This window comes from Rhodoferax ferrireducens T118 (genome assembly GCF_000013605.1).
GTDB lineage: Bacteria > Pseudomonadota > Gammaproteobacteria > Burkholderiales > Burkholderiaceae_C > Rhodoferax > Rhodoferax ferrireducens.
The window spans coordinates 57,672-114,493 of the sequence record NC_007901.1 but is presented as its reverse complement, the minus strand read 5'-3'; the positions used below and the strand labels follow the sequence as shown (position 1 = coordinate 114,493).

Genomic DNA, 56,822 nt, shown 5'->3' with positions numbered 1-56,822 from the left:
AAAACCTCTGTTATTTCACACGCGCCCGGTGGCAATTTCTTGATTCCGAATATTCCCTACATTTCCATGAATTCCGTGCGCGGATTGATCCGCCGCGCCGCAGGCGGCGTCTTGATGCAGGAATTGAGTCGTTCGAAACATCTGATCTCCCGTAACTTGTATCTATCAATCATGCGGGGGTCGTTCTCTCGCACCGGCATCAATGCGGGCGGCGCAAGTTACCAACAACTGATTGCGGCACAAGACAACCTCTTTGCAGGTTTGTGGGGCGGCGGTAGTTTCATGTACGAGTCCAAAGTGCGCGGCGAGCGCGATCTTTTCCCGATGCTTGAATGCACAAAAGACCTTTTCCCACAGCGCTACCAAGCGTCGTGTCTGAATGCCACGCCCAATCAGATCATTGAGAAAACGCTGATTGCTTCAAAAGATGATTTTGAGCGACTGCCCCAGTGGGATGTCATCGAGAACGTTGAGCAGGCTTACGAAGAGCACATGGCCAGCAAATTCGGCGCCAATCAAGCCAAACGAGATCAAAAGGCAACAGCAAAAGCCGACGGGGTTTTCCTCAAAGACTCTGAAAAGCTGAAAACCAACGACCTCAACACCTTCACCCAGGTCGAGGCGATCATTCCAGGCGTGCAACTGTATTTCGGCATGACGGTGCGCGATGCCACCGACGCTCAGATTGGCCTGCTGTTGGCAGCCGTCGCGTCTTGGGCCAACCGCAACGCACTTGGCGGCGGCGCGGTGCGCGGTCGTGGCTCCTTCACTGCAAGTCTGCAACTCTTTCAGGGTGGGGACGTGCAGGTTGACCAGGTGCTCGTCGGCGAAGCCCCCGGCTACACCTCGTCAACAGGCGTTGAGCCCTACATTGCGGCTATGCGGGCAGAGCTAGAGGCGGCGGCGGAGCCGGCTGCGTTGAGTGCTGTTTACCCGACAGACGTTGCAGTCAAAAAGGCACCAAAAATGAAAGCCAAAGAAGTGGCTACCAGCGAGGCGTGATATGGAGCCGCTACGCATCGAATTCAAACTGGTCGGGCCTTGGTCGCCGCCCGCGTATGGTGTGCATTTTGATGGACTCATCGCGCACGCGGTTGTACGCGATGCCCTGCGAACTGCCAGCGTGTCAGCACTGGGAGAAGAGCGCCAATACGACCACCTGATTTGTGATTTGCCATTTGAAAAATACGAATCAAAAGCCGGGTGGTGCTGGAAAGCGTCCAAGCTGCAAGTCATTGGCTTTCATGGCCAGCAGCGTCGCTACCTGACGGCCAAGACGCCGGTCAACGACATGGCCCGCGCCATCGGTGACGGCATCGTTGAAGCCAAGGGGGGATCGATCATCGATACCGTGCGCGGCATTGGCAAGAATGCGGCGCTGTACTACACGCTCGAGCACGCCGAGGAACTTCACGCGTGGTGCATCGGGGACAAAGAGGCACTTGAATCGCTGTTGCTGGAAATCGATGGCATCGGGGTTAAAACCCGACTTGGCCATGGTGCGCTGGCGCCGTTTGAAGACGGTCGGTTGTTTCGCGTGGTCGCCGACGAATCAGCCACGACGCGCTGGAAAAACCGCAATGCGCCGGACAAGCTGGAGGACACCATGTATCCGGGTATCGGCTCGACACATTCGCCCTACTGGACCAATAAAAGCTACTGCTGGATGCCATGCCAGGCTTAGGTGAGCACCTGCCGCGTGAGCTGTTGATTGCACTGCCGGACATTGAAACCGACTTGTATCGGATTCACCAACTCGTCTGGCAGCACGTGGCACGGGCCGTTGAGTCTCAGGGCAGATTCGCACGCCCTGAATTCATTTACCGCATTGATGGCGGAATGATTCGGGTTCGGGGCAACCTGCCGAAAAACAAGACATCGGTTTCGGCCTTTCGTGCGAACGCGCCAGTGCATCTTGATCTCGCGGCGGTATGGGGCTCTGAGCATGAAAACGCCGTACCAGAAGCTCACCTCGCGGACTGGTGCGCGGAAAAGATTGAATCTGCCGGCTTTAAGGTGGCAAGTCTTGCTGTGACCAATTTTCAATATAGATGTGGTGTCAAACACGCCACAGACAACCGCCAGAACATCAGAATCCCCGTAGCCAGTGTCACCACGACTGTGACTGCCGGTGACACGCTAGCGTGTGCGCTGACCTGGCGGCAAGGCATCGGGCGAGGTAAGCGTTTTGGTTTGGGTATGCTGGCCCATTGATTCTTTTAGTGCATGCTTGTGATCGGATAATCATGCATAAGTTCTTTACCACTGCAAGTCAAAGTGTAGGGTCATCGATATGAGTTTCGATATGCCCTTTCGTGTTCCTGCACCAGTTCGCATGGCGCACAAGAACAGAATTCCATATCTATTTTTGGAGAAGGGAATTCTGCGCGTCGATGGGCATTGCTTATTGTTATGCCAAGCAGAGTCTGCCATCGAAATACCTGGCTCGATGGTGTCATGTCTGATGATCGAGCCGGGCGTGAGCGTTACGCATGAAGCGATGAAGCTTTGCGGAGAAAATGGCACACTGCTGATGTGGGTAGGAGAAGGTGGAACCCGGTTTTACGCGGCTGCGCACGCACACCAAGATGCGTCAAGAGTTTTACGCCAGGCAGCAATCCACACTAACCAACGGGAGCGAATTGCTGCAGCGTCCCGGCTTTATGGGCTCATGTTTGATGACCACATGCCTCCAAGTTTTACCATCGAGAAGTTGAGGGGGCTAGAAGGATCGCGGGTGAAAGAGATTTACGTGAATCTGGCCGATAAACTTGGAATGGTCTGGCAAGGCAGAGAGGAAAAATCAGCCCTGAATACAAGCATCGGATTTGCCACCAGTTGCTTGTATGCGCTCTGCGAAGTAGCCATTCTTGCAGCGGGATACCATCCTGGCATCGGCGTAGTGCATAGCGGGAACCCGAGATCATTGGTGTTTGATTTAGCCGATACGGTGAAGTTTAAGACGGTAGTACCGCTGGCGTTTGAGATAGCAGCTACCAGTCCGTCCAACCTGAACATGGCTGTTCGGCATGGTTGTCGGGATTTGTTCTCTAGGGAAAGCATGTTTGAAACACTGCTTGGACATCTTGAAAATATCTTTGGGACGGATCATGATTGTCACGATTAGTCTGGTTGGACCCAGTACATCTGTGCGCGGCATGTTGCGGAACCTTTTCCTAGAACCTCAGGCACATCTGTTTGTAGGGTCCGTCAACACAAAGCAACTGCTCGAAGTTGTCTCCATACTAGAGAGATCAAAATGCGTCGGAATGATTGTTGCTCAGTCCAAGAAACATCCAATGGGTGTGCGACTCAAGCAACTCGGACTCAACGATAGGCGCATTATTGAGTACGACGGATTGCAGCTAATTGAAAAACCAAATTAAATCAACAACATAGATGTCAGAGTGCGCCCCGCGTTGCGCGGGGATTGAAGGAAGACACCAAAGAGTCCTGTGGCCGGGTTGAGGTGCGCCCCGCGTTGCGCGGGGATTGAAGGTAAAACCAGTCGACACACCATATAGAAACGCCGTGCGCCCCGCGTTGCGCGGGGATTGAAGGAAATCGAGCCATCCATTCTTCACAACTACTTCGTGCGCCCCGCGTTGCGCGGGGATTGAAGGCAATCTTTCCGCCTATTTGTCACGCGCCAAAGGTGCGCCCCGCGTTGCGCGGGGATTGAAGTTAATGGCAGCCAGTGGTTACCCGGTTGCAGGCGTGCGCCCCGCGTTGCGCGGGGATTGAAGGCTAGACTGGTGGCGCAACGGTTCTTGGCCACGGTGCGCCCCGCGTTGCGCGGGGTTTGAAGGAGGGCAGCACCGTCCACATGCTTCGCCATGGCGTTCGCTCCGCGTTGCGCGGGGATTGAAGGGATGCGCCACCGGTCCTGCTGAAACCACAGCGGTGCGCCCCGCGTTCCGCGGGGATTGAAGGATATGCCTCGTGATAATTCAACAGAACGCCGTGTGCGCCCCGCGTTGCGCGGGGATTGAAGGAACGTGTGGTCGATTTCGTAGACACCTGCATAGTGTGCCCCGCGTTGCGCGGGGATTGAAGGGAGTCCGATGGGCGTAAGAACACGCGAAAGCCGTGCGCCCCGCGTTGCGCGGGGATTGAAGGACATTGTGTTCGCCGATCCCAACTTTTCTTCTGTGCGCCCCGCGTTGCGCGGGGATTGAAGGTAGCTGTGCAGGAAGTCAGAGAACTGGCGAGGGTGCGCCCCGCGTTGCGCGGGGATTGAAGTGAATGATGATGTGACTGTTGAAAGTTTTGTGGGTGCGCCCCGCGTTGCGCGGGGATTGAAGGGGTGTTGGAAGAGGGACGGCGATGACCACAAAGTGCGCCCCGCGTTGCGCGGGGATTGAAGGTCGACAATATCCAATTGGCAGTCACGCTGTTTGTGCGCCCCGCGTTGCGCGGGGATTGAAGGTAGGCAAGATCATCCCTTTGGTGGACACTGCGGTGCGCCCCGCGTTGCGCGGGGATTGAAGGATATGGCAACTCTATTGAGGCATGCAGCTGAGGTGCGCCCCGCGTTGCGCGGGGATTGAAGGGTAAGGTACAGAGGCACAGGTCAAGTGTCCAAGTGCGCCCCGCGTTGCGCGGGGATTGAAGGTTGGGCTTGGTCCCAAGCCAGTACAGGTTGTCGTGCGCCCCGCGTTGCGCGGGGATTGAAGGTAATAGGCGCCAGTCACTGTGATGCGGTTGTGGTGCGCCCCGCGTTGCGCGGGGATTGAAGTGAAAACCTGTCTTGATGAGGTTCTGAAATCGCGTGCGCCCCGCGTTGCGCGGGGATTGAAGGAAGTATCAAGCCGCCCTGGCGACCCAGCGTTTGTGCGCCCCGCGTTGCGCGGGGATTGAAGGTTACTGATCAGATCAGTACGAGTCGCGCCACAGTGCGCCCCGCGTTGCGCGGGGATTGAAAGAGTGTTCATGGAACGGCACGAAAATCCAGCACGATTTATTTTTTAGTCAATTGTGTCTTCTTCATTGCCCTGTGCAAAGGACCAATTCGGCGCTGGCGGCCCGCAGGCTCGCTTGGCAATTGCGCCGTTTGAACTCTCTTCAACAGGGCGCTTATTCTCTGTTCACCATTTTCAACTCGTTTGGTCAAATCATTTGCTTTACTTTGAATCGACTCAAGCTGGAGGTTTAGAGACTGGTTTTGCTGTTTCGTGGCCTCAAGCGCCAGCCCCATCTGGCGGTTTTCATCCAACGTGAGAAGGCGCTTCTTACGCTCATCACTCTCGGCAGCAGTCAGGCGTGCATTGGTCACCTCAAGCGCGCGCAACTTTTCCTCCATCAAACTGCCCCTGGTGACTGCAACCGCCTCCTTTGAAGCCGACTGCTGCAATCGAGACTGGACAGAATCTAGAGATTGCGCGAGTTCGCCGATCCGATCATTCTTCTGTTCCAACGCAAGCGTCAAATGTGCAACATTGTCATTGGCTGCGCCAAGCCTTGACGACAACGCAGCTTGATCGGCCTCCAACAACTCAACCTCCTTCCTGGCAAGAGACTGAATCCGCTCAAGCTCCTGTTGGTGGGCAGCCTGAACTATCGCCATTTCCTTGATGGCGCTCTGAGACAGTGCCGCGCGCAGTTCTCCCACGATCTCGTCAAACATGGCGGCCACCCGCTGGGCCAGGTCAGGCGACACCGTGCTTAGCGGAAGCCGGGTGCGGTAACCCTTGGCCACCTTATTCCGAAAGGTGGCTACTGCCTCTGCAGCCGTGCCAGCGGTCCCCAGCGGCAACCTGGCGCATGTGGACTCTCGCTTACGGTTGAACGCCCCAACAAACTCCATCAGTTGGGCGCCATTGGGCGTTTCTTCATAGCGCACCAACAATTCTTCCAGAATTTCTGCGTACGCGAGTCTTGCGGTGGTGCCGGAGTCCGCCAGCCGGGCAAGCACGCCCGACAACTCAGCCAGCGCATCGTTGAGGTACGAATTGGCATTCTCGCCACCAGTTCCAGACGAAAGAATTTTACGAATCACGCCGATCTCCAAGTGCTTATTTAAAGTAACGCTCATGGTAACAGTTATCACGTCTTACGTCATAAACATCACTTCAAGACCGTTGATGTTGTTGATAATTGGATATATCAACAACATCGCAATTGATGGCAGGGGATTGGCGTCGGGAGAGAGATAGTCAGGTGACACAATAATGTCCCCTGGATTGGCCGAAATCGCGACGCAAACTTACCCCCCGGGGCAAAACTGCGACACAAACAAGTACCATAGTCTCCGCGGGCCAACCGGCGAAGCAAAAGTGCCTCACCAATAAATGGTGCAACCATTGGAGCGAGCCCAATGTTGTGACACTTTTAGTTCCAAAAATCAGGAACTAAATTTGTCACTTGGCGAATCTGGCAAGTAAAAGTGTCACTTTGCACATTTTTTCGCTCCACGAAATTCGATGAAATCGTCACGTCTGCGCAAAAAGCGAGTCTGCATGCAGGTTGCACATGGGTATGTGACACTTTTACTTCGCCGGATGGTGGTGGGTCGGTCGAAACGGCGATCTGCATCCGCCCTGATTCCTCATCACCCGGCAACCGCCCGCAAGTCCCCCGCCCCAATCGGCATCATGAACTTCATGCTGTGCGCGGCAGGGGCAGTCAACCACCCCTGGTACCGGTCTGGCGGCAAGATGACGATTATTCGCTTTTCGTCTGTCGGCTTGTGAAAGTGACTCATCAACGGATGCTTGTCTGCATTGATCGTCAACATCGTGTAGCTGTAAACGAGCTCGCCCTTGGGTGACTTCCAGAATGCCCAGAGCCCGGCAATCCCCATGGGTTCACCATTGTCGAGTTCAATGCGAGTCGGTATCGCTTTCCCGCTGCGCCAATCGGGCTCATAAAAGGCCTCGGCCGGGATGATGCAATGCTGAGCTCGCTTCCATGCTTCCCGAAAACTGGGCTTGGCTGCCACGGTCTCGGTGCGGGCGTTGTAGGTGTGCCGGGCAATCGTCGTGTCCCCTGCCCAGTGTGGCACCAGGCCGAACAATCCGGTCAAGGCTTCGCGCTGCGGCACGGCTTCGTCGCCGACGTCGGCATGGGGATGAAGCCGGATGAAAGGCCCCACGTAGCCAGGCCAGAGATCATGTTTTCCGGGCTCGGCCGGCGGCTCAACACCGAAATGGCGCCGGAATTTATCCGCTTCCTTGAGGGCTTGGTAATGACTGCACATGAATTTATGTCGATCCAAAGACCCGATCTGACCAATCAAGCTCAACGGTCCAATTTTGATCCGGGCCCAGAGCATCGTATTTTCGACCGCAGGCTTCCATTGCGATTTCACCTGCGTTGCGCCAGAGAGTGGCCCATTGATATTCTTCCTCTGTAAGCGGGAATACGCCATCACCGTCATTGCTGTCCGTCTCGGCGAAATTTTCCTGCTCCAAAGCGGCCTGGGCGGCAGCGTAGGGGTGAACGTCGATGGCATTGAAAGCGTCCCAGACGGCCGCAATGCCCCGTTTAATGTCGGCTTGGCTAGCACCTGGCGCGGTCAGCACCAAGAAGGTGTCCGGCTTTTGATTGTGTCGATCGATCGTGTTCATGGTCTCACTCCAAGTCTCAGTATTTATCGTACCTTGATGACTCGGCAATTGCCAGTCATTGCTGTCTGCCAACCGCGACATATACTGTATGGATGATCAGTACACTCTCGCCGCAAAAACCGGTGCTCATTTCCGACGCTCCGCTGGTGGCGTTGCTGCTTAAAAACCGGGTCTGCGCCGGCTTCCCGTCACCAGCAGAAGACCTTGGCGCGCAGCGTATTGACCTCACTCAGTTGCTTGTGACGCATCCTCAGGCGACATACTTTCTTCGTGCAAGCGGGCAATCCATGATCGAAGCCGGGATTTTTGACGGTGACATCCTGGTGGTCGACCGTGCCATCAAGCCGCGACACGGACACATCGTTATCGCGATTCTGGACGGTGATTTCACGGTCAAGCAGCTCCATCAGCGCCAGGGCCGCATCAAGCTCAAGGCCGCCAATCCGACGTTCGCGGAGATCGTGCCGAAGGACGGCCAGACCATTGAAATCTGGGGTGTTGTTACCGCCACCATCAAGCAATTATTGAGCTGATTTTTCGTGTACGCCCTCGTTGATTGCAATAATTTTTATGCCAGCTGTGAACGCGTGTTTCGCCCCAGTTTGCGGGGCATACCTGTGGTCGTGCTCAGCAACAACGATGGCGCGTGCGTAGCGCGCAGCGATGAGGCTAAAAACCTTGGAATCAAGATGGGCGAGCCTTGGTTCAAGGTCCGTCACCTGGCGGAGTCCCATGGATTGGTCGCGTTGTCCGCCAACTTTGCACTCTACGGCGACATCAGCGATCGCGTGATGAGTCTGGCGGCCGGGCTCGGAGTCAAAACTGAAATCTATTCCATCGACGAATGCTTCGTCACCGTGGATGGGATTCCCGGCGACCTGGTCGCGCGAGCCCACAAAATTCGCGCACGGATACTCCAGTGGGTCGGAATTCCCTGTGGGATAGGCATCGGACCGACCAAAACGCTTGCGAAGCTGGCCAATCATGTCGCCAAGAGTGCCGAAAGGAAGCCAGGCAGCTACCCCGTGCACCTGGCCCAGGTGTGCGACCTTTCTGGACTGACGCCGCCAGAGTTGGAATCCGTGATGGCGGCCACCGAGATCAACGAAGTATGGGGCATTGGCCGGCAACTTACCAAGCAGCTAAACGAGTCCGGTATCACCACCGTTCTTGAATTGGTCCGCCTGGATCCGGCCATGGTCAGAGCCCGGTGGTCGGTCATCCTGGAGCGCACGGTGAGGGAGCTCCAGGGCACCTCATGTATCGCATTCGATGACGCACCGTCGCCCAAGCAGGAGATCGCCTGTACGCGCTCGTTTGGGCATCCGGTTACGGAGTTGCGTGAGCTCAATGAGGCCGTTACCGAGTTCGCCAGTCGTGGCGCCGTCAAGCTGCGAAAACAAGGCAGTCAGGCCGGCCAAGTCATGGTGTTTATCCGCACCAGCCCATTTCGCAAGGATACGCAGTACAGCCGGTGCATCACGGTGCCGTTGCGGCGGCCCAGCGCAGATACCGCGGCGATTGTTGGCGCCGCTCTGTCTGGTCTGCGAGCGATCTACAAGCCCGGGTTCAAATATGCCAAGGCCGGTGTCATGCTGCTCGACCTGCAGTCGGACACAGTGCAACAAACCGAGCTCGATTTCGAGGAGGACGCCGGCCCAGATCGTGGCCGTCTCATGGCTTCCTTGGATGAGCTCAACCACCGGTACGGCCGGGGCACGGTGTTGATGGCCAGTGCCGGGCTGGCCGGAGATAGGCGGGTTTGGTCCATGAAACAGGAGCGCAGAACGCCGGGGTACACGACTTGCTGGGCAGAGATCCCCGTTGCACGAGCTTGACATCCTCTGCGCCCTGAAGGCATGTGACACACTATTTCTTGCAAAACAGTGTCACTTTTACTTCGCCGGATGGTGCCAGACCAAATGTCGGGTCGCCGTCTTAGCAGGCGTGGTATCCAATGTAGAAAAATCCGTCCAAGGCCCCAAACGACAAAACCCCCGGATGCCAACTGAGGCAACCGGGGGTCGATGGTTTTGAAAAAGCAGAATGCGGTACGGCCTCCCAAGCTTGCGCCCTAGCCCTGAAAACTTCCGGCCCAGCGGGACGGTGCATCTCGGACAGGGGATTTAGACCACCCAGCCCTGCGGCTGGATGGCAAGTGATGTGGTTTCGATCAATCCACTGGAAATGGTTTGTCCACTGCTTCGATTTGTTGCTCAAGGCTCAGGGCCGCCCACTGTTCGACAGGCATATCGAGCAGGCTCCAAGTCACGCGAACCGCATCGGCCCATGCGCCATCAAGGGCGGCTTGGGCGGTCTCGAATGAACTGTCGCACCCATCAGTTGAAGAGGTCCAGATCCATTTGCCAGGTTGATCGTCGTCGGTGTCAACGTCATAGCCCAAGCGTTCGAGCACGACAAGCCGTGGATCGCCAGCAATTGGCCGAGCATCACTCGCGGCCCTTCTGGCTACCGCACAGTCCTCGTTTTCCTGACAGGCCGCGCGGGTGAAATAGGTTTCAAATTTCTCGAAAAGACTCATTTCACGAATGAAGCCTTCGAGGTGAACAATTTTGGATTGGTCATTCCACCCTTGGTTCTGACAAGTTTTGGCCCAAGCAGCCTCGGCGCTCAGAATGGTGATTCCGCTCATGTTGTATTTCTCCTGTTTTTGCCTGAAGGTGATGCGTCCCAACGGGACATTGACACCTATGCAAGCAATTGGTTGATGATCCACCAGCCGAACGGCTGGTGGATCTGTTTTGGGTTTCAGTGCGGGTTGCCCAGCACGTTTTTGATGACCACGTCCTGCTGGTCCGGCGTCATCCCTGGGCACAAGGATTTGACGAAGGAAACAGCGCGGTCACGCGTGACTTGAGTGAAGTCGATGCCTTTGCACCGAAGGGTCACCGCCACCATTTGGTCGAGAATTGACATTTGTATCTCCTGATCTTTGACCAGGACCAACCCAGCTCTGCCGGGAAAGGTCCCGGTGGGGTTGAAATGTTTGAAATGCTGACTCTAGGCCAACGAATTGCGCGCGAAGGCACAAAGTCCCGTCAGTATAGCCATAAACACCACGCCGTGACCCAATCCGTGCCAAACAACGATCAACGATCAACGATACGTTATCATTTGACCACTGCTGACCCGGCAGCCCGGATGGGAAATGGGAAGACGTAATTAACCCTGACGATTTGCAATTGCAAGTCAACACTGGAGAAACCATGGACATCTCGTTCCTGAAGGCCCTATCTGCGGCCGTTCGAAATCAAATCACCAATCTGAAATCCCAGACAAAGCGCTTGCACAAGGGATCTGGCGCCGTCTTTGGCACCACGTATCCATTGGAAACCATCAGGGAAGCGGTCGCCGTTGCCAATGGTTTCCGGAACTGGACGGAGGTGCAAAACCTCTCAAATAATGTCGGACAGGATCGCTCTTTGCCGGCATGGCATATCCACTCGCGAAACGCACGCCATGAGGCATATCTACATGCACTGTGGCAAACCGACGCAGAGATGTCTCAGATACGGCCGGTCGTTGTGCTGGGCGAGGTCGAGTACGCGGCATATCCAGCCGTGTGTCTATGGATTGAACAGATTTCCGCTCGTAAGGTCCCTGGCATCATCGCCATTGACACCACTGCGGACACGTTGCAAAAAACGCCGATCTGGACCGCCGCCAAGGATCTCGGTGTGGCAGACATTTTTCAAAGATTCCGAGTCATCGATACCCGTGAGATCAGCGTCCCCCTTGCACTTACGGCGACCGCACGCGATTGGCGCGATGCGGTTGCGGCCGGACTGTCGGCTGTGGACAGAAAAGTTCTGGAAGACTGCAAACTGCTGGAGAACTTCGAAGAACTGCTTCAAGGATACGGGCACATTCGCAACAAGGAACGCATCGATGATTGCGACGGCTACGTGCTGTGCCAGGCCGCCGGTGCAATTCAGAATCCAAAGTTGGTAAATGTTGCGCAGTTTGAGGGGGCAGAGGCGCAAACGCAACACTACATTCATAAGTATTTCGAAAAGGACTCGCAAGGTTTTCCTAAAGACGAGGTGGACCGGTTTGCTGAACTAATCAAAGGAGTGGAAAAGGTCATTTCTAGCGTTGGGATTTTGCTTCGCCACGAAAGCCTCCACCGTCCCACCGTTGTACTTTTTGATGAAAACAAACCAGTTTCGGTTGTAATTGCCTCACTCATCCGCTCCATGTACTACAGTGCCTTTATTAACGATCGCGCGATTCGGCCGTTCCTGTATTGCAGTACCGAAAATCGGAATTGCCTCCCCGGCATGCTTCACTTTGGAACCGAGTCCGTGGTGGTCACGGGTGAACTCAGTTCAGAAGCTCCGGTTTGGAATACTCATCACACGCGCAGTCCCCTGTTCATTACAGCTGCCGCGGATGGACTGCGAGTTTCCGGCAAATGGGCGCCCACCATCGAACAAAATTGCGTCTGATCCGAACTAAAGGCAAGAAAATGAACATCGCAGACATCAACCCAGAAGTATTGCGGCACCTGGCTGATCGCAAAGAAAACAATGATTGGCACGCGCGACACCAGCGCATTGACGCCGCCATGACGCCAGAGTGGAAGGCCAAGATGGACCAGGGCCTTCGTGGGGTGATGGTTGAAGCCTCATCGAAGCGCAGCAAGCTGGCAAAACTGTACTCGCTGCTGGACATGACCAACGAACTCAAGGCCCCTGAGGCGGCATGTAAGGAAGGTTGCGATTACTGCTGCCACATGCAAGTCGAGATTGCCGGGATTGAAGCCAAACGGATAGCCGAGTTCACCGGAAGAAAGGCCGTCGAGCTTCGCCAGGGGAGGCACACGACGCCGGCCCACCAACTAGGCAAACAGGAAACACCATGCCCATTTTTGACCAATAAACGGTGCACCATTTATGAAATTCGCCCTTTTGTCTGTCGCGATTTGCTCGTGCTAGACAAAGACGCAATGGCATGCAGCTTCGAAAATATGTCACTTAGTCTTGGAGATGACCCCCAGTCGCTACCCGTCCCGCAAATCAGCGCGCGGCCCGTCGGGCATGCGTTTGCCGCATTGACCTATGGAACCGATGCCTTTGCGGATATACGGCAATTCTTCCCATGAGCTAATTGCGGGCGATCACTTGTTTTCACATTCGCACACCGACGAAGGCGAACGCGGACGTCAAGAACACCAGTTTTTGCTGCCCCAAACGTGGTGCCACGCGTTTGAAAGACCGGGCTCTACATCGCGCAAGCTGACATACCGCGTTGATGGCAAACCCGACAACCCCATCGGTTTTCGGCCAACCATTCTTGATGAAGGAATGCCACCTGCGTTACATCTGCTGATCGCGACAGGCACACACTGACAACTTAACGCAAGTCGGTACAGCGCGCCGGGTGTCCAAGGGCGAACATGCGTTGGATCGTCCCAAAAGCTTAAAAAACTGTGATCTTCAGAGTCGCTGGACGCATTTATCAATGCGGACAACTCGCTTGGCGCTTCAATCCAAATGACGCCGCCAGGCTTCGTAATACGCATCAATTCAAGCATAAAAACGGTCGGCTCCTGAACATGCTCAAGAATATGGCTGGCAACAACCACGTCGGCAACATCGTCGTCAAGATCAATGGCCAACCCATGAATGCAGGCGAACGCGGTCCCGACAGGCCTTCCTGGCGGTTCGAGTTGGTCCACCCCAATGAGACGGGCCTCGGCACGGGTGCAGTGCGCCGCCAATCTCCACCCATAGCAACCGCAATCAACTACCGTTGCACCTCGAACAATACAGTCTTCCACCTCTGGAGCTTGTTCGCCACACGACGTTCTGACCAGTCCGGCAGTACCGGCAGAAACGTCAACCATTTTGAACTTCTTTCTTAAGGTCTTTGTCCACCACCGCCGACAGCCACCGGCCAGGGGCATAAACGGCATAGGTTGGGCAATCAGAAAATTGTGGGGACCCCCGCAAAAACAAATGACCATCTTCAACGATGGCGGTCCCTTGATGGTCGACTGCCCCATCTGGAAGCGTGACATGGATAGGCATCTCAACGCCAGAAACAATAACGCGATCTGCATTGCTCATGCCGGACTCTCGCTTTCTAAATAATTAACAGAGACGAACAAACTACCTCACCGATCAAACCCGCGGGACTTGTTGCTGCCATATTCAGGCGAAGGTCAGTTTGACGGGGTCTTCACTTTGGTGCGCTTTGGCTTTTTGATCGGTGCCTTTTTCTTGCGTTCAGTGGGTCCGTTCGTTTCGACCCATAGGCGGCCTGTGCACTCTTGGAGGCTGCGAATGGAGACCGTCTCCCATTCCGGCTCTTCTTCGAAAGCCAACCGGGCGCGATCCAAAACAATAACGACGCGCTGTTTTTCGCTCTCACGCGGAGGCCATACCGGCTTTTCCTGCAGCTTGTGCGGTATGTGGCGCTTTACGTCTTCCCCGGTGACTTCGCTCGAAAACTCGGGCAATGAGACCCGAAGGTAAACCATGGCGCTTGGATCAAAGTCCGTAATTTCAACGTACCCGCGCGAGCGCATGATGGCCCTCAGTTCGGCGGCGAGCAGGAACTTGTGCGCGGTGTCACAGGGCCATGGCTGAATATCTTCGATGTTCAATCCAAGTCGCAAGGCAGCGATCAGGTCATGGTGGTTGGCGTAGCGCGCACCCTCATCATGCAGAACGGAAATATTCCAATCCCTAATAAGCAGGCCATTGGACTGGCTGCCCAACCCCTGCGGTTCATTGAGCAACGTATAGGAGATCTTTCGCCTGAGCTTTCGTGGGCGTAGGTCGGCCCGCAAGAGCGCGATGTCTTTGGCCAGGGGAAGGGGCAACAACTCTACTCGCTCACACGTTACAAAGGCACTTAGAACTTTCTTGGCCACCACAGTGGGTGCAAGTACAAGTTCTTCCAACGAACCGGCGTTTTGAACCTCGGCCCAGGCCTTTATTTCCACGACGCGATCGCCGCACAGGTCGCGTAACGCTTGGCGCATGCGAACCAGGGCCTCGTCACGTGTATGGCCGATGGCCAGGACAGTCGGTGAAGATCCAAAGGTGCTCATTTGCACTTCCCAGTGCACGCTCTGGGGGTCGGCCCTTACTTCAATCGGATCAGCAACATCGAGCGAACTACTGCGGGCGTATGCCTTTAACGACTCGTCCTCCGTACCAGCCGCAAGGTCAAAGACCGTGTCCACGACATAAACAGGGGAGTCTCCCGGTTCACCGCCAATCATTGACAGAATGGGGTCATCAAGACGGGCTAGGTCCAGCAATACCTGACGGCGCTGCTCAATGGGCAGTTCATCAATACTCGTGCCCGGTAGTCCAAGTCCCGACATTTTTCAATCCTTAGTTCACAACTCAGCAGCATTTTGGTTCAGATTTGTGTTTATTCCCGCCATATCGCCCTAAATCAGAATTGCGGCGAGTTTTTGATGGGTTTTTTGGCGTATCCAACTGCCATTTCTAAGATCATTTGGGACATGCGAGTATTTCAAGAACTTTTGGGCGACGAAGTGAGTGACCAGCTTCTGTGTGAGCGCTTCGGCGTTGAGGTGTACCGGGTTAGGGATACCTGTTTCGGTGAATACCCCGAGGATTGGCTCGAAGTTCAAGACCTCGATAAGTTTTTCGTTTCAACGCTAGCTGGCTCATTTGATGCGGAGGTCGTCAAGGCGATTCCACTGGCGATTTCGGTCGACAAAGCGCAATCTCTGGCCGTAGGACATCTGGGATTGCGTGAGTTGCCGCTCCCGATGGCGCGGCCAACATTCAGCCACGAGACCGTTGAACTTCAGTCCGGTGAGGAAGTCAATTAGCGACCGCCGATCGTGCCAGGAATCCTGCCGGGCTTTAATGGTTCCAGTTGATTTGTCATGAATTTATGAATCTCGCGGCGGGTTCCTGACCATTGACTTGCCTATCCCGTAACTCAGCGTTAGCCCCAAATAAAAAACCCCCGGAAGCCGACTTTATGGGTCAGCCTCCGGGGGTTTAATTTTGAAAATATGCCAAGCAATATCTCAGTGACCCAACTGGTTTCACCATATCAAGTCAGTTTGCGCGGAAGATGTTGTAGCCTTCCTGGACCAGGCCTGGCGCGCATCATCGGGCAGATCACAGTACCGCACCGACCGTTTGAGCACGTCTGCCAGGTCGTAGTCCAGGCACAGGCCCAGACTATCTTTGAAAGCGGTGCGCCGCAAAATCTCGTCATGCTTCGCGGTTTGCGCTGCGTTTAGCTGGATAGCTCCGTACATCAAATACCATTTGTAGCCATGCGTGATCGATCCCGGCAGGGCCGACCCGACGCCCTGCCGGTGTTGTTCCAGCAGTCGATCCATTTCGAAGTCCATGATCATGGCCGTAGATTCCGAATCAACCTTGAAGGAGGACTCTGTTTCCAGGTCCCAGATCAGATTACCGCTTCTTGTTTCCTTGATACTTGGACCGCAGGCGCTTATCTCCAGCAACGACTCCATATAGGAGTCCCGAAGCCCGGAAATCTCCGATGTCGGCAGGGAATCATCCCATTGCGTTCCCACGTGCAGGAACATCGCCGGTGGCATGTCATGCCTGGGCACGAGATCGACCTCTGGAATGTCGTAACGCACTCTGTCGCTGCGAATATCGTCCGCATCAGCCCATGCAGTGAACGGCCTGGCCATGCCATTGAGCGACCAGTACGCATCGAGCGCGAGAATCATTTCGTCGGAGAAGATTGTGAATTTCGGATGCTGTCCGGCCCGCCGAGCTCGCACCGCTTCGTCGTGCTGCAACTGGATCATGTAGCGGTAGATCTCGCGCACCATCGCTGGTGAGTAGGTGTCAGGCTCAATGGCGATGAAGCCCGCCTTGATTGTCCTGCCGATCCAGTGGCGTCGCGTAAGGTCGTAGCGCGTGTTTCGGATGAAAACGTTCAGCTTGTTCAAGCCCGCCGCATACTCGTACATCGGATCGTATGCGACCATATTGGCAAGCGACTTGTCCTCTGCCTGCTGACACACCCAGCAACCGGTTCGCGTGCCACAGCCGCCCTTTTTCCGCTTGGCCATGCCGTCTTGAATGACCGACGCGACGATAGCGCAACTTTGCCCTTCGGCATGGGCGTAAATGCGCAGCGTGTCACGAAAGTCAGAATAGGAGGACTCACCGACTGTCCTGGTGCCTAGATATTCAAACACAGTGTCAGTTTCCCACTCCGCGATGGGCGCCAAGATCAAATCACCGTCGCTGTTGCGGACCGGAGAAAAGTCGTTTTCACCCCTGAGCAGCATGTTCAATGACCGTTTTTCTGATTCATCGAAGCGAGTGCCAAGGATCGTGACGGCTTCCGGTAGTCCGGCTTGTGCAAGTTCCCTGAAAACGCTTTTTCTCATGGATACCTGCGAAGATATTTTCAAATCGTAAGAGCAGTCCGTGTTTTGGCCTGCGAATGAAGGCAGCCCACGGCCCGACAAAACCTTTAGCTGCCAGGTAGACAGCAGTGCAGGTTTTGCGATTCTGGTAATGACACGAAATCCGTGCTGCTTACCAAATGCCTCCATCTTTTTCAGTTCTTTGCGATAGTGCGCCGTTATTTCCGGGTTCTCCACCAGCGTGTCACCGGTCGTGACAATCACTAGCGGTTTATGGCTGGTGGTCTTAGCAAGCATTCGCGCGGCACACAGAACAAGGTCTGCGCACGTTCCTGAATCTTTACCTCCACTAAAACTTACGCAAATTGGTGTGCCGGCTTCGAAGATTCGCGCTATCGTCGCCGTTGCCCGTGCGACCCGTTCCTCAAGAGGAATCGTAATCACCGGCAGGTCGAACAGAGATATTTGATCTCTTCTCATTGTGATTGCCTCAAATTTGAAAACTGAGACAACGCCCACTGGGCGAGTCCCAGCGGGTTAAGTATTTCAGCGACCAGCCGCCAAGAAGGCGGTTGACTGCTGCTGCAAGCCTTGCGGCTAGTGTTTTGATTTGATACGGGCCCATGCCACAGCAGCGGGTGCGCTGAGCAGGCTTGGGTCATCCACGTCCATACCTTCTAGCACGGACCATTCTTCGGCCAGCGCAATGACAGCGGCGGCAGGTTCTTCAACCATCTCCCCCGTGCTGATGTCCATGATCGCGTGCCCTTCACCGTCGAGGGCAGACAAGCTGCGCTCCATGTGAAGACCCTGTGTGGCCAACTGCGCTTGAATTTCATCTTGGCGCGTCATTGGTGCTACATGGCGCAGGCACTCGGGACAGAAAGGCACCGCGTGAGTGGCTTCCGGCCACTTGCACAAGGCGCATGGGACCATCTGGTCGGCTTGATCCGCTTCATACTTTGGGGGATCACTGCGCGTTGCTGCGTCGGCGTCTGCCTGTTTTGCAGTCGACTGCGTTTTGAACAGTTCCTTCTCCTCTTGTAGGTGCGCCGTCAACCCAACAGAGAAGCCCAGCGAAACGCTATTCAGAACCGAAAAGAGGTTTGAGTAAGGTGCGCCTGGCGTGGTGTTGAAGTAGAAGCCACGGTAGAGGGTCTTGTCGGATCCAGCGAGCAGGCGTTCCATGCCGAAGATTTGGTCGGGAAATATGACCTTGATTATCAAAGGTGCGTACACATCGACCAATTCCACTTCGATGCAAATTTCCGCTGGTTGGTTGGTCACCGCGCTATGCGGCGTGATGTTAACGATCAAACGGGGAACGCGCTCCAGTGCCGGGCAGACAAGGAACAAAAGAGTCTCGCACGGATAAAAGGCGATCTGTGCCGTTCCGCCGTGCTGCAGCTGCAAGGGCATATCCCCTTCCATGACACGCGCTGCCATTGCAGCCATGATGCTCAGTTTAAAAAACTGAGCCAGGGGCGTATCCTTGCTGCCAAAGAGATTAACTGCAAGTAATTCACGAGTTTTCATTGGGAGTCCTTTTTGATTTGACCCAATGAGTTCTGCCCGACGGGCAAAACCCGCAGGGTGATTGATTAATTTGCCGCCGCTGCTTGCGCAGCATGGGGCTTCGATTCGAGAGGGCAGCTCGGATTCAAGCCGCGCCAAAACAGTTTCCAGCGCCAGCAGTTGAGCGTCAACAGGTTAGTTGCGCGTGGATTGCCCACGCGTCTGCTGAGTGCAGAACTCACGTTTTCGGTTTCTGAATTGCCTTTTTTCTCGTCATTGAAAATGACAAAGAATCGACCGCGGATACCGGGAGTAGTCCCGGTCAGGTCAAATGAATTGAAATGCTGACGCGCAGTCAACGAATCTCGCCAGAGCGAAAAGTGACTTCAGTATAGCAACTTATGAGGTTTTTGAGTGTTTTGAGCTGGACCAAATGCCAAAACCCGACGCAGGACTTCGCCTGCCGGTTTGTCTCGCTCACACTGAGTCAAATCCAGTCAACAGCCAAAGAAGCGCACCCATATTGGCGAAAACGGTGAGCCCCAGCACCCATTGGAAAGCCTGCTTCTTCGTCTTGTGCCGGAGAAATCGCAAGGCGACCAAGGCCCCCGGCCACCCACCGGCCAAAGACAAAAGATGGAGCGTGGATTCCGGCGTTCGCCACTGACCCGCTTGGGCCGCGCGCTTGTCCTTCGCATAAACGCCAAGCGTAATCAGGCTGGCCAGGACGTACCACGCAATGAGCGTCAGAACTGAGCCAGCGCCATTAGCCATGTGAAACCAGGGCGGCCGGCCCCTTGAGCAGGGCAAGATTGGACTGCGCCGCTACCAGGTCTCGCTCCAACTGCTGTGAGCGGTCGATCATTGCTCGCTCACGCAACCGCGACTCGTCCAAACCTGCTTCGAGCCGCTGAATGTGCGCCAGCGCCAGCTTTTCTCGTCCCAGGCACTCTGTAGCCCGAACGGATTCGGCCTCTTGTTTGGCTGTGGCCACCGCCTCCGCTTGTCGCGCCGCTGCGACCGCATTCTCAATCTCGCGCAGCCGATCCTGTAGAGTGGCGTTCTCCGCTTCCAGCCGGGGCACCCCTTCCACTCGAATTTGCGCCCGCACGAGGTCCTGGCGCACCGCTTCGGCTGTCTCGCGCTCACTCTGCGCCCTGCCCTGCGACAAGGCAACTTGCTCGGCACAATCCTGTCGGACTTGCTTAATCTCGAGCGCTCGTTCATCCAACTGCCCGTTTGCTGTTGAACTCGCTCATTGGCTCCATTGAGCGCGACTTGCAGCCGTGCAACCAAGTCCTCTGCCGCCCTGCCCGCTGCGGCGATGACTTCGGCATCGGCAATGACCTCAGCGGCCCGTGTATCGGCCTCTCTGGCGGCTTCGACAGACGCTATGGATACCTGCCGGGCAATGAGCTGGATAATCGCTGGGTTGATGGCTATATCCGGTACTGGCAACGAAGTAGACCGACTCGCCTTCCACTCATTGATCAATGGCGAGACCGCGTTTGGTGAGCCACCACCTAGTTCGTCAATGACCGAACGAACAGAAACACGCCCTCCCCGGTCAACGATGCTTTGGGCGGCAGTCGCCACGGACTCGGGGGTAATTAGCTTGCTCATCAGTGATTCCCAAAATATCGATTGAAAAGATAACAGGTAACAGATAACAGAGATAACGTTATCTGTTATCTTTGCCCAATTATGAACCGATTCATAGTTTCACATTCACAAGCATAGCGCGAGGCAGCGACACCTCGACAGCCGCCCGCATTCCTTGACGCAGGCATAGTCCAAAAGGTGTTGTCCATGGGTTGCAACCGTTCGCAGGTGTCTAAAAACTTGCCAAACCATAGACCACACCGCATCATGATGTCGTGCAAACAAAAACAGAAACAGAAACAATGAAAACCACATCCAGTGCCCAGGACGGCGGCAATCTGACCACCCGCGAATCTCTTTGGTACAAGGCCCAGGTCCTCATCATCCTCGCGCTCGTGCTTGCGGGTATGGCTCGCGGCTACACCTTGATGATCGAGCAAGGCCAGGAAGCCTTGCGTGCAAGCGCTACCCTGAGCGCCGTGCATCTCTCCGATTGTCTGACAAAGTATTCAGTCAGCGATCAAGCCACGGCCTGCAAGAAACAGTCAGAAGAAGCCGGGAAGACCGCGTTGGATGCAGACACGATTGCCGAAAAATTTCCGAACAAGCAGTTGCTTGACTTTCTTGGCTCGGACAAAGCGCAATGAACTCGGAAATCGCGCGCTCTGATGGCTTTGATTTCCAGCTTCCGGCCGTAGGTCAGGGCAACGCCCCGATCTCAGCGGATGCCCAGGCGATGGGGCAGTGGCTGGCGATTTACAAGCTGCGCAGTCCGAACACATTCAGAACCTATTTCAAGGAGGGCAAGCGCTGGCTGGCGTGGCTCGAATTTCGACGTGGACCTACTCAGTCATCACACCTTCAAGTAGCTTCAGAAGACGACGTACAGACCTACCTTCTGGCCCTGGGCCGCCCGGAAGACAAGCGAGGCTCCGAGGACCAACCGTTCCAACCTACCGTCCTTCCTGGGCACTTGCTGACCAAATATCGGCTGACCAGCCAGCCTTTCCTGAAAGAGCATCTTCCCCGTTCCATGGCGCATGCGCTGTCTTCGGTTTCGGCGCTTTATACGTTTCTTGGCAAGTCCATCGATTCCGGGAGCGAAGCCTACGTCAGACACAACCCTACGTTGCGGTTGTCACGGCTAATGGACCACCGCGTCCACAAGGTATCGCGTCATTTTTCACCGCGCGTGTACGCCGAAATGCTTGTGACCATCGAAATATCCAGACTCGAAGCCACAGACAAAGAGAAGTTGTTGCGAGCGGCCCGCCGGCGCTGGATCATTGTCATGCTCTACGGGTTATGGATCAGGCTGGCCGAGGCGTCGTCGATCAAGATGTCCTCCTTCAAGAAGCATCACAACATCTGGACCCTGACCGTCGTTGGGAAAGGCCGCAAAGAACGATCCTTCGAAGTAACCAGCGGTGTGATCATGGAGCTGAGCCAATACCGGATGCATAACGAGCTGCCGTCCCTCCTTGCTGTCATGGAGGATCAGCCGGCTATTCTCCCGATCCGGCCTGGCAAAGGCCGCACTCCGAACAAGCCTTGCACCTCGACTTCCATCTACCGCGAGGTCAAGCTCGTCGCAGAGGCCACCGCCGCGCGCCTCGAGCGCGAAGGCACTGAACTTCCGCTGGACGAGCATGAACAACTGATTGAGAGCATCCGCAACATTTCACCGCACTGGTTCAGACACAGCGGTGCCTCTGAGGCCATCAATGCCGAGTACCCGATCAGGGATGCTGCCGACCGCTTGGGCCACGCCAGCATCAACACCACTTCACAGATGTATCACCACGCTGATAATCGTAAAAGGCGCGATGCTCTCGAACGCATTGAAGACAACCGCACCAAGGAACCCGGCGAGTTCTATCTCTGAGGACGGACTATCCAGTTAGCTCCGTTGTGCAGTGGGCAACTCTCAGTTGAAACCTGAATCTATCCATCGGCCATCAGACTGCACGCGCGCTCGCCCAATGGCGACCAGGGCATCCAAGATGATTGGAATGCGTTCACGGCAACGCCCCTTGTTGCTGAAGCGCGATGCAAGGCCGTCAAGGTCGAGACTCGTACCGGAATCTGCCAGTATGTCGGCCACGGCCTTGATTTGGTCTGCCAACCCGCTAGGCCACGGCTTCTGCGCAACAGCAACTTTGGCTGCCACTGGCTTGACCGCGTCACCGTCCTCGTCGGCTTCGGTCGCACCTTCAATGGAGGTTTGCTCACCTTGCCCCGTGCCGCTCTGGAAGTCTGCCCGCAACCAACGCACAAGGCCCGCAGCTTCTTCATTGGCTCGCCTGGTGTTCAGCTCCACCAGGCGCAGCAGCAGTGCATCCGTATCGGCTGGCAATGACAGGTCACCCCAGCCGTAAGCAGACAGCACCGCAGCGTCCAGCTCGTCGTGCAGGCTGCGCAGCACGCCTACCAAGCCGTTGTCGTTTAAATTTCTCTCGGCGGCGGTCAAAGTCTCGCCACTGCGCAGCTTATCCAGCACGTTGTACAGGCCCGTGATGGTCACGGTGCTGTGGGCGGCTTGACGGGATTTGCGGTGGGCATCCAATTGCTCTGCCAGACTACGAATGCGCTCTGTCAACTGAGGGGTTAGCCCTGTGTCCTCGCCGGGGAATGGGAACCTTTCAAAGCAGGTGGTTTTCACGTAGACCGGACGGTCTTCTAACGTGCTGCCTGCCGCCACCGCCCATGCAACGTGCGCGGCGCTGGAGAGCACCCCAAGTTGAAGGGCATCGCTCAAAGCGATGGCAACCAGCTTGTTATCAGGCAGAACGCTGATATCCAAGAATTGGAATACCCGGTGTTTGGCCGTCTCCACGGTCGCGATGTAGCGCGACAAACCATTGAGCTGATGACGCAACACTCGTCGTGGCTCTCCAAAGAACCACCAATTGTTGCGGTAAGTCGCACGGTTGTTCTGGTCACGTTCCGGTTTGACGCGCTCCAACAGCCACTGATAGGCAGCGGGGTACTTCGCCCGAACGTCATTAACACCCAGCCCAAACATGTCGATAACCATCGCGCCACGCGGTGTGCTGGTCAGGTCGCGCCCGTTGCGGTACTGGCGAACATGTTTCTCAAGGCCCGCCACGCTCCCCAAGCCGAGGGCTGCTGCTTCTTCTGGGCTGACAATGAACCCTGCTCCAAAAAGCTGCACACCTCTGTTACTCAAGTCCATGTTTGAGCGCATGCCAACGGATGCAGCAACATTTGCACCAATTCGAAGGTCGGGATGTATTAAGCCCACGGTCTGCGCCATGTCCACCTGCACTTCGCCGTGCTCGCTCACTTGCTCGCTTTGAACCGTCAGCAACTTTCCGTCGCTCTGACCGGCACCCGCCACGGTCATGGCAATGCGCACCGCTGCGCCATTGGCACTGTCCACCCACGGATGGTCAGGCACGGCAAACAGCAGAGACAGGCCATCAGTTAACGCCGTCTGCACCACGCGTCGGTTGAAGGTTTGGCGCAAACTATTGGTAGTGATGAAACCAAAACGCTGCACCTGCCCAGCACTCACCATTTCGGCGGCGCGATGCCACCAGTACATGACGAAGTCCGCGCTCTCTGGTACTTTGGGCCATGCGCCACGCAAGGCATCCACGTAACCCTCACCCAATGCGCCGCGCATGGCTCCCGCGCCAATGAATGGTGGATTGCCCACAATGAAGTCAACGACCGGCCATTGCGCCTGCCGTGGGTTGATATAGCGCCATTGAACCACCTGTGCAGCATCGTCCGGCACCTGCTGCCCCGTCACCGGGTGGGTCTTGGTGGTCACGCCATCCCAGCGCATTATCGGGCTACCGGCCTCGTCCGTCATCGGCTCCACGCGGTCGTAGTCCAGCACGGCGTCCCGATGCTCGATGTTGCCGTAGTCATGCACCACGGGCTCGGCAACGCCGGCATTGCCGAAGGACCGAATATGCCATTGCAGGTATCCAATCCAAAGAACCAATTCTGCGAGGGCAGCAGCACGCTCGTTCAGTTCAATACCACGCAACTGTTGCAGGTTCACAGTCTCACGGCCCAGGTCTAAAGAGTCCTGCGTATCGCCCAAGGCACTGAGCTGGTTAAGAACCTCACCTTCCAAGCGCTTGAGGTGTTCCAGCGTGACATACAAAAAGTTGGCACTACCGCAGGCAGGGTCCAGAACGCGCAGTGTGCACAGGCGGTGATGAAAGTCCTTGACCTGTTGGCGGGCATCGCGCCACTTGCCGCGCACGGATGCGCTGTGGCGGTCCAGGGCTAAGAAGTCTTTTTTGGTTTTGACTGCAGGCGGATTCGCTTCCAGCGTTGCGGCTTCGTGGGCCAGCAGCAGCGCCGCCGCCTGGGCATTGGCCCACTCTGCGCGCAATGGCTCCATCACCGTAGGCAATACCAAGCGCTCCACATAGGCCCGCGGGGTGTAGTGGGCGCCCAAGGCATGGCGTTCAGCCGGGTCCAGCGCACGCTCCAGCAGTGTGCCGAAAATGGCAGGCTCAACTTCGCGCCAGTTCGCCTGCGCCGCCAAAATCAGCAGGTCGATTTGTTCGGTCGTCAGGAGCAAACTGTAGCCGTCGACGTTCGCACCCTTGAAAAGCTTGCCATTGAACTTGAGTACCGGCTTGACCAGCGCGGCCGAGAAGCCGCCAATATCCATGTCAGCCCACAAGATGCGCAACATCTGCTGCAGTGCCGCTGGGTCTTTCCGGTGGGTTTGCAACAGACCCAAAAAAGCGCCTTGAGGCAGAAGCGCGACGTCTTCGGCAAACATGCTGAACAGACAACGCGTGAGGTAGGCCGCAACGTGTTGGGCCGACTGGCCCGCCTGCTCAAGTGAGCGGGCCAGCAACGCCAGGCGTTGTGCAACCTTGCGGGTGACTTCGGCGCTGATGCGTGCCGGGTTGAGGCTTTCCGGGTCGACCCAAATGCGACGCAGCCGCTCCAGTATCTCGGGCCGCGCCAAATCGGCCAGTGCAATGCGATGGCTGCGCGGATCCGGGAACGGTGTGTAGGTACCGCCGCTTCGACTGAACTCGGCATAGACCTCGATGACGGTGCCAACATCAACTACCAGCACAAAGGGCGGGCGACCATCCGCTGCGGGTAAAGCGCGCGCGTAAGCCTCGCCTTGACTGCGGGCGCGAAGCAGGCCGTCGTCGAAACCCTTGGTATGGGCTCCCGCCCGTAGCTTCTTGGCTTCCAGCACGAAGTGACCGCGCCTGTAGCAGTCAATACGACCGGCGCTGTTGGAACCGTCCCCATGCGCGAAGGTCACTGGACGCTCAAACATGTATTCCTGCTCGGGTGTTGCGTGCGGTTTTGCGACCCCCAGTAACTCGCAAAAGTCCATGACGAAACTCTGAGCGGTGGCCAGTTCGCTTGCTGCAACTCCCTGCCAGCTTTTAATGAACGCCGCTGTTGTATTCTTTTTATCCATGCCCGCGATGATAGATGCAGCGCCGGCTACCAGTGCGAAGCAGACAGCTTGGCCAAGCACTCACAGCGCACATCGCCGTGGTCATGAAGGGCCCGTTGTGCGCGTCATGTTTCAGCTCGCCGCCGTGGCCCGTAAACGTGACTTCGGCACTGGCGTAAAGAAATTGCTCGATTTGTTGAGTCGTGGGGAGCTGTGACTCATCCATGTTGATCGCCATCTCGACACGGTCAACACACTTACCATATTGGCTCAAATATCGGTTTCGGGCTCATTCCGGTGTGGAAATACAGTCCATCGCACAGGCGAATACCCCATTGGCCAGGGCTTCCCCTGGACTTTTCAGGCGAATTTGTGCTAAATTGAGGAACCTACAGAGAAATCTGTCCGTTCGTCGCCCACTCACAGCGTGGCGGCATTTCAAACCAGCTGCTTAAACAGCAATCTCTGTCCTTGCGGACAAAATCAACCGCCACGGGCGCATCGGGATATTCCATTCCGAACATGCGCACCCTGGCGCATGCTTTTCACGCACCTGTGGTGTCTTTCCTTTTGGAGATTCATCATGAACATCATTTTTGCGGCAGCTCACCTGCTGCATGGACAAACTCCGGCCCGTCTAAACGATGGTGGCATCGAGAACCCGGTCGCAACTGCGTATTACCTGGACGTGCCGGTCACTGCAATGCCGGCGCAATGCAAACTGACACCCACCGACTACGGTTTTTCGATCGATGGCGTGATCGAAGACTGCGCCTACCGCGGGCAAGCCTTTTCTGGCTCCCAGGAAGGCAGCTTTCGGCGCGTCATGCTCTCCTTTGTGAAGCGTTCACCACCTGTGCAATTTCATTGATTCATTGGCATGGCAAACGTTATCGCAATTCACACCCGTGACGCCGACGATGATCTGCAGCCTCGTGGCACGGCCAAGCTGCTCGCACCAAAAGTCATCGCTCCCGGCAACGGGTTTGATGACATGGGGACTTACCACCGTCTGGCGGTTGTCGACCCGCGGATCAACAAACCCATGGCCATCGCTGCTCTGAAGCAGACGCTCCAGGATGCATTCACAGACCAATGCTGGCACTCGCGCGATTGCTGCGGATGCAAAGGAGCGCGCGTCACGGTCAAACATCGAGGTGGTCGCGTTTACTCAGTGATTTCCAGTCACTCCCGCAACTACTGACTCTCAACAACAACCCATGAGGCTTGCGTGGCCTCAGGGCCGTGCGAGCTCGTCAAGGAGGCTCTCATGATTTACAAGATACCTCAAGCGCTTTTGAACACCCGCATCGGCGGAATGAGCCAGGCGCATGAAACCCGCAAATTCTGTTTCCTGTTCGAGGGACCGACGTTTCTCCAAAAAGTAGTCCAGGAAATCGGACCTCTTGCGGGCAGCAACCCGGTTACCGCAGACAACCTGCCATTTCGGGAATCCGGCAAAGTCGTCTACGACAGCCAGTTCTTGAAAATGGAAATGAGCGAAGACCCCCTTCGCCGCAACGGACTGATGCTTCACTACCGGGTGCTGGACCCCTCTGGCGCCCTGTTGCTTGGCGGAAGCAGCCCACTGGGCCGCTTGAATAAAGATGACGCGCTCGCTGAGCTCGTGCATCAGATCAGAGCCAAGCTACCGCCCAGCAAAGCAAGCTTGCACTGACTCCTCCAACTATCAAACCCCCTGCCCGGCCCACGCTGGCTCAGGCGGGTTCCAAGAGCATCCTTCTGCCTCACTGGAGGGTGCTCCTGGAACCCGGGATCAGATTCCCTGTTCGTCGCCCTCTTGTGGCGGCCTGTCAAAACATCAACTCTCACGATTGTCTTTACGGCCAATTCTTGTCTCTCTACCTAAGGGTCAAGTGACGTGAGAAATATTTCAAACCCAACGGGACCACACATTCCAATGGGATGGTGATGCCCTGTTCCACAAAAAAACAAATGAACATCACAATCAACAAAGAAAGACGCCTTTACGTGATCGGCACTGGCGGCGGGTTCTCCTGCTTTGGATTTGACAACTGCTACCGGGATGCAGTGGCAATGGCAAGCCAAATGAACGCTCTCAGGTCCGTGAATAACGGTCTGGAATACGTTGCGCCCACGATTGACGAGATTGGAACCATGGCGTGCTACGAGGCATACGAGCACTTGGCCTCGCATTTTGCCAAGCATCCGGCTTCAAAAAAAACCTGGTTCATCCCAGGCACGGCCTCCAGGGTGAAGACCATTCTGGAAGATGCACGCAAGGATGCCTACTGCAATGCAAACCGAGCAAGCATTCTGCGTCTGTTCTTCGGCGATACGGAGACGGGACGGGACTCTTGTGAGGAAAATGACACCGTCGGCTTCATCGGCCGCAGCACTGGCACCATGAAAGTTCCACTTCTAATCGAACCATTGAGGTCTGATCGAGGTGATCTGTCCAGTGCTGACGGTGGCGGCCAGATCTTGACGAATTGCATTTTGCGCATCATCGAGGTCAATACAGGCATTGAGCTTTATCGCCATCCCAAGTATCAACTGCCAGCCTTCACAGTCCATGTGAACGAGGCGGCGCAGGCTTACCCCATCGAGGTTGGGAGAGAAGGCCAGACTCAAGCGAGATTTCCCGGTCACGATGAAGCTGGGGAATACATGGCCTTTCTGCAAGGCTACCGGGCCGTTCGGCCATTCAGGTCAGTGACCGAATACAACCGCGAAATGCGCGAAGCTGCCTGACACACCACGCTCGCCAAAGCTGACCATGCGCACTGGCAGACCCCCTTGGGGTTTGCCAGTGCTTTTTCATTTTTCAAAAAAGGAGGAGCTATGGGTTTCGACGAAAACCATACCCATTGCAGCCTGCTATTTGAGCCAGGCACTGCTCTGACGGTATACCCTGAAGACACACCTGACTTGAGCCAGTATGTTGAATTTATCGTCTTTTTTAGCGGGGGAAAGGATAGTGTCGCTTGCGTACTGCATCTACTCGAACTCGGCGTCAGCCCCGCAAAGATAGAAATTCACCATCACCTGATCGACGGAAACGAAGGCAAGAATTTTATGGACTGGCCAGTGACTACCGATTACTGCAGAAAATTCGCGCAGGCATTTGGCATCCGCTTTGTCATGACGTGGCGCGTCGGAGGGTTCGAACGTGAGATGCTTCGCGAGAACAGTCCCACGGCCCCCGTCATGGTGCCCCAGGAGGATGGCACGATGGTGGCCACCGGGGGGAAAGGCCCCAACGGCACCAGGCGCAAGTTTCCGCAGGCCTGCATGGACATTCAGACCCGATGGTGTAGCGGATACACCAAGATAGACGTAGGCGCTAGGTATCTGACCAGCACAGCACGTTTTCACGACGGACAAAAACGTTTGATTCTCACTGGGGAACGCGCGGAGGAAAGCCCTTCAAGGGCCAAGTACGAAACGTTCTTCAAACATGCCAAGGACAAGCGCCACAGCAAGACATCGAAACGACATCTCGATCATTGGCGCGCTGTGCACCGCTGGAGTGAATCTGAGGTCTGGAGCATCATGGAGCGACATGGTGTAAATCCCCATCCTGCGTATTGGATTGGATACTCAAGGTGCTCTTGCGCTGGTTGCATTTTTGTTGGAAATGACAATTGGGCAACACTGAAATTCATTGCGCCAAAAATGTTCAACAGCATTGCCGCCTACGAAACGGCGTTCGGGATGACCATGCATCGCAAGCTCAATGTCAACCAACGTGCTGACGCCGGCACGGTCATGCCCATGGCCCAGCGCTATGGCCAGATTGCAATGCGCAAAGAATATCTGGAACCAATTTTGGTGTCGGACTGGAAATTGCCTACTGGCGCCTTCAAGGCCAATGGTGGCAAGTTTTGAAACAATAGCCCCGCGCTGTCCTGAAAAGGTCAGTGGCGGGGCTTTTTTTTTGGTGTCACCCCACCATCTCGGAGCAAGTCAATCCACGATATGTGACCTATTTGCTTAGGCCTGTCAGCGCCGGCTCGCTGCAAACTGGCGCTTGAATGGCTTCCAGGCGATTTTTAACGACGCCACTGAGTTCCGCAAATAGCCTGCCGCGCAACGCCTTAAATCGCCCCAAAATAGGGTAGGCAGATAAACCAACAAAGGCGCCAAAGAACGCACCAGGAAGCAAATATCCTTCCCTTAGGAAAACGCTTACAAAGATCATTCCCAAGACAGCCCCTACTGCTGCCCATGTAAGAGAGCCTTTCCCGGCCCCATCAGAAAACATGAGGGTATTGAAATTGTCACTCAAGACTCGCTCCAGCTCACAACGGATTTCACCCGTTGTGTGGTTGCGAGCTGCAACGTTACGCCCTTCCGTTTTACCACCACCCCCGATCCAAACAACAGTTACGACATGGCCCACACGCATTGGCAACCCAATATGTCCAACACCAAAACTTTGCTCTTCGCCATCGACGTTCTTAAGCCAGAGCTCTTGTGAGGTGTGTTCGGTCGAAGAAACTGCACCCGGAACGACCATCAGGCCAACGCTGCCGTCACCACTTACGTTCGTCATATAACTAGGAGAACCTTGATGGATCGAGGTGTGGGACACTTTGTTTGCCTCCACCACTTCTCCTGTGAAATCGCAAATCCAAAATTTTTGACCGCCGGACAAGGTGTGATCTGTAGATGACATATGGTTTTACTCGTGTTGAAAAAATGGTTGGGCTCGCGCGTCTTTGCTTTTCATGGTCCCTGCGTCTACAGGGCACAACAACGACTGATGAATCAGAATGGATTTTTGCGTGCCGTCGGCGCGATCAGTGGCATCACATCGGGCAGCTTGCCTGCCGCTTGGTCGGCTTTGAGAACGTGAACAATCTGAGCCAGAATCGCCGTCAGGGACTCCGCAAGTGCGAGCCCCTTGGCATCACGCGAGATGTCAAAGTCCCGCATGAAGGCGACGTTGTCCAGTGCACTCTCAATCGTGAGACTGCCATCGCCGGCGGGTAACTCGATGCTTTGACCGGCGCTGAAGGCGAAGTCGTCGGGTATGGGCAAGCTAGTTTTTGGCATATTTTGATCTTTCAAAGTGTTGTTGAGGCTGAGGCATGGCCATCAAGGCCGGCGCACCCAGGTTAAAACGGTAGCCACTGAATTGCTCGAACTGGGCAATGGACTTCCAGCCAATTGTTTCAGTATCAACATTGTCGACAACATACACGCCACCGGTCTGGTTCACGGGGTTGTACAGCAGCTTGAAGATTTGCGTCGGGATCGCCACCCGATTGTTCATGAACCTGATGTTCTGCCCGATGAACAGAGGTCCGGTGATCACGTAGACCTTGCCGTTGCTCACTGCAAAATTTCTGGTACCGGACTCGATCCCTTCCCAGACATGGCGGTTATTGCTTGAGTTCTGCGCGATCATGTTTCCCAATGAAAAACTCTCATACTGGGCGCCTGGACTTGTCATATCTCCACTAGGGGCGAGGTGCCCGCGGTCAATATTTTTTGCGCCAACGAAGTCTGCCAGACGGGCGCGTGCCGCAATGGGAACGGAGTCCTCTTCATGGAAGGAATTTACCCGCTTCATTCGACGCGCGGCCAGGACGCGCTGTTTGGTCATGTATTCCGCCGACCACAAGGGAGTCAACGTCTTCCCCGACACCAGCACCGTGTACTCCTGGTAGCAAACCTGGTGAGTGTTTTCGCCCAGCTTTGGGTTGGAGAACGTAGGCGCCTTGCCCATAGGAAGCTGATCTGTGCACGATGCGCGGTCACCGGTGGTCTGACCGCGAGGGGCATCGGCCTCGCGGTCAGAAGATCGCTTGTTCTTCGCATAGGCGTGGGCGACGGACGTAATGGCCGCCGCGGCAGCCACTCTGGTCAATGTCCTGGTAATGAAGCCGGCATTCGCACTGGGAACGGCGAGGACCAGACTCAAGCCCAACGACAGGAGAAGACTCGGACGGTTTTTTCTTTGCGGGGAAGCCCAAGGGTTTTTCATGGATTTGAATTTCTGTAATAAATGATTCGTTAATGCAAGATCACATTAACAAAATGATCCAGAAGTGCAACTAAAACCAAGGCCACATACACCTGATGTTCCTTCCATGGACCTCGGGCCTCAGTCGAAAATGACGTCGCCAGCATCGGTGCTGATGCGGTTGGACTTGGCGTCAATGCTTTTCAGAACCGATCCATCATGGAGTCGTCCCCCAATCGGAACCATTCGTTGGGCGCGACGTTCAGCATCAAAAACAACTACCCCGGTCGGCGTCATCGTGATGACTCCAGCTGCGCCGTATTTCTCTCGCCGAGCCGTTGACGCAACCTTTGGCGACTTGGCTGGCTCCCCAGCAGACGGATTGCCACTCACCGGCTCGTGCTTATCCCCGCCGGCGATCACTTCTACATTCGCAGACGCGGCCGTGGCACTGGCGCGCGAGACGTCTTTGGGTGAGGTCTTATCGCTGTGCTGCGGCGACGGCTTGACCACAACCGGGGCAGGTAGCGTTTTCGGGGCCAACGCCGGTTCGGGCTTGAACGTCGATTGAGGTGACCCTACCGGCTTAGATATCGCAGGGGCGGTACCACCCTGTTGGGCTTCAAGCGCGAAAACTTTTTCCTCGGCTGGCGGTTTTTTACTTGGCGCGGGCTCAGGCTTTGTCCGGGATGGCGATCCAACGGGTTTGACCGGGGCGGTGACCGGCACTTTCGGTATTACAGGCGGCGGCACGACGACAATAGCGCGTGCAGGCACAGGCGGCGCGCTGATCTTCACTGCCTGCGGTTGAACGGCCATGGGAACTCGTTCGGCAAGATGGACCGGGGTGGTCGCTACGGTTGGCTTGGCAACAGGAGGAGCCACCTTGACGACAGGCCCGGCAACAGCCAAAGGAGTCGTAGTGGCTGGCGCTCGTTCGGCGGTGGTGGCCGAAACCATCGCGACAACAGCCACGGGGCTTCTGGTGGTTGCAACCGGCAGGGGTGAGGCGGCTGCAACCGCCGCGACTGGCGCCGGCGCCACTGGTGGCAGGGAAGCCAACGGGGCGGGAACCTTGGCGACCGCCTTGGCGGCCAGCGTCATACCGGGAGACACCGGTGACGCGATGTAGTGCTGGCCCACAATGACGCCGATAGAAGCAAGAAACGCCATGGCGGTGACCGCCAGGGCATACTTTAGCCTCGCTGTCTTTCGAACTTGCAGCGCCAAGAATGCAGCCGTGTCATTTTTTAGCTGCGCCACGTTACGCTGAATATCCTGCACTTCGGCGTCGCGATCAATATCAAACAATGAACGTGGAGGGACTCTGCCGAATCTCTCTGTCGCATCCGAGCGTTGCGCTATGTGAACGGCAATCAATCGCTCGACTCCGGCTGCATCAGGAGATGGCGAAACAAGCCGAGCGGTTCGCATTTTCAAAATGGCTCCCGGAATCAATTATTAGAAATGACATCAATCGGTCTGTTGATCAGGGCTGCATAACCATCGCGCGGCGTCTTACGTTTTTGCAACAGTCCGTTTATAGGAGCGTCCTCATGCTTGTTCAGCTTTCCATAGCGCAATTCTGATTTGCCTTCGATCTTCCCCGTTTTGAGAAGGTTGACCCGATCGGCGTCGATGGCTACATTTCGTGCGACACCATGAATTTCCACATAATCAGCAGAAACCATTCCGTTCTTGACCTCGCCGTGTTCCAGAATAAGAAGCTGGGCATCACCTCGAATATTGATGGAACCGTCCATTTCCCCGGCCACAACAACCGACATATTGGTTTGCAACTGTCCGTCAACGAGCGAGCCGGGCGGAATGATCAGGACATCGGCAGGCATGCTGTCGGCCCTGTCATATATTTCGTGTTTCTCGGCAAGACCGAAAAAGACGGCCAGCTTGAGTAGTTTATTCATCAGAATGCGCGTGAACCATGTTCTTCAGTGAGGGAGACAGAGCGTTGACGCCTTGAGGCGCCTGGCTCCTTGTGCTTACTGGTCACGCTTGCCTTTTCATTAAATTGCACGTTGTAACCCTACCGTTCTTAAAAACCAATGAAAGTATTCCAGAACTGTGATCGAGTGATTTATGGATCAACTCCCCTCCAGCCGTTCTTGTAAAAGGAGGCCTTTCCATTGGACCAAAGACTTGGTGTTCCAACGTCGCTCGACGCGATCGCACACCGTGCTGCGGGCGCTGTGTCTGAGGCGCTAAGTACGGTTAGCAGGGCGCGAGACTCCTTGGCCTGTCGCGCAATTTCGTCGGAAAGTTCGGAGAACAAATCTTTGTACACGTCTGTCTTGAAGGCGGGGAACTTAGTCAGCCTCTCCTGAAGGTCTGCCAGATTGGCTTCCTGCGCCCGCACGAGATATGCCATCGGCACGCCTGAATAGACGCGCTCCCTGTTCTTTGCCTCGACGGTGAAATCCCGCAGCTTCGTCTCGTAATCCGCCTTCAATGCGCTCTCGCGGCTATGTGCAGCGGTTTGCTGTCGTTCAATCAGGGTGTATCCGGCAATTGCCGACAGACACACGCCAACGAGCATGCCTGCAACAACACCGCCCCAGGCCGTCACGCGCAACCGCGTGCGCCGGTTGGTCACCAGCAACAGCTCTTGCATTGCGAATCTCCGGCTCAGCGCGAGGGCTGGATCTTGCGCGAATTGCCGTTGTGCGTCATGTCCCCGTACGTTGCCATTTTCCCGTACTCGATGTCAGCATTCACGACGGAGCTATTCATCAGAACAATCAGACCTGGCGTTGAAACCTTGACGGCATCTTGCCCGCCCTCCTCGCCAACTTTGCCGTCGAGGAAGATTTTTTCTTGTCCCTTGATAGACCCGGTCACATGACCGGTGCTTTCCAGAACGACCGCTCCAGTCTCGCAGTTGACCGAGCCGCGGACAACACCGCAAATACGGATACCGGTGCGGCACTTGAGTTCGCCAATAAATTCATCGCCTTCCGCGATGTGGCTGTGCACTTTCTCCGCTTCAAGGTCAATCTTGATGGCTGGGGACTCCTCCGCGCCAACCATGGGATAGCGCGGTGTGGCGGCGGTAATGTCACTGATGTTGTGGCTGCTGTTCATCTAAAACTCCATTAAGTGGCGAAAAAAAATGGATAGCGGTTCGCCAAACCGATATCTTCAAAAACCGAAATTCAACTCATGAGGTCCGAAAGCGAAGAACTCATTCGTACCGGCATGCAAATGCCCGAGCCAAGGGCGTCATCGCTTGCAGGCACAGTGTTGGTCACCGTCTGTGTCGTCGCGGGCTGGGTTTTGGCAGCCCTTGACTTGCGCAAGGTGGCCACATCAAAACCGGGCACATAAATACCGTCCGTCGCTGCGCCAGCGACATCGGCCATACGTGCCTCACTGGCGGGGACGCCAAAGGTAATCGTATTCACAACTGAACCGGCCGGATCAGCCTGGGGCGAATCAGTGGGCACATCGACTCTATTTGTCGCACCGGCTGCGGTGGGCTGGCCCGTCAGGGTTGCGGCGGCGGGGCAGGCTTGAGCGGCGTGCAGGGTCGCGGTGAAGCTCGAAGCAGAAATAAACTCGCTTAGATCCACGCCATCGTCTGTCGCATTCGAGAGAAACCCCCCATTGCGGATGCCCTCGTTCATCGCCTCTTGCAAGGCCAGGATATCGAAACCGCATTCAAAATCCGTCTTAGCCTGTTCGCGTGCCTTGACAATGGCTTGGGCGAGCGTTGCCTTGTTGAGTTCCAGATCAACGTAGTAGAACGTGCCCCAATTGCTCAATTCGCTTTGGGCCGCGCGCAGCTTCATGACAAAGGGCACACCGCGCAATTTCTGACCAAGAATCGCCCAGAACTGCCAAAGCTTGGCCTCGAATGTCCGCAGGGTGTTGTAGCTGGAGGTTCGCATCACATAGGTGCCGAGTTCACCTTCCTGCCCCTCGATTTGGACGGCGATGCGGCCAAAGAACTTGCACTCGACGGCGCCGCTATTTGCAAAGGAACAACGGTTGCAGCCAACACACTCGACATCGGTGGTACCTGTGACACCGCTCCAGCGCTTGGCGCTGCCCCCGCCATTGCTGGCGCAGACCGTGCGGCGGGACTGAACGTCAAAGGCTTCCAGGCGTGAGCGCACCACCAGTGAGGGGTCGTTCACATGGATCTTGATCGGGATTTCGCGCAGCTTGCGGTAGGGGGCAGCGTCGCCCTCTGGTGCATCGCCTTGGCGCAGCATCGCGTTCAAGGGATCGGGCAACCAAGCGCCATCGGCTTCGCGCAAGGGCAGCGTAATCTTGAATTCATCATCGCGCACCAGTTCAAGCTGTCCATTGGGAAGTTTGATGGTGTGGCCGATTCGGATCGCACCGAGGGGCATCGGCACGTAAGCCATTCCCTTCATGGAATAGGCAGGCTTGAAGGGAACCGGTGGCGTAACAATGGTGGAAGTTTCTTGCATGTGTATTTCTCCTGAGTTGCATTCAATCTACAGAACAAACTTGTTTTGGCAACTCATTTTTTTAGTGAAACTTCGAGGACTGCTCGAACAAACTGGGGATGCAGGGGCTTTCAGGGACTTGCTGACGCCGCTGGATGGCGAGCGCTTCCTGTTCGACCATCGCACTGATCTCAGTGAGGTGGTTTCCTGGGCGCCAGAGGTTGTTGTAGGACCACTCGATGGACAGGTCATCATCATTGTTGGGGTCAACATACATGGCTTGCACTTGCAAACTGTCTTGTTCAACACGCGTGGTCAAATCGAGTGCTCTGCCCAAAAAGACCGACCGGCGCAACATTGCAGACAACAGCATGCCCTGTGCCTGCGTAACGGCCTCGTGATACACGACAGGCTCCCCCACGTGCACCGACTCGACAGAATCGCGCTGGCTGGTGAACAAGCCCCGCGCGAGCTGTTGCATTTCAAACGTGACATCAGGCGTCAAGCTCAATTCAGGCTCTTGGCCATTGAAGTCCCAACACACATAAGCGCCGAAAAGGAAGGTGGCCGGCAACTCGGGCGAGGCCTGCTCCATCCGAATTCCATCCGCATCGAATGTCCAGGCCCGGGTTTGCGGCTTGCCTTCCAGGATCGAGATGCCGTGACGCACGCAATCGCGAATGGCGATGGGGCCAACAGACAACACCGAGTTGACATGGGTACACGAAGACAGCGGACTGACCAAAACGCCGTTGGCCGCACCGAAAGCGCGGCTCCACAATTCCCTGAGTTTGAGCACGACCTGCGGCTGCTGGGCTATGCCAATACCCATGGTCGATGGCATTTGCACACCGGTTCTATAGGCCACTGTCACAGGCCATGCATACAGGCGAATCCGAACGACGCGCTTCGCCGGCGTGCAAGCGAGATTATTTGCTGCGGCCTGAAGCAATGCTGTTCGCGCACGGTCCTGGCCTTCGTGGTCACCCGACAGCATCAAATAGCGCCGCATGGATGCAAAGTCGCCCTTCGAGACAAGCCCCTCGGGGCTGCTTGCGAAAACTATTTCAGGCAAGTCTGAAATACGAGGCGAGCCGTTAAATGGGGAGGTAAAACGCATATTCTTAGGATACCTAGTTAAGAGTGCCCAACAAGCCATAAAACCCTGCGTTTTCTTCGTCGGAAACGCCACTTGTGGTGAAAAAACTGTAACAAACCGGGTGTTCTAGCGCGGCTCGTTCGGATGCATGGGACTGTTTGAAATTTGACATATGGACAGAATTACATAAAAGCTCTGGCTGTCAAGTTATCGAGGAGGCGGATTCGAGGACCGAAAAATAGCTTGCCGAAACAGGCCGCTCATGTAATCTGAACCTATGACAAACGATCAATTCAGAAACAGGAACACCCCGAGACTTACTCTCGTCAGTGGCGGCGGCATTCCACTAGCGACTCCCCTGCCAGGCCTCCGGCTTCCAGCCTACGCGCTGGACGGTCGGAAATTGACTTGGACTGCGGACCGTACGGCCGTGTGGTTTGATAGCACTGATGAGGAATACCACAGCGACGATTTCGCTGCGAGTTCAAGTGCACTCAAGCTCATGGACCGGTCGGCGGCGCATCTGATGGCCCAGCGCCAGCATCGCGCGCAATTGCGGGCAGCGGGTAAGGACGAACCCAACCGGGCCTTTATGTTCGGAACCGCCGTTCACTGCGCCGTACTGGAGCCCCACATCTTCAAGACCAGGTACGTGGTCTATCCGTGCGTGGAAAGGCAAGGGGTTCGCTTGACCAAAGCCTACAAGACTTTCGAGCAGACCAACCCGAAAAAGCGCATTCTCCTGCCCTCGGAAATGGCGAGTATTCAAGACTGCGCCAGACGGGTGCTGGCGACCTCCGTCATCCGCACTGACAGCGAGTCGTTCACCATGGCCGACCTGGTGGATCTGGGGGCCACTGAACGAAATTATTACTGGGTCGATCTGCTGACTGGGGTAACTTGCAAGGCCAGGATGGACCTGACGGTGGAAAACATCATCCTGGATATCAAAACCGCCATCGATGCGCGCTATGACCGCTTCAAGTACGACGCAGGGAAGTTCGGTTATCACATTCAAGCTGCCTTTTACATGGAAGGCTATTCCCGCTTCGTGCCAGAAGGGCGCAATATCATCATGACTTTTCTGGTCGCCGAAAAAGAGAGTCCTCACGCCACCATCGTTTACGAGGCTGACAAAGACACGTTTTGGGGCTTTGGCAGCAAGCGGGTGCGCGAGTTGCTGGCACAGTACAAACAATGCCTGCAAACGCAGCATTGGCCCGCGTACGCCGAAGGGGCTCAATTGCTCAAGCTGCCCATGAATAAGCTTTACCAAGAGCCAAAATACAATTTCAGCTACTGACCGTGCTTAAATATTCAGCACATCAGAAGTATCAAGCTTCGGTGCGGGTTTCGGGTCAAAGACAGGTCAGGTTATCCAGTCAAATTGTGGATAACCTCGGGAAATAAAGGCCGGTGAAAACGCGAGGGAAAGAGGGAAAAGGACAGGAGTGGCGCGAAGCCGTGGACGGGGCGGGATGCAGACAGCATCTCGAAAAAACAGAACAAAACTTTGGTAAAAAGATTCGAGACCCCAGGTTTAGCCGGGGCCTCGATCCATCAATGCTTTTGAGCACAGGTCTTTAGCAGGATTTTGGATGCACGGTCGGCAAAACCTGGGCCTTTAAAGCCGTTGGGGCGACCAACCGTGAAATACCAGCGTGCGTCCTCAAGAGGCACACCTGCCGCAGCCATGCGTCGTGCAGTGATCGTTTGGGTTCTCATAATCAGTTCCTTTCTTTCGATACTTTCGTGTCGGGTCGATGACCCTCACAGTCCCAATCCATGAGACTCTGAGGGGCACCGACCAAAAGAAACCAGTGAGTGTGGTCACCTAAAAAAGGTGATTTCACTGCGCTGATCGAAATCAGCGATTTTGTTGACATGCCGCTAAAAAAGCGACGTACAGAAGCAAGCTTCTGAAAAAATCAAAATTGGACTGACCTTTCTGGGAAAGGCCAGTCCAATGCAGACGCGTGGGCCAAGTATATCCAAACCTTTGTGGTCTGAACATACTTGAACTTCTTAACTTAAATTCTCATTGGCATGAGGATGTACTTGAAATGATCGTCCGATGGCAGCGTCATAAGCGCTGCGCCCGGTACGAGCGTATGGCTGAATGCCAGGACCAGATCGTCACCCTCCATGGTGGGCAACGCATCCAGAAGGTATTTGACGTTGAAGCCAATATCGACCATGGGGCCGCTGTACTCCACCGGCATGCTCAGATCAACGGTCTCGTTCTTCTCGTTTGACGATTCAACCTTGAGATGGCCACTAATGAGGTCATGGTCCAAGATGAAGCGAACACCGTTGACCTTTTGACTCATGATGACAGCCGCGCGCTGTATGGCCAGCAACAAAGCAGATCGACTGAGAGTGACCACGTTGTCGTTATGCTGTGGCACAACGGCTCTGATGTCGGGGAACTTGCCCTCGACCAGCTTGGTAACGAACTCAAGAGCGCCGAAGCGAATGCGTGCTTGATTGGCACTGAGCTGCACTTCGACTTGATCATCGGTGTCGCGCGTGAGCCGCTTGAGTTCGAGCACACTCTTGCGCGGCAAGATGACCTCCCGGCGCGTCGGAATGGACGATTCAACGGCCACTTCATCGGTGGCGACTCGAAATCCATCAGATGTACACACCGTGAGCCTGCCACCTTCGACCACAAACTGCATCCCGATCAAATAGTAGCGAATGTCATGCAGGGCCATCGCAAAGCCAGTCTTCTCAATCAGCCCCTTGAGAACCCCCTGCTTGATCCTGAACGTCTCCTGGTAGTTTGGCGCTATCTCCATGCGGGGAAAGTCGTCTGCCGGTAGACAACTCAGTTTGAACGTGCCATTGGCGCCAGTCAGAACGAGATGGTCCGGATTCTCCGATGCCAGCGTGACCGGCTCATCGTTGGCCATCGTCTGAAGGATGTCCATCAGCTTCCGGCTTTCGACCGTGGTGGACAAAGCGCCGGTGAAACTTCCGACATGTTGCGTAGCGTTGACCTCAACTTCGAGGTCAGTTCCGACTGCCGTGATACGGCCATCAGAGCATGTATTGAGCAGCACATTGCCCAAAATGACAAGTGAACTGCTACGGGGAACGATCCCATTTACCGCTTGCAGCAGACCATAAAGCTGGGCCTGTGTGCTGGTGAGTTTGAATTGCATTGCAATCTCCTTTTTGTATTCGTTTGGGTAGTCGTAGGAACCCGGATTGAGCCATCCCGCGCATCGCGGCTGGTGTGGTCACGACCTCTCCCAATAGGAAGGAAGGTGTCATATTTTTAGCTCCTGTCGATGGTCTGCCGATGCTTCTTGCGGCTATGTCGGCGAATGGCGCTCCACACCGGGTTGACCCAGGGCTTGCAGGGGTCCGAGACCCCTGCGCGGCGATTGATCTTTTCGTTGAGCGTTCCGTGAGCGATGTCGCACAACCACTTGAAGCGACTATGCGTGTTGTTGACGAATCCTTGCCCGTTGGGCGAGCGCCGTTTGGGGGCTCGGGCCAAGAAGTCACGGATCTCGTTGGGGTGCAAGTCCATGACTGTCAGGGCCTCGCGACTCGGTCGTCCTTGGTACGGCCTTGAAGGGGGCTTTCTTGCCCCTCGGATGGGGCTACGGTGGCCACTGCCTGGTTGCCCGAGCCTTCCCGGTGGACTGTACGCTCGGCCCTGGAAGCGAATGCTGACAGCAGTCCGAGTGCTGCAATCAGCGCAGCTGCAATCATCAAGGGAGCATTTTTAAAATAAGCCATTTAATTTCTCAGTGAAATGAGAGAGTTCATGGCCCTTTGGGTCATGAAACCCTCTGGGTGGTTGAAAGGACGCAGCATGGTGACCATGAGCGACGTGAAAGGCTTGCGCCTGATTCCCCAATAACCCCGCAGGCGAGATGATTGGGGAATCACACGCCCCCACCCCCAAGGGGTGAAGGCATGGATTCTGTTGAGGGCTTGGCTCGCCTCAGGAAGGGGCGGCCGGGTCCTGTTGTTTTCTCAAATCATGGAAACCATCGTCAGCATGAAACTCGGCAAAAACCGAAAGACTGACGATGTCCCAATAGATAGACTGGTCAATTCGCCGCTCATTGAGCAACGTCGCCTTGGCGGTCTCGAGTAAACGTATCTCGCGCAGGAAGGGCGTGCAAACCTCGCCAGTGGCTCCAAAAGCCTCCAGCGAGGGGTAACCCTTCACCAGTTTCGTCACATGCATACACAGGGCCCGGGCTTGCCGGGCATTGATGGGCTTCATCGCACAATTAGGCGGTTGCGCCAGGGGTGAAAACCGCTTCAAACGCCAGCTTGATCTGGGTGGCAGTGACACCAACACCAATAGCGTGCGCCAAGGCCTCGAAAGTGCCATCGTCAACCGCACGCACATTCAGTTTCGGATAGGCAATCGGGCGACCCTCAACTGGACCTAAGGTACAAAGGGCCATCTGCGACATGTGGCTATCAGCAAACTGAACGTCACACTGAGAAAAAGCGCTCTTCAAGGTGGCAGCAAGGTGTGCGCCATTGAGGTTGTTCAACAGCTGGTTCCAGTGAGCCTTATCTTCGTCAGCCCAATCTTCGCGATAGTGATCATGCTCGTCCAGGAAGGACGACAAAACCTCGGTCGGCTCATCAGATGCGTTATTAGCGCGGCAGACAAAGGCTTGAAAGCTGTCATCGAAGTCCCCGTGTTCCTCGGGATTGACGGGAACCAGAATCCAGTCGTTGTTCACCGGATAATTCCGAGCAAATGCAGGGTCAGTTGCCGAGGTAACCTGAACCGAGATGGAGTCGCACAAGCGAATCTCAGCCGATTTGCCGTCGTTGCCTGAGTAGAAGGTTGCAGCTTTTTCCGAAGCACCGGTCGCAGTCACGGTAAAGTCCAGATCGGACGCCGAAGGCAACAAATCATGAAGCCAATGTGCTTCATCAATAGTGCCCCTCAAAGACTTGATGCCATTGGCCTGCATCACCTTGAGACAAACCGATGCCCAGGCACCATCGTCCGCGGAATCGGGCGCGTTCATCCAGGGCACAATCTCACCGTCAATCACGTCTTGCCGGCTGACCAGCTCGACATTCCCTGAGTGCGGGGTGCCTTCATAAACACCGTAACTATCGGACGAAATCCTCACGGCGCAAACCGTTTCAAACAGGCTCTTGGGTACGAGTGAAATGTCGTTGAACAAATACAGCAGTCCCAGCAGAGCGCAATCTTCCCAATGAAGACGCACCATTTGCTCGGGCGACAAACTGGCTTTTTGCGCGATCAAAAACTGCTTGGCTGTCGATCGCAAGCTTTTTCGTATGACCTCGTTCTGCTCATGCGCGTCAAAGAGTTGGTTGCGATCGGGCATCTTGGCGACAAATTGCACCGAATCGAGATGCACAATGGGATTGGAATCAGGCGTTGTGCTCCATAGCAAGCCAAGCGGAAGCCCCTGCAAATATTGGACGGGCTGATATCTGACACTGGCCGGCGTGCCGCTGTCGCGGTGAATGCCCCCAATGGAGACTCGACCAATATCCGTCAGCGTAAACGCCATCTGGTTTTCAGCATGGGGTCGTTCCAACTCGATGCCGTTGACGAACACAGGTACAGGAAATCCCTTGCTCAATTGCTCGATGTGTTGAACCGCCGCTAATTTGACGATCCTCTCGCCTGTTTTGTAAGAGTCGACGGGCCTGAGGAACTTTTCGTTCAGTTCATTGATTCTGACCATTGCTCCCATGGCTGGAGCTGCGTTGTCCTCCACGACCGCCACAAGGCGCTTGCTGATGACGTCATCAATGGACAAGCTCAAATTTTTGCCCTTCGACAGGAAGTTGACCGACGCCCCGGCATAAAACACCGAGAACAGGCCCATGCCAAACGGCTTGTCTTCGAGCACCACATTCTCGGCCCAGGCCGAATCACACAAATTAATCAGGGCAGCGAAATCGGTGATGCCGTGGCCGTCGTCCTGAATCGACAGACTTTTCATCTCAGCATCAATGTTGAAGTCGATGCGCGTCGCGCCGGCGCGGCGAGCATTTTGCATGAGCTCACCCAGGACGCTGAAGCTGGACTCGAACAGATGGCCCATGCGCTCGAAGAATTTTTTTTCGTTGATACCGGCACGAACGAGGGTCGAGTCAGTCACTTTTTCAGTAATTTCCATAATGGTTCCTTTTGGAAAACCGGAAAATCACTGACCCGTCTGGGAGAGTGATTCCCGGTCGGGTTCCTTCTGCGAGAGAAGGGATGTTTGATATGCCGCCCCAGTGCGTTGCACGGACGACGTTACGGTGGACTAAGCCACAAGTTCGATCAGCTTAACACAAAAGTGCAACAAAAAAGCCCCGTCCAAATGAATTGGACGGGGCTTTCTGTTTTTTGAAACTGAGTCTTATCAGTGGGCGATGGCGGTGCGATCGTCCGGGATATTCTGCCGTTTGCTTTCGTTCTGACGTTCCCGGCGATTTTTCTCCCGAAACACCTTGGTGTCTTTTTCAATGCGGTAGATGGCAAAGCACAACCCAATCAGACCTAAGGTCATCACGAGGTTGAAAACGTCAATGGACGGTAGCATGGCAATTAGTCTTTGCATGATGTATGGCCTTTAAGTATATATGCCTGTGAAAAAGAATCAAGACTGGTTGCGCTCTAGTTCGCTACGCACAATGCTGCGAACCAGGCCCGCCATTTTTCTATGGCGAACACGGCTCTCAATCTCTTCTTTCTCGTTCACCAAGGCGGCTATCTTGAACGAATACCAAAGGCATAGAACTGCCCAAGCAGCCGCGATGATGTACGACCAAACTGAGTTGTGCGTTGCACCAAGGAAGGTTGCCAGGACTGAGCCATAGAACGAAGCGTGAAGCACAAGCTCCTTGCGCCATTCCAGTGCAGCAACGGATTTCGAGGAAACGCCGAAGATTGCATTGGTTGAGCGAGTAACCGCGTCCGACATCACGAGGCCGGCCCAGAGCAGGCAGGCGATAAGACCCAACAGAGACTGCATTTTCATAGTTGTTGCTGCTTGTTGGTTGAAAAAAAGACCCCCGGTTGGGGTGGTCCATGTGGTTGTCGCTACGGCGGGTTGCCGCAACGAGTTTGAGCCCGACGATGCGCCTTGCGGTCGCGTATCAGGGTGTGGGTGCTCGTGCCCCTTTGCGCGCTGTGCGGTCAAGAGATTGGCTGTATTTCAGGCACTTGTATGATGCTCAACAAGGCATCGAGAACCACCCCGTAAGTGCTACAGAAAAGCTGTGTTTTCTCTGCCTTGGCGGGAGACAAGCCGCCTTGGCGAGCCAGTTCCAGCAACCGGGTCAATGCAGTCGATGGCAAAAACTCGTGAAGCTCGCCGTCTGGGTCTTGCCACACAACAGGGCCTGGGCTGCCAGACGGCGCCTCGTCCTTGATCTCGTCGAGCTCATCGGCATAGTTTGTGACCAGGTCCTCAAGCCAGTCGGCATACACCTGGTCAATTTCCGAAGATCCTGGCAGCGAAAGCACCGGTTCGGCGCAGTTAAACACCGATTCCAACAGTGCTGAATGACGAAACAGATCTGCACCGTCGTTACCGACCCACAGCCAGCCCAGCACAAAGCCGCCATCGTCACCGCGTGAGGTTATGGTCACGTCGTCGAACGCAACATCATCGCTTGCCAGGTGTTCACGGGCATAGGCGACAAAGGGGGCATCCCCATCGTCAGCAAAGACATTGAGACAATCCTTGAGATTCAAATCCATGTGGACCTTCAAAGACTGCAGAACCGATTCTTTATCGGCGGGGCAGGCAAGCTGCTCGCACAGTTCGTTGATACCGGCGTCATCGAGCGCAGCAAAGGCGCCATCACCTGTCGTCATACCGACATTGGTTTCGTCCCGGTTGACCGGATCGGCCCTGCCCACTTCCTTGTAAAAGCAAAGCGCTGCAAGGATGGTGGCAAGTTGACGATTCTGCAAGCGACAAACGACCGGCCCGGCCGAACTTGCGCTCGGTTGTTTCAAGGCGCTTGGATGCTGGCCAGCCGCTAGGGTCACGCCAGCCTGTTTCAAAGCAGATTGCAGTTCGTCAATCAAATCCACTGCGGCCAGTTTGGCGGGCAGTGTCTTATCGTTGTCGGCTTTGTCGTACAGCCCATCCTGAACACCTGTCTCGATATCCGTGATGTGTGATCTTGCGATATCCAGAATCTCTGCCAATGCATCGACCCATTCAGCGATTTTCGCTGCATTGGCGATCGGGATTGACAACAGTTCTTTTTTTGCCATGTTGGCTCCTTCGAATTTGAGCCGGGAACAAGTCTCTGCAGGGAGACTGTTCCCAGCGGGACAAAAGCGCAAACGCCTTTGTTGACATGCCGCCATAACCTTCAAAGAGGGTTAGGCGACGGACACGGTAAACCGTGAGAAATCGGTAAGGGTCTGGCGACTCAATATCAAAAGATTCAGAATCGACAGGCCCTTGCAGACACAAGGGAATGCCCCAGATCGAGATGATCTGGGGCTTCTGGTTAGTAATGAGGAGTGATCCCCATTCATCTGACTTCACGGGCTCAAAGCCGAAAGATGTTCGGCGACCCTGGCGGCGCATTGAGACATGCTGCTGCCATGGCGTTGACCTGGACGCCAATTTTGTCCATCACGTATTCGATCCAGCTCGTCGAAATGCATCAGCGGCATTTCGTTCACCGTTAAATATTGAAATGTTGGCGCACCAGGCGCCTTCTGTGGCCCCAGGTCCGACCCTTCGTTATTGTGATGTCTGCATTGCAGACCACATTGCGCAAAGCGGCCGCGCGAAACATCGGCGACAACTGCTTGTTGCGAACAATGTCAACCAGGCGTTCTTGCGTCATCGTGTAGCAATACCGGATGTCCCGGTAAAAGCGAAAGTGCTTGTCAAGCGCAGCGGGTGGCAGCATCAGTCGTCTCCATTGGCAGGGCTGTCGTTTTCTCCGGCGGGGCGATCATTTCTGTGATGCACCGGCCATTGATTGTTAGCGTCTCGATCTTGACGAAGAAGCTTTGGGCCGCCAGGACGGCTTCACTGGTGGCGATGCTGCGCAAGGCCAGCAGGTCGGACTTGGTCAGACGTTCCGGATCTTTGGTTTCAAACGTCACATGCGCGTAATTGTTGCCGTCGCCTGCTTTGAAGTGCCTGCGCACCTCAAAAACAGCCAGCAAACGCCCGTTGGTGTCATGCACCGATCTGCCATCGACCACATAATCCATGTGAGCAAGTTCAGTTTTCGCTTGACTCTCGGAAATCTTGCGGACACCGAAATCGCTAACCAGATAGATCTCAGCGCCCAGACTGGATGAAGTCAGCGCACAGATTATGGTTGCATTTGCCCACTCGTTGGTCTTGCTGTGAACGCCAATTCGAGTAAGTTCCGTGCCCTTGGCAGACACCACCCACAAATACCGCGCACCAGGAACAAACTCGTTCAGGATGCGCTCTTTGTCATACTTGTAGAGGTCTTTGACACCTCCTGCGTAGGGATACCCGGGCTGCGCCATGATGGCTGCCATGGCCAAAAAGATGGCTTGGGGAGAGAAGGATAGTTTCATTGGATTCTCCAAAAATGACAGGGACCGCATGGGTCCCTGTCATTGGTTAATATGCCGGCGCAACCGAGGCAATGCCCCGCTTCGTCAGCACAATTTCAAAGTCTGCTTGCTACGCCTTTGCCGATACCGGGTCCTCCGTGTAATGGAGAACGTCGGTGGTGCATGCGCTGCAAGCCTGCATCAATCGATCGATGTGGACACGCTCTGTGTAGAAAGAGGCGGTTCCCTGTGCGGTGATAACTTCAGCAGTCCACCAACAATGAGTAGCCGTCGCGATTAACTGTGGCGCGACCAAGGTGAATTGAGCCTCCCAAGCCGGCTCTCGCCAGGTGGCCTGAAAGTGGTCCCCAATACTTTCCATGGCAAACGACCGGACCATGTTTGACAAGGTCTGCAGGCGTTGCATCACATCGTCATCAAACAGCACCAGACAAACACCCGGGCTCGGGTGGCTGCCGGTGGCATACGCCTTAAGGTAGAGCTGCAGGGTCATGAGGGCACCGCCTCGCAAGGTTCGCGTGCAGAGTTGTAGAAAGCCTCGCACTGAGCGATGACAGTGTCATCCTCATGCCCCAAGGGCAACATTTTGCAGATGACGCTTTTGCCATCATTGGCTTCACTCAAGCGAATCGACACTGTTCCGCATGTAAACCGTGCGGCTTTCTCACTCAGGATGTAGTCTGCATCGGGAAGGAGGCTGTTCACTCCCGCGATAGTCAATTCACGCATGACGAACAGACGTGAATGTTGAGTGGTTGCAAGGTTTTCACCATTACAAATCTGGGCTCTCATTCTCACAAGCTCCTGATAGTCAGCAGTCATAGCCTCGATCGAGGGATGGTCCGCTTGGGGCTCGCCGCTGAGACGACATGCTTCGATGCTCGCCATGGCACCGTGAATTCGCCGCAAGACGCCCAAGGTAACGCGCTTCGTCTGCTCATCCGACATGGGGGAGGCTCTCATACCTGCTCCGTGTCGAAATAGCTGACCAAGTTATTCATGTGCTCGTCGCTCATGAAGCCACATTCAGGCATTGGCGCGGTGTCTGGGAGGCTGGCCGCAGCCGGTGGTCGGGCCGGTTGGTTCTCTGGTATTGCAACCGTGGCCTCGACAGGTGCAGAGACATTGGTTTTCTGGGGTTTAGGGGTCTTGGTGGTGTTGGACGCCTTGCGGCGCTTCACCGTTTTGGGTGCAGCGGGGGGTACAACTGGCTTTGGTGGTTCGGGAACCACCAAATGAGAAGCGCCACGAGCCGTTCGCACCCCAAAGAAGTTGGAGACGATCATGTTTTTTTCTGGACAACAAAGTCCATCCGTAAAGCGGCATAAGACCGCAGATTTTGGAATTTCAAGCTCACAAAAGCGCCGATGGCACAGAGCTAGTGCTGAAGGGTTCAGCAGGGAGAGGAACTCTCCCTCGGGGGATTGACATGCCGCCAAAACAAAAATGTTGACGACGAACTCTGTCAAAAACAGAGAATTCAGTACAAAATATAACACATGAGTGAACTAAATACCATTCCGTTCGACCCGGCGGCGCAAATTCCGTTCTATGGTTATCGGCGTTTTTTCCTTGACTCTGCCCCCATGTTCGACCTGTCTCCGAGCTTGATTCACTTTTACGAATCTGAGAAGTTTCGGGGCACCGATGAAGAGCTGCGTTTGACCGTGCTGGGAAGTGGCACTGCGCGGGAGATCCGAAAAATCACCAAGCGCCATAACAGTTCGGTGCGCAAGGACTGGCGCGCGGTACGGGGGCGCGTGTTTCGTGCCGGATTGGCCATGCAGGTGCTGCAGTCCAGAAAGGCCATGGCCCTAGCACGAGTGGGGTTCGCCAACTCGATGGAGTTGGCCAGTTGCAAGCGAGTGGGTGGACTGCCCGGCGCATTCATCGCTGAGGAACTACAGAACTTCTTTCAAAGTGCCACCGGGCATGGGTCCACCCGCTTGGGCGTCATTGCCCTCAACGGATGCGTGCCTGACGACATAGAACGCCGCCTTGACGCCCTTTTCGCCCAGGGAAAGCCGATGTCTGCGGCTATTTATTCTGGCGGCGACGCCGATCCCCGTATTGAAATATGGTGCGCTCACGCTGCAATCCCCATACGGCTGACCGGTAAGGACAGCCGGCGATTGCGCGAAGAAGATGCTGCAGTTGTGACAGCGCGCATTAATGCGTTGCTGACGTGCATGCCCGCAAGCCGAAGGGAGCCAAAAACCATTTTGGCTGCTGCAGCTGCGAAGAGACCCAAAATTCGTGTGCTGGACTTGGGCTTGAAAGTCTAGGCTGCCGGTCGGCCATCAAGGCAAATTGCGCACCACTTGCAGCGCCTGATCGACACGTTCCACGGGGTATACCGTCAAGCCAGGAATTGGTCTTTTCGGCGCATTTGCTTTGGGTAGAACTACGTGGCTAAATCCGAGCTTGGCCGCCTCATTGAGCCGGTCCATTCCCTTGGGAGCTGGACGTACTTCCCCGGCCAATCCTACTTCACCGAATGACAAAAACCCCTGCGGCAGCGCCGTTGAGCGTAGCGAGCTTTGGATGGAAAGAATCACCGCCAAGTCTGCTGCAGGCTCGCTTATGCGAAGTCCCCCGACGGCGTTGACAAAGACATCCTGGTCGGCCGTTTGTATGCCTCCGTGCCGATTCAAGACGGCCAACAACATAGCAAGACGGTCACGTTCAAGCCCCAGCGACAGGCGCCTTGGACTTGGACCACCGCTGTCGACCAGGGCCTGAATTTCGACCAGCATCGGTCGAGTCCCATCGATTGTGGCCATCACACACGAGCCTGGCACGGGCACAGAGTGATTGGACAGAAATATGGCACTCGGATTGGGAACGCATTTGAGACCGGTCTCAGACATCGCGAAGACGCCAACCTCGTTGACCGCACCGAACCTGTTCTTTATCGCACGAGCGATCCGGAAAGTCGAGTGGGCTTCGCCCTCAATGAAGACAACCGTGTCCACGACATGTTCAAGCACGCGCGGGCCTGCAATCCCGCCTTCCTTTGTGACGTGACCCACCAGAAATACAGTAACTCCACTGGCTTTGGCGACTCGCGTAATTTGCGAAGCGCATTCTTTCACCTGTGACACAGACCCGGGCGCTGCCGTCAACTCATCAGACCACATAGTCTGAATCGAGTCGATCACGACGACCTGGGGGGAATGGGTCACGATGCTCTCCAGAATCCTCTCCAACTGAATCTCGGCTTGCAACAACACCTTGGCGTTGCCCATGCCAAGGCGCTTTGCCCGCATGGAAATCTGCGAACCTGATTCTTCGCCAGAAACATAAAGCACTTTGAGACCCTGGCGTTCAAGTGCATGCATGGCTTGCAGCAGTAACGTTGACTTGCCAATCCCCGGCTCGCCAGCAAGCAAGACGACGCCGCCCTGTACGATGCCGCCACCGAGAACCCGGTCGAACTCACTGATTCCGGTAGGCGTCCGATCAATATCGGCCGCTTGAATTTCATTTAGTGGAACAACTGGGGAAGACGCCGCCAGAGGCGCGAATCGGTGCTTGCTTGCTGCCGTAGAGGACTGGCGCTGTTCGCTCAATGTGTTCCACGCTGCGCATTCTGGACATTTGCCAAGCCATTTTGCGGACAGGTTTCCGCATTCGCTACAGACGTAGGTGGTTTTTTCTTTGCTCATTAAGTCAAGTTACCAGACAGTCTTGATTCGGCAACTGTTTTATTGCATTGGAATCCTGCTCGATCTATTTCTCAATAGTCCAGAGACCTCATCATGCCGATCACAAAGTCCTGACGGCTAAAATAATAGCCCTGGAACAGATCGCTTGCCTAATAATTGGCCTCCCAACACGGGCACGCAACATGACTCTTGTTTTCTATCATTTCTAAAAAAGGATAACGTCCATGCCACTCTTTAAATCTACACTTTCGGCCATTCAAAAGGCCGGTGCTGCGGCATTCGTAGCTGACGCCAGGCTCAAAAGTGTCGTGAAGAAGTTGTCCCAACAAGTCAATGCGGCCATGGTCGAAGATCCTTTTCACCTCGGCAATGATTCATTGTTCGAAGGCTGGAAAACCGTTGCTCGACTCGCTCAAACAATGTCCGGGATAGAACAAGAGATTCAAAAGGTCTATCAGGTCGCATCCGAATTGAGCCTTGACGTGCAAGCCTTTGCCGTCCAGATTCCTGCCCTTGCGGCGCCGACCCGGTCTGACGGGTTGAGCACCATCCCTCAAAATGACCTTGCCCCCACCGACGTGGTGATCAAGAAGAAAACGAAGGCGTCTAAAGCCAAAGCGCCTGCTGTGGCCAAAACACGCGTAGCAAAGAAGGCAAGAGGTTCGATTCAGGAAAAGGCGACCGCAGCGGATCAAGCGCCGTCGGATGTTTCGCCAAAGACCAAAACAGCATCGAAGAATAAAGCTGGTCCTGCAAAGTCCAGAGTGCCAAAAGTTACTGTTGGAACGGACCAACCGAAAGAACCCAGTGGCAACTCCGCCAAACTGTTGCAACATTTGCAGGGCGTCCTCAATCAGGCTGACTTCATCCCGATTAACCAGACTGAAATTGGCAGCGAAATAGGCGTCCCACTTGGTTCAATGACTGCAGCCATTAAGAACCTGATCAAACTCGGACGAATTGTTGCTGGGCCACCAGGAGCCTACAAGTTGACAACCCAATAAAAATGCAAAAAAACCCCCCAAGAGGCCTCAGTAAGGGGCCTCTTGGGGGGATTTATTTTATGGCGCTCAGGTATTACGAGACCTTCACGCGGACTGTCACATAGATGTGGGCGTCAAGAGCGTTTTTTCTTTCTCTTTTGTCATGTATTTTTTCTCGATGCCAAACACTCAACGCCCCCAGTGATCTGGGTCGTTGAGTGTTGACGTTAAAAATTGGTGGCTTTGCCGTGAAGCAACACACCGATTTGATACTTCGGTGAACTAAGCCGTTCGCAATTTTGGCTGGACACCCCTGGGACGCCGTGTACACCGGACCATCGAGGGCGCGCCGACATACGCACTGCCTTTCTGAACACGCGTCAACCTGCCTTCCTTTTGGATTTCATCCGCGTTTAAAGGGATGCTGCGTGCTTGCGAGGCAAGTGCCGTATCCAATGTGACCATGGCGCCATTGCTGGTGCCCATCTGGCGCGCTTGGAGTTGTTCAAAGTCACAAGTCGTGTCCATCTTGGAACTCGTCTTGCGTGTCGTAGCCTTCATCGCGAAGAGCAGTGCTTGGGTAATGTCGCAGGCGACACTGATCCCAATTTTCTTGTTGCCAGCGAAAAGCTCGAAGACATAGCTTTTGGCAGGGAGGCGATCGTTCTTCAATTTCATACAGATGTACCCTAGTTGTCGAGGCCAGCCCGATGGACTTGACCTTTGTTTAAAATTTTTGTGGAGTTCTGCCCGTCTTACGCTGTAACCGGCCTTGCGGCGGTCAGACAAAAAACGGTGGTTTCGGATGGCGGCAATCTGGGTTAGCCGCCAAGACTGATTGGGTGGGGGTGCATGTCAAGGCCACTCACGCCTGGTCGGATAAGCAGACCTCAACATGCTGACCGGGCTTGTGAGTTTGACCTCACGGGCCCGGTTTTCCTGTCAGTCGGTTAATTAGGCCGACCTTTTTGACATTCCGTGATTGCTCACGAATTCACATTGCTGCGAGGAAACGGGAAAGCACCGCATAGCGATGGCTTTCCTGTACCGGATCCGCAAACGCGGTACAGGAAAACCCTCTCCAGTGGCCATCTCACAAAGTTGACATGCCGGAACGAACCGACGGACAGGGGCACCCTGAAGGCGCAATTCTGGCATAAAACGCCCGGACCTACAAATTCCGTGCGAAAAGTGAACCCCAATAGTGCAATAGTGAAAAAAATGCAGTAATATGGCGAATCTTTGTGGCAAGTCCACATCCGTCGCCCTACTCGTGGCGGCATTTCATTTGATAAGCCTTGAGCTTATCCTTACCTCAGCCTCATCCGCTGATTGCAGGCAGAACAGTCAAACGACTGAGAGCTTTGCTCTTCGCCATGTGATTCATGGCCGACAACCTCTCAATACAACCTGTCAATGCCGGGTGGACTCCTTTCTTTCGTGGTTAAATTTTCCACCGGCTTATCAAGAAAAACCTCACGGGTCTGACCAGTGAGGTTTTTTCGTTTCCCCCTCTCACGTTTCCGACTTCCCCGCCCTGTCGATTGAGCCCTTGCTGGCTCTCGATTGGCGCCGACCTTTGTGACTGCGCTCTGACAGAGCGCATCCACATGGGCCGGTGCCTGCCACCTCGCTTATCACGCAATTTTTCGACGCAAGTCGATAAAGCTCGTCGTCGCTACACGCGACGGCATTTCATGAAATGTCAAACCCTATCGGGACGCCTTCCCGACGGGGATTGGTGCGTCTCCGATTCATTGGAGCAATCAATGACACAAACCAACTTATGGCTTCCCGGCTTTGAATTCGCCGATGCCCTTTTTGGGCTCACGCCAATTCAGACCGAAGTTCCCATCGAGCCCGTCTCGATTACTCAACAAGAGCCGCAGAGTACCGAAATTCAAGAGGTCCCCTGTTTCGATGCGTCCTCAACCGAAGACACATTAACCCAAGCAGAATCATTGCCTGAAAATGCTGCACCTTCCCTCGTCATGGCCCAACCGGCCACAGCGCAGGATGTTGGTCTAAGCGAGCCACCCTGGCCCTTGCTGGCCAAAGACGTACATGAAGACCTACGTGGTCAAGTGACAAAATTCGACGCCAACGTTGAAGCCATTGAGCTCCTTCGGGTGCTCGAAGCCGAGATGACGCCGCCCACCCTCGCGCAGCGTCAGACACTCAACCGTTACACCGGCTGGGGCGGGATCAAACATCCCTTTGATAGCCCATATCATCTGGCCCAGGAGTGGGTCAACCGCGCCAAACAACTCAAGTCACTTCTCAGCGAAGACGAGTTCGAAAGCGCAAAGGAGAGCACGCTCAACGCGCACTTCACGCCCATTCCTGTCATCGACCAACTCTGGACGATACTTCGCCAAATCGGCTTTACCGGTGGGCGGATTATTGAACCTGCCGGCGGCATAGGTTTTATGCTTGGCGCAATGCCAAGCGACATCGCGCAGCGCTCCAGCGTAACGGCGGTAGAAATTGACGATCTGAGTGCTCGTTTCCTGAAAGTGCTCTACGGTAGTCATGCCAATGTGCTGCACATGGGCTTTGAAAAGACGAACCTGCCAGAGCAGTATTTCGATCTGGTCATAGGCAACGTTCCTTTTGGGAATTACAGCGTCGGAGATCTTCGCCGTAAGACTTATTCAGACTGGGCTATTCACAATTACTTTGTGGGACGTTCGCTGGATTTGGTCCGTCCCGGTGGCCTCGTTGCTGTGATCACGTCGGCGTACTTCATGGACAACAGCAATGACAAAGTTCGCGACGTAATTGCCAGAAAGGCCAAGCTGCTCGGAGCAATCCGTTTGCCAGCAGGCACGTTCTCAGAAATTGCTAACACTGACGTGGTGGCCGATCTGGTCATCCTCCAAAAGAGATCATCCACGGAAACTCTCACGCGCGAGGAGCGGGAGAACTGGGTAGAGACCACATTGTTGCTGGACGAAGACGGCACAAAAATGCGAGTAGGCAACTACACCCAAGGACAGAATGTCAACAGCTACTGGATGAAAAACCCACAAGCTGTTGTTGGCGTCTGGACTGAAATCAGCAGGAATCAGGGACAGTCAATTGTTCCAAAGCTTCCCAAGGGCGCCGATCTCATGGTTGAAATGGAGCGCGCGTCCAAGGTCATTCCGCAAGGGGTCTATGCCCCTGCAACGCAGCAAGTCAAGGAAGTCTTGCTGGCAGTCGCTGACGGTTCGAACGCGGTACTGCCGGGGTCGTATGTGATCGAAGGTGGTGACATCTACCGATTCAATGGACACAGCCTTGAAAAGACCGGGGTCAAAGGCAAGAAAGCCGAACGCATCGCTGGGATGGCGCTCATTCGCGATACAGCGCAGGCCCTGATCAAGGAACAATGCAAGTCAGACGCCGCCGAATCCGTAATGTCAACCTTGCGCTTTCAACTCAACGTGCGCTATGACAGCTTCATCGCGAAGCACGGGTTCATCTCTACCAAGGGAAACCGTCAGGCGATGGGATCTGACCCAACCTGGCCCCTGTTGCTCTCCCTTGAGATGTACAACCTCGAAGAAGAAACGGCCAGCAAGGCAGATATATTTTTCGAGAGAACGATCTTCTCCACAGCGATACCAAAGTCAGCCGACAACGCCGAGGATGCACTGGCGATCTGCGTGGCCGAGTTAGGCTGCATTGACGTTGACTTTATCGGCCAATTACTGGCTGCCGATGGCAAACGGGCTCTCGACGGACTGGCTGCCATCGGCGCAGTGTTCGTCGATCCGATGACCATGGCGTATCAGACGGCGACAGAGTATTTGTCGGGCAACGTCCGCGACAAACTCGTGATTGCGCAATCCGCCGGACTGGCCTTTGACAGAAATGTCCGCGCGCTGGAAGAAAGTCTGCCCCCCGATCTCAACCCAACTGACATCGATGTCATACCGGGAGCGGCGTGGATTCCAATCGATGTGACCGAGGCGTTCCTCAGAGAACTGGTTGCGGAAGAATGGAAGGGATCGAACTGGGCAAGCGTCAACATCGGCTATGAGTTGACCACTGGCACATGGAGTGTCAAGTCCAGTGGGCCCACGGGAACCGCCATGTGCGTCACCTGGGGCACTTCACGGATAAACGGGTTTGCACTGTTTGAAAAGTGCATGAATCAGATTGACGCGGAGGTCTTCGATAGCTTTGGTGACAGCCCTGTTCTGAATGCGTCCGAAACGGCGCAAGCAAGGATGAAGCAAGATGAACTCCGTGCCGAATACGCACGGTGGATTTGGTCCGACGACGACCGCGCCAAGCAATTGTGCCGGCTGTACAACGACAAGTACAACTGCTGGGCGATACGCAAGTATGACGGTTCAAACCTACGACTGCCAGGATACAGCCAGTCGCTGGCACTGCGTCAATTCCAGCTCAACGCGATTGCACGAATAGCCACTGGATGCAACACGCTGCTGGCGCACGTTGTCGGCGCAGGAAAGACCATCACCATGGTCTGTGGCTCCATGGAGCTACGCCGACTGGGAATTGCCAAGAAGCCATTTCATGTGGTTCCCAACCACTGCCTGGAGCAGTATTGCGCCGAGTTCATGCGGGCTTACCCAAATGCATCGGTGCTGATGGCAACAAAAGCAGACTTCGAGAAAGACAAGCGACAGACCTTTGTGGCCAAGTGCGCAACGGGCAACTGGGACGCAGTGGTGCTCACGCACTCCATGTTCGAGCGGATCGCCGCAGATCAAGTGATTGTTGAGGACTACCTCAAACGCATACTGAGCGAATTGCGCGCTGCCAAAGATGCCGGAGCGTTGGACCGTACGGCAGCTCGCGCTGTCAATAAGTTCATAAAAGATTGGGAAGCCCGGCTTGAAAAGCTCCAGGCCAGCTGGAAAAAAGACCAGCTTATCTCCTTGTCGGAAACGGGCTGCGATTGGGTGTTCTTCGATGAGTGCCATGTCGCGAAAAATCTGTTCCGGATTTCGAGCATGAAAAACATAGCCGGCTTGAGCAACAGCAATAGCCAGCGATCATTCGATTTGTTGCTCAAATGCGTTCAGCTCATGAGGCTGCACGGCGACCGCGAGCGAGGCCTTTGCTTTGCTTCCGGCACGGTCATAAGCAACACCATGGCTGAACTCCATGTAGCGCAGCGCTACTTGCAACCGTATGCGCTGGAGAAGGCAGGTCTCGAGAAATTTGATGCTTGGGCCGCGCAATTCGGCCGGGCTGTGAGCTCGATGGAAGTCAGCCCCGACGGATCTAGCTTCCGGCTCAATAAGCGATTTAAGCAATTTGTGAATATGCCGGAACTGATGGGTCTTTTCAGGCAAGTTGCTGATATTCAGACCAAGGAAATGCTCGACTTGCCAGTTCCAAAACTGGTGACCGGGTCCTACCAGATATGTGCCGTTGAGCCTTCAAATGAGGTCAAAGAGTACGTCGCAGACTTGGTGGAGCGTGTTGAGGCCATTCGTGACAGGCAGGTCAAGCCCGCAGAGGACAACATGCTGGCGATTACAGGAGACGGACAGAAAGTTGCTTTGGACATGCGTCTGATACGCCCCAGAACACCATTCGATCCGAAAGGAAAGGTGGCCATGTGCATAGACAACGTCTACCGCATTTGGGAGATGACTGCGAGCTTTAAGGGGGCACAAATCAT

General features: G+C 55.1%; 58 protein-coding genes, 1 pseudogene and 1 CRISPR repeat array (2 of these 60 cut by a window edge). Of the genes and pseudogenes, 21 read left to right on the top strand and 38 right to left on the bottom strand.

The genetic code is table 11. The annotated features are described in order from the left end of the window. From csf2 to cas2e, 5 genes are all read left to right on the top strand, one after another. Positions 1–1,002, top strand: partial view of a type IV CRISPR-associated protein Csf2 gene (gene csf2, locus RFER_RS22060; protein ID WP_166485911.1) — the 3' portion only. It extends 129 nt beyond the left edge of the window; 1,002 of the gene's 1,131 nt are visible here — the last part of the coding sequence; its start codon lies beyond the left edge, outside the window; its stop codon occupies positions 1,000–1,002. A gap of 1 nt (position 1,003) precedes the next feature. Then, positions 1,004–1,684 (top strand): type IV CRISPR-associated protein Csf3, encoded by a 681-nt coding sequence (csf3, locus tag RFER_RS22055; RefSeq protein WP_011458703.1) that lies wholly within the window; start codon positions 1,004–1,006, stop codon positions 1,682–1,684. A 23-nt stretch (positions 1,685–1,707) separates the two neighbouring features. Then, the gene (locus tag RFER_RS22050; protein WP_166485910.1) at positions 1,708–2,214 is read left to right on the top strand and encodes a type I-E CRISPR-associated protein Cas6/Cse3/CasE; all 507 of its coding nucleotides are present in this window, start codon (positions 1,708–1,710) and stop codon (positions 2,212–2,214) included. 79 nt (positions 2,215–2,293) lie between these two features. After that, the gene (gene cas1e / locus RFER_RS22045) at positions 2,294–3,127 is read left to right on the top strand and encodes a type I-E CRISPR-associated endonuclease Cas1e (protein WP_011458705.1); all 834 of its coding nucleotides are present in this window, start codon (positions 2,294–2,296) and stop codon (positions 3,125–3,127) included. Continuing rightward, positions 3,030–3,386: a type I-E CRISPR-associated endoribonuclease Cas2e gene (cas2e, locus tag RFER_RS25155; protein ID WP_084795580.1), complete on the top strand. Its 357-nt coding sequence runs from the start codon at positions 3,030–3,032 to the stop codon at positions 3,384–3,386. Before cas1e ends, cas2e begins: the two co-directional genes overlap by 98 nt. 21 nt (positions 3,387–3,407) lie before the next feature. Further along, positions 3,408–4,925: a CRISPR direct-repeat array (repeat unit 30 nt; unit sequence GTGCGCCCCGCGTTGCGCGGGGATTGAAGG). A gap of 35 nt (positions 4,926–4,960) precedes the next feature. Here cas2e and RFER_RS22035 read toward each other — a convergent pair. From RFER_RS22035 to RFER_RS22025, 3 genes are all read right to left on the bottom strand, one after another. Continuing rightward, a complete protein-coding gene (locus tag RFER_RS22035) occupies positions 4,961–6,034 on the bottom strand; it encodes a hypothetical protein (RefSeq protein WP_011458708.1) in 1,074 nt (357 codons plus the stop codon). A gap of 516 nt (positions 6,035–6,550) precedes the next feature. Continuing rightward, entirely contained in the window at positions 6,551–7,198 is a 648-nt protein-coding gene (locus RFER_RS22030) for an SOS response-associated peptidase (RefSeq protein WP_011458709.1), read from the bottom strand. A gap of 4 nt (positions 7,199–7,202) precedes the next feature. Beyond that, complete coding sequence (locus RFER_RS22025; protein ID WP_011458710.1) at positions 7,203–7,568, bottom strand: hypothetical protein; 366 nt, start codon at positions 7,566–7,568, stop codon at positions 7,203–7,205. A gap of 92 nt (positions 7,569–7,660) precedes the next feature. On the opposite strand from RFER_RS22025, the gene RFER_RS22020 reads away from it, so the two are divergent. Together RFER_RS22020 and RFER_RS22015 are read left to right on the top strand one after the other, a co-directional pair. Continuing rightward, positions 7,661–8,101, top strand: coding sequence for a LexA family protein (locus RFER_RS22020; protein ID WP_011458711.1), 441 nt, complete (start codon positions 7,661–7,663; stop codon positions 8,099–8,101). Between the two features lie 6 nt (positions 8,102–8,107). Next, positions 8,108–9,406 (top strand): Y-family DNA polymerase, encoded by a 1,299-nt coding sequence (locus RFER_RS22015; protein ID WP_011458712.1) that lies wholly within the window; start codon positions 8,108–8,110, stop codon positions 9,404–9,406. A gap of 335 nt (positions 9,407–9,741) precedes the next feature. On the opposite strand, the gene RFER_RS22010 is transcribed toward RFER_RS22015, so the two are convergent. Continuing rightward, positions 9,742–10,221, bottom strand: coding sequence for a hypothetical protein (locus RFER_RS22010; RefSeq protein ID WP_166485908.1), 480 nt, complete (start codon positions 10,219–10,221; stop codon positions 9,742–9,744). Between the two features lie 116 nt (positions 10,222–10,337). After that, on the bottom strand, positions 10,338–10,505 hold the full coding sequence (locus tag RFER_RS24345) for a hypothetical protein (RefSeq protein ID WP_166485907.1): 168 nt from the start codon (positions 10,503–10,505) through the stop codon (positions 10,338–10,340). Positions 10,506–10,795: 290 nt separating this feature from the next. Here RFER_RS24345 and RFER_RS22000 point away from each other — a divergent pair, with 290 nt between their 5' ends. Both RFER_RS22000 and RFER_RS23185 read left to right on the top strand, forming a co-directional pair. Next, positions 10,796–12,037: a hypothetical protein gene (locus tag RFER_RS22000; protein ID WP_011458714.1), complete on the top strand. Its 1,242-nt coding sequence runs from the start codon at positions 10,796–10,798 to the stop codon at positions 12,035–12,037. Between the two features lie 20 nt (positions 12,038–12,057). After that, a complete protein-coding gene (locus RFER_RS23185) occupies positions 12,058–12,693 on the top strand; it encodes a YkgJ family cysteine cluster protein (RefSeq protein ID WP_011458715.1) in 636 nt (211 codons plus the stop codon). A 60-nt stretch (positions 12,694–12,753) separates the two neighbouring features. Here RFER_RS23185 and RFER_RS23695 read toward each other — a convergent pair whose 3' ends face one another. From RFER_RS23695 to RFER_RS21980, 3 genes are all read right to left on the bottom strand, one after another. Beyond that, entirely contained in the window at positions 12,754–13,437 is a 684-nt protein-coding gene (locus tag RFER_RS23695) for a methyltransferase domain-containing protein (RefSeq protein WP_166485906.1), read from the bottom strand. Continuing rightward, positions 13,430–13,660: a hypothetical protein gene (locus tag RFER_RS24340; protein WP_166485905.1), complete on the bottom strand. Its 231-nt coding sequence runs from the start codon at positions 13,658–13,660 to the stop codon at positions 13,430–13,432. Before RFER_RS24340 ends, RFER_RS23695 begins: the two co-directional genes overlap by 8 nt. 95 nt (positions 13,661–13,755) lie before the next feature. Continuing rightward, complete coding sequence (locus RFER_RS21980; protein ID WP_011458717.1) at positions 13,756–14,928, bottom strand: hypothetical protein; 1,173 nt, start codon at positions 14,926–14,928, stop codon at positions 13,756–13,758. Positions 14,929–15,024: 96 nt separating this feature from the next. Here RFER_RS21980 and RFER_RS21975 point away from each other — a divergent pair, with 96 nt between their 5' ends. Continuing rightward, complete coding sequence (locus tag RFER_RS21975; RefSeq protein ID WP_011458718.1) at positions 15,025–15,408, top strand: hypothetical protein; 384 nt, start codon at positions 15,025–15,027, stop codon at positions 15,406–15,408. Positions 15,409–15,630: 222 nt separating this feature from the next. On the opposite strand, the gene RFER_RS21970 is transcribed toward RFER_RS21975, so the two are convergent. The 6 genes and pseudogenes from RFER_RS21970 to RFER_RS25150 all read right to left on the bottom strand — a co-directional run. After that, positions 15,631–17,427 (bottom strand): phosphoadenosine phosphosulfate reductase family protein, encoded by a 1,797-nt coding sequence (locus RFER_RS21970; RefSeq protein ID WP_011458719.1) that lies wholly within the window; start codon positions 17,425–17,427, stop codon positions 15,631–15,633. Positions 17,428–17,544: 117 nt separating this feature from the next. After that, positions 17,545–18,483 carry a hypothetical protein gene (locus RFER_RS21965; protein ID WP_011458720.1) on the bottom strand — a complete coding sequence of 313 codons (939 nt, stop codon included), beginning with the start codon at positions 18,481–18,483 and terminating at the stop codon, positions 17,545–17,547. Between the two features lie 65 nt (positions 18,484–18,548). Continuing rightward, positions 18,549–18,821 (bottom strand): hypothetical protein, encoded by a 273-nt coding sequence (locus RFER_RS21960; RefSeq protein ID WP_011458721.1) that lies wholly within the window; start codon positions 18,819–18,821, stop codon positions 18,549–18,551. A gap of 118 nt (positions 18,822–18,939) precedes the next feature. Further along, entirely contained in the window at positions 18,940–19,236 is a 297-nt protein-coding gene (locus RFER_RS21955) for a DUF1294 domain-containing protein (RefSeq protein ID WP_011458722.1), read from the bottom strand. Continuing rightward, positions 19,229–19,633: a hypothetical protein gene (locus RFER_RS24765; RefSeq protein WP_244095921.1), complete on the bottom strand. Its 405-nt coding sequence runs from the start codon at positions 19,631–19,633 to the stop codon at positions 19,229–19,231. The genes RFER_RS21955 and RFER_RS24765 overlap by 8 nt, the downstream gene beginning before the upstream one ends. A gap of 116 nt (positions 19,634–19,749) precedes the next feature. Continuing rightward, a pseudogene (locus RFER_RS25150) lies at positions 19,750–20,085 on the bottom strand (DNA-binding protein); the annotation flags it as partial. Positions 20,086–20,366: 281 nt separating this feature from the next. Between RFER_RS25150 and RFER_RS21945 the strand changes: the two are divergent. Next, positions 20,367–20,711, top strand: coding sequence for a hypothetical protein (locus RFER_RS21945; protein ID WP_011458724.1), 345 nt, complete (start codon positions 20,367–20,369; stop codon positions 20,709–20,711). After that, positions 20,708–21,949, top strand: a complete 1,242-nt coding sequence (locus RFER_RS21940; protein ID WP_011458725.1) for a tyrosine-type recombinase/integrase — start codon at positions 20,708–20,710, stop codon at positions 21,947–21,949. Before RFER_RS21945 ends, RFER_RS21940 begins: the two co-directional genes overlap by 4 nt. Positions 21,950–21,991: 42 nt before the next feature. Here the strand turns inward: RFER_RS21940 and RFER_RS21935 are convergent, their stop codons facing one another. Next, positions 21,992–25,504 (bottom strand): class I SAM-dependent DNA methyltransferase, encoded by a 3,513-nt coding sequence (locus RFER_RS21935; RefSeq protein WP_011458726.1) that lies wholly within the window; start codon positions 25,502–25,504, stop codon positions 21,992–21,994. A 562-nt stretch (positions 25,505–26,066) separates the two neighbouring features. Between RFER_RS21935 and RFER_RS21925 the strand changes: the two genes are divergently transcribed. The 5 genes from RFER_RS21925 to RFER_RS21900 all read left to right on the top strand — a co-directional run bounded on the left by RFER_RS21925 (position 26,067) and on the right by RFER_RS21900 (position 29,356). Further along, a complete protein-coding gene (locus RFER_RS21925) occupies positions 26,067–26,354 on the top strand; it encodes a hypothetical protein (RefSeq protein WP_011458727.1) in 288 nt (95 codons plus the stop codon). Between the two features lie 9 nt (positions 26,355–26,363). Next, complete coding sequence (locus RFER_RS24330) at positions 26,364–26,687, top strand: hypothetical protein (protein ID WP_041793330.1); 324 nt, start codon at positions 26,364–26,366, stop codon at positions 26,685–26,687. A 66-nt stretch (positions 26,688–26,753) separates the two neighbouring features. Further along, positions 26,754–27,161 carry a hypothetical protein gene (locus RFER_RS23680; RefSeq protein WP_011458729.1) on the top strand — a complete coding sequence of 136 codons (408 nt, stop codon included), beginning with the start codon at positions 26,754–26,756 and terminating at the stop codon, positions 27,159–27,161. Between the two features lie 278 nt (positions 27,162–27,439). Then, the gene (locus tag RFER_RS21905) at positions 27,440–28,219 is read left to right on the top strand and encodes a hypothetical protein (RefSeq protein ID WP_166485903.1); all 780 of its coding nucleotides are present in this window, start codon (positions 27,440–27,442) and stop codon (positions 28,217–28,219) included. A 90-nt stretch (positions 28,220–28,309) separates the two neighbouring features. Next, positions 28,310–29,356: a phosphoadenosine phosphosulfate reductase family protein gene (locus RFER_RS21900; protein ID WP_011458731.1), complete on the top strand. Its 1,047-nt coding sequence runs from the start codon at positions 28,310–28,312 to the stop codon at positions 29,354–29,356. A gap of 97 nt (positions 29,357–29,453) precedes the next feature. Here RFER_RS21900 and RFER_RS21895 read toward each other — a convergent pair whose 3' ends face one another. From RFER_RS21895 to RFER_RS21855, 9 genes are all read right to left on the bottom strand, one after another. Beyond that, the gene (locus RFER_RS21895) at positions 29,454–30,146 is read right to left on the bottom strand and encodes a hypothetical protein (RefSeq protein WP_011458732.1); all 693 of its coding nucleotides are present in this window, start codon (positions 30,144–30,146) and stop codon (positions 29,454–29,456) included. 92 nt (positions 30,147–30,238) lie between these two features. Beyond that, positions 30,239–30,526: a hypothetical protein gene (locus tag RFER_RS21890; RefSeq protein ID WP_011458733.1), complete on the bottom strand. Its 288-nt coding sequence runs from the start codon at positions 30,524–30,526 to the stop codon at positions 30,239–30,241. Then, positions 30,513–31,460 (bottom strand): DNA/RNA non-specific endonuclease, encoded by a 948-nt coding sequence (locus RFER_RS21885; protein ID WP_011458734.1) that lies wholly within the window; start codon positions 31,458–31,460, stop codon positions 30,513–30,515. The genes RFER_RS21890 and RFER_RS21885 overlap by 14 nt, the downstream gene beginning before the upstream one ends. Before the next feature lie 120 nt (positions 31,461–31,580). Beyond that, positions 31,581–32,750, bottom strand: coding sequence for a hypothetical protein (locus tag RFER_RS21880; protein WP_166485902.1), 1,170 nt, complete (start codon positions 32,748–32,750; stop codon positions 31,581–31,583). A 143-nt stretch (positions 32,751–32,893) separates the two neighbouring features. Then, a complete protein-coding gene (locus RFER_RS21875) occupies positions 32,894–33,364 on the bottom strand; it encodes a bactofilin family protein (protein WP_041793316.1) in 471 nt (156 codons plus the stop codon). 170 nt (positions 33,365–33,534) lie between these two features. Further along, positions 33,535–34,068, bottom strand: coding sequence for a hypothetical protein (locus tag RFER_RS21870; protein ID WP_011458737.1), 534 nt, complete (start codon positions 34,066–34,068; stop codon positions 33,535–33,537). A gap of 14 nt (positions 34,069–34,082) precedes the next feature. Beyond that, the gene (locus tag RFER_RS23180) at positions 34,083–34,538 is read right to left on the bottom strand and encodes a polymer-forming cytoskeletal protein (RefSeq protein WP_011458738.1); all 456 of its coding nucleotides are present in this window, start codon (positions 34,536–34,538) and stop codon (positions 34,083–34,085) included. A 71-nt stretch (positions 34,539–34,609) separates the two neighbouring features. Further along, entirely contained in the window at positions 34,610–35,893 is a 1,284-nt protein-coding gene (locus tag RFER_RS21860) for a hypothetical protein (protein ID WP_011458739.1), read from the bottom strand. Between the two features lie 61 nt (positions 35,894–35,954). Next, the gene (locus RFER_RS21855; protein ID WP_041793314.1) at positions 35,955–36,884 is read right to left on the bottom strand and encodes a hypothetical protein; all 930 of its coding nucleotides are present in this window, start codon (positions 36,882–36,884) and stop codon (positions 35,955–35,957) included. 490 nt (positions 36,885–37,374) lie between these two features. Between RFER_RS21855 and RFER_RS21850 the strand changes: the two genes are divergently transcribed. Then, a complete protein-coding gene (locus tag RFER_RS21850) occupies positions 37,375–38,274 on the top strand; it encodes a PD-(D/E)XK nuclease-like domain-containing protein (RefSeq protein ID WP_244095920.1) in 900 nt (299 codons plus the stop codon). Between the two features lie 727 nt (positions 38,275–39,001). Here RFER_RS21850 and dnaN read toward each other — a convergent pair. The 12 genes from dnaN to RFER_RS24325 form a co-directional block, all read right to left on the bottom strand. Continuing rightward, positions 39,002–40,138: a DNA polymerase III subunit beta gene (gene dnaN / locus RFER_RS21845; protein WP_011458742.1), complete on the bottom strand. Its 1,137-nt coding sequence runs from the start codon at positions 40,136–40,138 to the stop codon at positions 39,002–39,004. Positions 40,139–40,254: 116 nt separating this feature from the next. Further along, on the bottom strand, positions 40,255–40,512 hold the full coding sequence (locus tag RFER_RS23675) for a hypothetical protein (protein WP_011458743.1): 258 nt from the start codon (positions 40,510–40,512) through the stop codon (positions 40,255–40,257). Positions 40,513–40,932: 420 nt separating this feature from the next. After that, positions 40,933–41,220 (bottom strand): hypothetical protein, encoded by a 288-nt coding sequence (locus RFER_RS21835; protein WP_011458745.1) that lies wholly within the window; start codon positions 41,218–41,220, stop codon positions 40,933–40,935. Between the two features lie 7 nt (positions 41,221–41,227). After that, on the bottom strand, positions 41,228–43,123 hold the full coding sequence (locus RFER_RS21830) for an ATP-binding protein (RefSeq protein WP_011458746.1): 1,896 nt from the start codon (positions 43,121–43,123) through the stop codon (positions 41,228–41,230). A 231-nt stretch (positions 43,124–43,354) separates the two neighbouring features. Further along, a complete protein-coding gene (locus RFER_RS21825) occupies positions 43,355–43,552 on the bottom strand; it encodes a hypothetical protein (protein WP_166485901.1) in 198 nt (65 codons plus the stop codon). Positions 43,553–43,591: 39 nt separating this feature from the next. Then, positions 43,592–43,972 carry a hypothetical protein gene (locus tag RFER_RS21820; RefSeq protein WP_011458747.1) on the bottom strand — a complete coding sequence of 127 codons (381 nt, stop codon included), beginning with the start codon at positions 43,970–43,972 and terminating at the stop codon, positions 43,592–43,594. Between the two features lie 158 nt (positions 43,973–44,130). Then, positions 44,131–45,222 carry a hypothetical protein gene (locus tag RFER_RS21815; RefSeq protein WP_011458748.1) on the bottom strand — a complete coding sequence of 364 codons (1,092 nt, stop codon included), beginning with the start codon at positions 45,220–45,222 and terminating at the stop codon, positions 44,131–44,133. Between the two features lie 422 nt (positions 45,223–45,644). Then, entirely contained in the window at positions 45,645–45,875 is a 231-nt protein-coding gene (locus tag RFER_RS21810; RefSeq protein WP_011458749.1) for a hypothetical protein, read from the bottom strand. Next, positions 45,853–46,554 carry a hypothetical protein gene (locus RFER_RS21805; protein ID WP_166485900.1) on the bottom strand — a complete coding sequence of 234 codons (702 nt, stop codon included), beginning with the start codon at positions 46,552–46,554 and terminating at the stop codon, positions 45,853–45,855. The genes RFER_RS21810 and RFER_RS21805 overlap by 23 nt, the downstream gene beginning before the upstream one ends. A gap of 79 nt (positions 46,555–46,633) precedes the next feature. After that, positions 46,634–47,017, bottom strand: a complete 384-nt coding sequence (locus RFER_RS21800) for a hypothetical protein (protein WP_011458751.1) — start codon at positions 47,015–47,017, stop codon at positions 46,634–46,636. Then, positions 47,014–47,487, bottom strand: a complete 474-nt coding sequence (locus tag RFER_RS21795; RefSeq protein WP_011458752.1) for a hypothetical protein — start codon at positions 47,485–47,487, stop codon at positions 47,014–47,016. The genes RFER_RS21800 and RFER_RS21795 overlap by 4 nt, the downstream gene beginning before the upstream one ends. Continuing rightward, on the bottom strand, positions 47,484–47,993 hold the full coding sequence (locus RFER_RS24325; RefSeq protein ID WP_166485899.1) for a hypothetical protein: 510 nt from the start codon (positions 47,991–47,993) through the stop codon (positions 47,484–47,486). Before RFER_RS24325 ends, RFER_RS21795 begins: the two co-directional genes overlap by 4 nt. 117 nt (positions 47,994–48,110) lie before the next feature. Here RFER_RS24325 and RFER_RS21785 point away from each other — a divergent pair, with 117 nt between their 5' ends. Next, positions 48,111–48,809: a hypothetical protein gene (locus RFER_RS21785; protein ID WP_166485898.1), complete on the top strand. Its 699-nt coding sequence runs from the start codon at positions 48,111–48,113 to the stop codon at positions 48,807–48,809. 15 nt (positions 48,810–48,824) lie between these two features. On the opposite strand, the gene radA is transcribed toward RFER_RS21785, so the two are convergent. Further along, complete coding sequence (gene radA, locus RFER_RS21780; protein WP_011458755.1) at positions 48,825–50,192, bottom strand: DNA repair protein RadA; 1,368 nt, start codon at positions 50,190–50,192, stop codon at positions 48,825–48,827. 224 nt (positions 50,193–50,416) lie between these two features. Between radA and RFER_RS21775 the strand changes: the two genes are divergently transcribed. Then, positions 50,417–51,196 (top strand): hypothetical protein, encoded by a 780-nt coding sequence (locus RFER_RS21775; RefSeq protein WP_011458756.1) that lies wholly within the window; start codon positions 50,417–50,419, stop codon positions 51,194–51,196. 261 nt (positions 51,197–51,457) lie between these two features. On the opposite strand, the gene RFER_RS21770 is transcribed toward RFER_RS21775, so the two are convergent. Next, positions 51,458–51,853: a hypothetical protein gene (locus RFER_RS21770; protein WP_041793302.1), complete on the bottom strand. Its 396-nt coding sequence runs from the start codon at positions 51,851–51,853 to the stop codon at positions 51,458–51,460. Positions 51,854–52,944: 1,091 nt separating this feature from the next. On the opposite strand from RFER_RS21770, the gene RFER_RS21765 reads away from it, so the two are divergent. Beyond that, positions 52,945–56,822, top strand: partial view of an Eco57I restriction-modification methylase domain-containing protein gene (locus RFER_RS21765; RefSeq protein WP_011458758.1) — the 5' portion only. The gene runs 1,303 nt beyond the window's last position; only the first 3,878 of its 5,181 coding nucleotides appear in the window; the start codon lies at positions 52,945–52,947; its stop codon lies off the right edge, out of view.

Bases quoted from the DNA above. Each gene is read 5' to 3' on its own strand.
- csf3 (WP_011458703.1), top strand. From the start codon at position 1,004: ATGGAGCCGCTACGCATCGAATTCAAACTGGTCGGGCCTTGGTCGCCG.
- cas1e (WP_011458705.1), top strand. From the start codon at position 2,294: ATGAGTTTCGATATGCCCTTTCGTGTTCCTGCACCAGTTCGCATGGCG.
- cas2e (WP_084795580.1), top strand. From the start codon at position 3,030: ATGGTTGTCGGGATTTGTTCTCTAGGGAAAGCATGTTTGAAACACTGC.
- RFER_RS22035 (WP_011458708.1), bottom strand. From the start codon at position 6,034: ATGAGCGTTACTTTAAATAAGCACTTGGAGATCGGCGTGATTCGTAAA.
- RFER_RS22030 (WP_011458709.1), bottom strand. From the start codon at position 7,198: ATGTGCAGTCATTACCAAGCCCTCAAGGAAGCGGATAAATTCCGGCGC.
- RFER_RS22025 (WP_011458710.1), bottom strand. From the start codon at position 7,568: ATGAACACGATCGATCGACACAATCAAAAGCCGGACACCTTCTTGGTG.
- RFER_RS22020 (WP_011458711.1), top strand. From the start codon at position 7,661: ATGATCAGTACACTCTCGCCGCAAAAACCGGTGCTCATTTCCGACGCT.
- RFER_RS22010 (WP_166485908.1), bottom strand. From the start codon at position 10,221: ATGAGCGGAATCACCATTCTGAGCGCCGAGGCTGCTTGGGCCAAAACT.
- RFER_RS24345 (WP_166485907.1), bottom strand. From the start codon at position 10,505: ATGTCAATTCTCGACCAAATGGTGGCGGTGACCCTTCGGTGCAAAGGC.
- RFER_RS22000 (WP_011458714.1), top strand. From the start codon at position 10,796: ATGGACATCTCGTTCCTGAAGGCCCTATCTGCGGCCGTTCGAAATCAA.
- RFER_RS23185 (WP_011458715.1), top strand. From the start codon at position 12,058: ATGAACATCGCAGACATCAACCCAGAAGTATTGCGGCACCTGGCTGAT.
- RFER_RS23695 (WP_166485906.1), bottom strand. From the start codon at position 13,437: ATGGTTGACGTTTCTGCCGGTACTGCCGGACTGGTCAGAACGTCGTGT.
- RFER_RS24340 (WP_166485905.1), bottom strand. From the start codon at position 13,660: ATGAGCAATGCAGATCGCGTTATTGTTTCTGGCGTTGAGATGCCTATC.
- RFER_RS21980 (WP_011458717.1), bottom strand. From the start codon at position 14,928: ATGTCGGGACTTGGACTACCGGGCACGAGTATTGATGAACTGCCCATT.
- RFER_RS21975 (WP_011458718.1), top strand. From the start codon at position 15,025: ATGGGTTTTTTGGCGTATCCAACTGCCATTTCTAAGATCATTTGGGAC.
- RFER_RS21970 (WP_011458719.1), bottom strand. From the start codon at position 17,427: ATGAGAAGAGATCAAATATCTCTGTTCGACCTGCCGGTGATTACGATT.
- RFER_RS21965 (WP_011458720.1), bottom strand. From the start codon at position 18,483: ATGAAAACTCGTGAATTACTTGCAGTTAATCTCTTTGGCAGCAAGGAT.
- RFER_RS21955 (WP_011458722.1), bottom strand. From the start codon at position 19,236: ATGGCTAATGGCGCTGGCTCAGTTCTGACGCTCATTGCGTGGTACGTC.
- RFER_RS21945 (WP_011458724.1), top strand. From the start codon at position 20,367: ATGAAAACCACATCCAGTGCCCAGGACGGCGGCAATCTGACCACCCGC.
- RFER_RS21940 (WP_011458725.1), top strand. From the start codon at position 20,708: ATGAACTCGGAAATCGCGCGCTCTGATGGCTTTGATTTCCAGCTTCCG.
- RFER_RS21935 (WP_011458726.1), bottom strand. From the start codon at position 25,504: ATGGATAAAAAGAATACAACAGCGGCGTTCATTAAAAGCTGGCAGGGA.
- RFER_RS21925 (WP_011458727.1), top strand. From the start codon at position 26,067: ATGAACATCATTTTTGCGGCAGCTCACCTGCTGCATGGACAAACTCCG.
- RFER_RS24330 (WP_041793330.1), top strand. From the start codon at position 26,364: ATGGCAAACGTTATCGCAATTCACACCCGTGACGCCGACGATGATCTG.
- RFER_RS23680 (WP_011458729.1), top strand. From the start codon at position 26,754: ATGATTTACAAGATACCTCAAGCGCTTTTGAACACCCGCATCGGCGGA.
- RFER_RS21905 (WP_166485903.1), top strand. From the start codon at position 27,440: ATGAACATCACAATCAACAAAGAAAGACGCCTTTACGTGATCGGCACT.
- RFER_RS21900 (WP_011458731.1), top strand. From the start codon at position 28,310: ATGGGTTTCGACGAAAACCATACCCATTGCAGCCTGCTATTTGAGCCA.
- RFER_RS21895 (WP_011458732.1), bottom strand. From the start codon at position 30,146: ATGTCATCTACAGATCACACCTTGTCCGGCGGTCAAAAATTTTGGATT.
- RFER_RS21890 (WP_011458733.1), bottom strand. From the start codon at position 30,526: ATGCCAAAAACTAGCTTGCCCATACCCGACGACTTCGCCTTCAGCGCC.
- RFER_RS21885 (WP_011458734.1), bottom strand. From the start codon at position 31,460: ATGAAAAACCCTTGGGCTTCCCCGCAAAGAAAAAACCGTCCGAGTCTT.
- RFER_RS21875 (WP_041793316.1), bottom strand. From the start codon at position 33,364: ATGAATAAACTACTCAAGCTGGCCGTCTTTTTCGGTCTTGCCGAGAAA.
- RFER_RS21870 (WP_011458737.1), bottom strand. From the start codon at position 34,068: ATGCAAGAGCTGTTGCTGGTGACCAACCGGCGCACGCGGTTGCGCGTG.
- RFER_RS23180 (WP_011458738.1), bottom strand. From the start codon at position 34,538: ATGAACAGCAGCCACAACATCAGTGACATTACCGCCGCCACACCGCGC.
- RFER_RS21860 (WP_011458739.1), bottom strand. From the start codon at position 35,893: ATGCAAGAAACTTCCACCATTGTTACGCCACCGGTTCCCTTCAAGCCT.
- RFER_RS21855 (WP_041793314.1), bottom strand. From the start codon at position 36,884: ATGCGGCGCTATTTGATGCTGTCGGGTGACCACGAAGGCCAGGACCGT.
- dnaN (WP_011458742.1), bottom strand. From the start codon at position 40,138: ATGCAATTCAAACTCACCAGCACACAGGCCCAGCTTTATGGTCTGCTG.
- RFER_RS23675 (WP_011458743.1), bottom strand. From the start codon at position 40,512: ATGGACTTGCACCCCAACGAGATCCGTGACTTCTTGGCCCGAGCCCCC.
- RFER_RS21835 (WP_011458745.1), bottom strand. From the start codon at position 41,220: ATGAAGCCCATCAATGCCCGGCAAGCCCGGGCCCTGTGTATGCATGTG.
- RFER_RS21830 (WP_011458746.1), bottom strand. From the start codon at position 43,123: ATGGAAATTACTGAAAAAGTGACTGACTCGACCCTCGTTCGTGCCGGT.
- RFER_RS21825 (WP_166485901.1), bottom strand. From the start codon at position 43,552: ATGCAAAGACTAATTGCCATGCTACCGTCCATTGACGTTTTCAACCTC.
- RFER_RS21820 (WP_011458747.1), bottom strand. From the start codon at position 43,972: ATGAAAATGCAGTCTCTGTTGGGTCTTATCGCCTGCCTGCTCTGGGCC.
- RFER_RS21815 (WP_011458748.1), bottom strand. From the start codon at position 45,222: ATGGCAAAAAAAGAACTGTTGTCAATCCCGATCGCCAATGCAGCGAAA.
- RFER_RS21810 (WP_011458749.1), bottom strand. From the start codon at position 45,875: ATGCTGCCACCCGCTGCGCTTGACAAGCACTTTCGCTTTTACCGGGAC.
- RFER_RS21805 (WP_166485900.1), bottom strand. From the start codon at position 46,554: ATGCGGTCCCTGTCATTTTTGGAGAATCCAATGAAACTATCCTTCTCT.
- RFER_RS21800 (WP_011458751.1), bottom strand. From the start codon at position 47,017: ATGACCCTGCAGCTCTACCTTAAGGCGTATGCCACCGGCAGCCACCCG.
- RFER_RS21795 (WP_011458752.1), bottom strand. From the start codon at position 47,487: ATGAGAGCCTCCCCCATGTCGGATGAGCAGACGAAGCGCGTTACCTTG.
- RFER_RS21785 (WP_166485898.1), top strand. From the start codon at position 48,111: ATGTTCGACCTGTCTCCGAGCTTGATTCACTTTTACGAATCTGAGAAG.
- radA (WP_011458755.1), bottom strand. From the start codon at position 50,192: ATGAGCAAAGAAAAAACCACCTACGTCTGTAGCGAATGCGGAAACCTG.
- RFER_RS21775 (WP_011458756.1), top strand. From the start codon at position 50,417: ATGCCACTCTTTAAATCTACACTTTCGGCCATTCAAAAGGCCGGTGCT.
- RFER_RS21770 (WP_041793302.1), bottom strand. From the start codon at position 51,853: ATGAAATTGAAGAACGATCGCCTCCCTGCCAAAAGCTATGTCTTCGAG.